The sequence below is a fragment of the Streptomyces sp. RB17 genome (assembly GCF_009604455.1).
Lineage (GTDB): Bacteria > Actinomycetota > Actinomycetes > Streptomycetales > Streptomycetaceae > Streptomyces.
The window spans coordinates 286685-343040 of sequence record NZ_WEGL01000004.1 but is presented as its reverse complement, the minus strand read 5'-3'; the positions used below and the strand labels follow the sequence as shown (position 1 = coordinate 343040).

Genomic DNA, 56356 nt, shown 5'->3' with positions numbered 1-56356 from the left:
CAGCAGGAACACCATCGCCGGGAACTGAGTGGTGAAGTGCACCCACAGCCCGAGGCGTGTCCCCGGCTCCCGCCAGGCCGCCGCGATCTGCCGGCGGACGTACGCCGCGCCCTGGTGCGAGGCAGGCTCGGGCTCGTGCCCCTCGGGGTGGTCCTTCAGGAACAGCAGCGTCAGCACGAGGACGACGACACCCGCGAGCGCGCTGCCGGCGAACGCCGGGGTCCAGCCGATGCCGTGCAGCAGCCGGGCGAGGACCAGCGTGGAGACGAGGTTGCCCGCCATGCCGACCAGCCCCGCCAGCTGCGCGACCAGCGGCCCGCGCCGGGCCGGGAACCAGCGGGTGCCGAGCCGCAGCACGCTGATGAAGGTCATCGCGTCACCGCAGCCCAGCAGGGCACGGGAGGCGAGGGCGGTGCCGTACGACGGGGAGAAGGCGAAGCCCAGCTGCCCGGCCGTGAACAGCACCGCGCCGATGCTCAGCACCTTCTTGGTGCCGAGCCGGTCGACCAGCAGGCCGACGGGTATCTGCATGCCGGCGTAGACCAGCAGTTGGAGGATGGAGAACGTCGACAGGGCGGAGGCGTTGACGTGAAAGCGGTCCGCGGCGTCCAGCCCCGCCACACCGAGTGACGTACGGAAGATGACGGCGACGAAGTAGACGGCGACGCCTATGGACCACACGGTGACGGCGCGCCGGCCGCCCGGTGGATCACCCGGAAGGGTGACATTGCTCCCCGTGCCGCTCATCGGACCTCACCTCGCGCGAGGTGCTCGAACCAGGTCACATGCCGGTGTACGACCCCCACGGCCGCCTGCGCGTCCCCGGCGCGCAGCGCGTCCAGGATCTCCTCATGCTCCGCGAGCGTCTTGGCGATCCGGTCGGGGTGGGAGTGCATGACGGCGACGCCCATCCGCAGCTGCCGGTCGCGCAGTTGGTCGTAGAGCCGGGACAGGATCGCGTTGCCGCCGCTGCGCACGATCTCGGCGTGGAAGTTGCGGTCGGTCACCGCGGCCGCGGCCAGATCACCGGCGGCGGCCTGCGCCTTCTGCTGCTCCAGCAGCTCGGTCAGCCGGTCGAGCAGGCCGGGCGGGGCGGGTACGGCCTTGCGGGCGGCGTGCTCCTCGACCAGCTGGCGGGTCTCCACCACGTCCGCGATCTCCTGCGCGGAGACCGGCAGGACCATCGCGCCCTTCTTCGGGTAGAGCCGGATCAGGCCCTCGACCTCCAGCCGCAGCAGCGCCTCACGCACGGGCGTGCGGGAGACCCCGACGGCCTCGGCCAGCTCACCCTCGGTGAGCAGGGTGCCGCCCTCGTAGCGGCGATCGAGGACGCCCTGCTTGACATGGGCGTACACGCGGTCGGCGGCGGGCGGGGGCTTGGGGTCTCGGCGGGCGGGCTGCTGGACGGCCGTCTTCATGCCCACAGGATAGATACAACACGTACGCAAGCGGCAGCGGCGTCCAGCATCCGGACGTGCCGGCGACTGTGACGCAGATCCCCTGCAGCAGCCTCACAACCTTCTGTGCTACTTACGTGTCTCACACGTGCGGCCCTCTGCTCTTGCCACCTCAACTTGGCCGCATCCAGGGGCATTTACGAAAATCGGGGTACATCACTTTGATTACCGGCATTAAGGGCATCCGTAGCACCCGCGTCCGCAGAGCCGCCGCCGTCGCCGTCACCTCCGGCGCGCTGCTCGCGACGGGTGCCCTCACCGCGGCGCCCGCTCAGGCCGTCACGACGCCCTCGATCGTGGCCAAGGGCGGCTACGTGATGAACAACGCGAGCGGTACGACGCTCTACACCAAGGCGGCGGACACCCGGCGCTCCACCGGCTCCACCACCAAGATCATGACCGCCAAGGTCGTGCTCGCACAGTCGAACCTCAATCTCGACAAGAAGGTGACGATCCAGAAGGCGTACAGCGACTACGTCGTCAAGAACAACGCCTCCCAGGCGCACCTGATCGTCGGCGACAAGGTCACCGTCCGCCAGTTGCTGTACGGCCTGATGCTGCCGTCCGGCTGCGACGCCGCCTACGCGCTCGCCGACACCTACGGCTCCGGCTCCACCCGTGCCGCCCGCGTGTCGAACTTCATCGGCAAGATGAACACAGCCGCCAAGAACCTTGGTCTGAAGAACACCCACTTCGACTCCTTCGACGGCATCGGCAACGGCAGCAACTACTCGACGCCGCGCGACCTCACGAAGATCGCCAGCAGCGCGATGAAGAACTCCACGTTCCGCTCGGTCGTCAAGACGAAGTCGTACACCGCGAAGACGATCACCAAGACGGGCAGCACCCGCACGATGGCCCCGTGGACCAACACCAACGGTCTGCTCAGCAGCTACAGCGGCACCATCGGCGTGAAGACGGGCTCCGGCCCGGAGGCCGGCTACTGCCTGGTCTTCGCCGCCACCCGCAACAACAAGACCGTCATCGGCACCGTCCTCGCCTCCACCTCCATCCCGCAGCGCGAGTCGGACGCCAAGAAGCTCATGACGTACGGCTTCGCCAAGCTCGGCTGACGCCCCACCGCACACTGACGGGCTCGCCGCGAACAGCGGCGGGCCCGTTCGCGTCTCCCCTCGATCCCGCAAGCCTGACTGTCAGGTCTCGTTGTGGAGGCCGGCCGTCGGGAGCTGGTCGTAGGTCTTGAAGGTGTACGAGGCGTCGTACGACAGCAGGTTCCCTTCGGTCGCCGGCAGGCCGAGGCGTCGGTTCAGGGGTCCGGTGAGCGGTCCGCAGTGTGCCGCGGCCGGGGCGGTGAAGGTGTCGTCGTACGCCGAGAACTCGATCACCGGAGGGTTCTGGGACACCCACGTCGAGGGGCCGGAGCGCTTCAGCTGGAAATCGACGGGGTCGCCCGCGCCGATCGTGCAGCCGTGCGGCACCAGCGCGCCGAGGAGCCGGAAGCGGAGGCTGAACTGCCCGGTGTAGAAGTCGGACCGGCCGCCGTACTCCGGCTGTATCGCCAGCCCCAGGACGGCCGCGTGATCGCCGGCCGGTGTGCCGGTCAGTCCCCCGGGTATGGCGGTGGGGGAGCTGTGCATCGCTCCCCACACCTGGCCCTTGCTGCCGTCCGGCATCGGGCCTTCGGCGTGCGTCATGGTGATCGGGGCGAGGTCCGCCGTGACCTTGCCCATGGTCAACCGCGGGGCGGCCGTGTGCACTTCGCATCTCCACCGGGCCGGGTCGACGCCGTCGGGGAGTGCCGGGCAGTCACTGAAGTCGGTCTCGGACACAGTGGTCACGGACGGAACGCGGCCGCCGGACGATGCGTATGCGGCACCCGGCAGGCATACCGCCGCCGTACCGGCGAGGACGGCGGCGGCGCCCGTGAGGACGGCGGCGCGGCGGAAAGGGGCGGCGGGACCGGAGCGAGGAACAGGAGCAGCGGATTTCGTCATGGCACCAGCGTGCCGCCGCAGCCACTCCGTCACCATCCGTGACGTCCCCGACGCAACCCTGATCGATCCCTGATGTGACGTCAGGGGACCTGTGACGGCAGCCCTGTTACTGCGAGAAGCCGTCAGCCGAGTCCCGGAATCCGGATCCGGCGGAGTTCGCCGACCTTCAGCATCCTGGCCAGCACCAGATAGACGCCGTCGGCAACTGCTGGGCCGAAGGCTCCCACACCGACTCCTTCGGACCGCTCACCTTTCTGCAGGACGGACTGGGCCTGCTCTCCGGCTCCGTCTGTCCGCACTACGACAGCGAGCCGGGCCGCCGACCCTCCTACCGAGCAGCCGTCGCAACCGGCGCCCTCCCGTCGGGACGCCGTCCGTGAAAAGGGCGTCGACACCGTCCTCCACCGCCTGTCCGGCGGTGCTATGAGTTGTCGCCGGTGACGAAGAAACTGGCCGGCCGGCAACGGGTGTACGTCCGCTCGGGGCGGCTCCCGTCGACGACCGGTGGTGTCCGTGGGCTCCGGGCCGCCGTCTGCGCCGGTACGGATTCCGTGGTGGGCAGCATGTCGACGTGCCCAGCAGAGATCCGAGGGCCCAGTACCAGGGCGTCGAGCCGGTCCGGTGGCGGCAACGTCTCTCGGTCACGGCGGACGTATGGGCCGTGGCCGTAGTCATCGCACCCGTCCTCGTCGAGAAACGTGAACTACGCGAGCCGCTCGAGTCACTTGCGGCGCGTACGGGACTCTCCGTGCACCGCGTCAACGAATGTCTGCGCCTGCCGCGCCAGCACGCTTGTATCCGCTCACGCGGTGGCGCCGGGGACGGTGCGCCTGTGTATGTGCTGAACCAGTCCTCAAAGAACCCCGAAGAACAGAGGGGCGGTCGCAAGACGAAGTTGCGGCCGCCCCTCAGGCTTTCCGACGCTACCGGCCCCGGACCGTCACGCCCAGGTGATCAGCCTCTTCGGCTGTTCCAGAATCGCCGCCACGTCTGCCAGGACCTTCGAGCCCAGCTCGCCGTCGACCAGGCGGTGGTCGAAGCTCAACGCCAGGGTCGTCACCTGACGCGGCTTGACCTTGCCCTTGTGGACCCACGGCTGGAGCTTGATCGCGCCGACCGCCAGGATCGCCGACTCGCCGGGGTTGAGGATCGGCGTACCGGTGTCGACGCCGAAGACGCCGACGTTGGTGATGGTCACCGTGCCGCCCTGCATGGCGGCCGGGGACGTCTTGCCCTCGCGGGCCGTCGCGACCAGTTCGCCGAGCGCCTCCGCCAGCTGCGGGAGCGTCTTGTCGTGCGCGTCCTTGATGTTCGGCACGATCAGTCCGCGCGGGGTGGCCGCCGCGATGCCCAGGTTGACGTAGTGCTTCTGCACGATCTCCTGGTTGGCCTCGTCCCAGGACGCGTTGATCCCCGGGTTGCGCTTGATGGCGACCAGCAGGGCCTTGGCGATCAGGAGCAGCGGGTTGACCCGCAGGCCCTGCATCTCCTTGTCCTGCTTCAGTTCCTCGACCAGCTTCATCGTGCGGGTCACGTCGACCGTCACGAACTCGGTGACATGCGGCGCCGTGAACGCCGAGCCGACCATCGCCGCCGCCGTGGCCTTGCGGACGCCCTTGACCGGAATGCGGGTCTCGCGCGTGCCGTCGTAGGACGCGACCGGTGCCGGTGCCGCCGCCGGGACCGTCGCGACCGGAGCCGGCTGCTCGGCCGGCATGGGTGTGGCCGCGGCGTGGACGTCCTCGCGCGTGATGATGCCGTCCGGACCGGACGGGTGGACCGTGGCCAGATCGACGCCGAGGTCCTTGGCCAGCTTGCGCACCGGCGGCTTGGCCAGCGGGCGGGGCCTGTCGGCGACCGTGTCGTGGCCGTGGCCGTTCAGTTCCGCCTGGATCGCCTGGGCCGGCGCCGGGACGGTGACCTCGGGGCCCTTGCGGGGGCGGCGCTTGGTGGAGGACGTCGCCACGCCGTAGCCGACGAGGACCGGCTGCCGGCCCTGCGGCTTGGCCTCGGGCTCCGCTTCCTCGGCGGCCGGCTCCGGCTGCTCCGCCGGGGCCTCGGCCGCCGCACCGCCCGTCACGTCCACCGCGATGATGGACGTGCCCACGTCGACCGTGGTGCCCTCGGGGAAGTGGAGTTCGCGGACCACGCCGTCGTAGGGAATGGGGAGTTCCACGGCCGCCTTGGCGGTCTCGACCTCGCACACCACCTGGCCGTCGGTGACCGTGTCGCCCGGCTGGACATACCACTTGAGGATCTCGGCCTCGGTGAGTCCCTCACCGACGTCCGGCATCTTGAACTCGCGTACGGACGCTTCCGTCATCGTCGTCACGACCTTCTCCTCAGTACGCCAGCGAGCGGTCGACGGCGTCGAGCACGCGGTCCAGGTCCGGCAGGTACTCCTCCTCCAGGCGGGCCGGCGGGTAGGGGGCGTGGTACCCGCCCACCCGCAGGACCGGGGCCTCCAGGTGGTAGAAGCAGCGCTCGGTGATCCGGGCGGCGATCTCCGCGCCGGAGCCGAAGAACACCGGTGCCTCGTGGACCACGACCAGCCGGCGGGTCTTCTCCACCGAGGCCTGGATGGCGTCGAAGTCCAGCGGCGACACCGAGCGCAGGTCCAGGACCTCCAGGGACCTGCCCTCCTCGGCCGCGGCCGCCGCGACCTCCTGGCACAGCTTCACCATCGGGCCGTACGCCGCCAGGGTGAGGTCGGTGCCCTCGCGGACGACCTGCGCCTTGTGCAGCGGGGCGGGGATCGCCTCGACGTCCACCTCGGCCTTGTCCCAGTAACGCCGCTTCGGCTCGAAGTAGATCACCGGGTCGTCGCTCTGGATGGCCTGCTGCATCATCCAGTACGCGTCCGACGCGTTCGCCGGAGACACGATCTTCAGGCCCGCGACGTGCGCGAACAGGGCCTCGGGGGACTCCGAGTGGTGCTCGACCGCGCCGATGCCACCGCCGTAGGGGATGCGGACGACGACCGGCATCTTGACCTTGCCCAGCGAGCGCGCGTGCATCTTCGCGAGCTGGGTGACGATCTGGTCGTAGGCCGGGAAGACGAAGCCGTCGAACTGGATCTCCACCACCGGACGGTAGCCGCGCAGGGCCAGGCCGATCGCGGTGCCGACGATGCCGGACTCCGCCAGCGGGGTGTCGATGACGCGGCTCTCGCCGAAGTCCTTCTGGAGGCCGTCCGTCACCCGGAACACGCCGCCGAGCTTGCCGACGTCCTCACCCATGACGAGGACCTTGGGGTCCTCCTCCAGGGCGCGGCGCAGCGACTCGTTGATGGCCTTCGCCATCGCCATCTTCTCGGCCATCTCAGCGACCCCCTTCAGCTGCGTCGGCGAACGACGCCTGGTAGGCGGCGAACTGCGCTCGTTCCTCGTCGACGAGCGCGTGCCCGTCCGCGTACACGTTCTCGAAGATGGCGAAGTGGTCCGGGTCGGGCATGGCGCGGACCGCCTCGCGCACTCGTTTGCCCAACGCTTCGGACTCGGTCTCGAGTTCCGCGAAGAATCCGTCGTCCGTGTGGTTTGAGGCCTCCAGGTACCGGCGAAGGCGCAGGATCGGGTCCTTCGCCTCCCAGGCCAGCCGCTCCTCGTCGCCGCGGTAGCGGGTGGGGTCGTCGGAGGTGGTGTGGGCGCCCATGCGGTAGGTGTACGCCTCGACCAGGGTGGGGCCCTCGCCGTTGCGGGCGCGCTCCAGGGCCCACTTGGTGACCGCGAGGCAGGCCAGCACGTCGTTGCCGTCCACGCGCACGCCCGGGAAGCCGAAGCCCTGCGCGCGCTGGTAGAGCGGCACCCGGGTCTGCTTCTCGGTCGGCTCGGAGATCGCCCACTGGTTGTTCTGGCAGAAGAACACCACAGGCGCGTTGTAGACCGCGGAGAAGGTGAACGATTCCGCGACGTCCCCCTGGCTGCTCGCACCGTCGCCGAAGTAGGCGATGACCGCGCTGTCGGCGCCGTCCTTGGCCACGCCCATCGCGTAGCCGGTGGCGTGCAGCGTCTGGGAGCCGATGACGATCGTGTACAGGTGGAAGTTGTTGCTGTTGGGGTCCCAGCCGCCGTTGTTCACGCCGCGGAACATGCCGAGCAGGTTGGTCGGGTCGACGTCGCGGCACCAGGCGACACCGTGCTCCCGGTAGGTCGGGAAGACGTAGTCGTCGTCGCGCAGCGCCCGGCCGGAGCCGATCTGGGCGGCCTCCTGGCCCAGCAGGGAGGCCCACAGGCCCAGCTCGCCCTGTCGCTGCAGGGCGGTGGCCTCGGCGTCGAAGCGGCGGGTGAGCACCATGTCGCGGTACAGGCCGCGCAGGTCTTCGGGGGTGATGCCGGCGACGTAGGCGTCGTACTCGGCGTTCTTGACCCGCTTGCCCTCGGGCGTCAGCAGCTGTACGAGCTCCGGTTCGGTGCTCTTCTTCGCGGCGGCGCGGGTGGTGCGGGTGGTCTTGCTGCCGGTGGTGCCGGCCTTGCCTGCGGCGCTGCGTCGCGGCTTGCGCGCGGCACTGCTGTCCACGGTCACGTGTGCTCCTCCGTCGTTCCGGCCCCCGGGGTTGCCGGTAGGCCAGTGCGGCTCACCTGTTTCGACCACCGGGCACGGGGTGGGTGCCACTCGGCCGGGAACAGGCGTGACAGGTGCCCCGGCGAGCGCCCTGCAACCATCACGTTACCCACAGCTCCACATTTCTGTGAAACCCCACCTGACCTGCGATTTTGCTTGGATTTCCAAGTAAATCGAGAAGGTGTGGAAGCGTGCTGGTCACAGCCCTGCTTCAACGCCGAAGCAACGGAACGTTAACCCGCTCACCCGTGTCACGGGAAGAGTCGAAATGTTTGCGTGTGAGATCGCTGCGCCGCTTATGCCATCCGTGTCCAGGCCGAGAAGAACGCAGTCGGCGGAATCATTTGCCAAAGCCCACGGCATGCTCGCAGCGTGACCGAAAGCGATCGCCGATGACCGCCTGTGACAAGCCCCAGCTCACGGCGGTTTTTCGTGCCCTAACATCTGCGGCGTGCCGCGCTCATGTGTACCACCCCTTGTGTCCCACGCGCCCCCTCTGGGCGCCCTGCTGCGCCTGTACGCCGCCGGTAGCGCCCTCACCTGTGAGCCGGTCGACCAGGGACTGCTGAACCGCGGCTACCGGCTGCGCACCACCCGCGGCCGCTATTTCCTCAAGCACCATTTCGATCCCGACACCGCCGACCCGGCCGCCATCGAGCGCCGGCACCGCGCCACCCAGCGCCTGGCCGACCTCGGCGTCCCGGTCTCGGTGCCGCTCGCGCACCGGGAGGGCCGTACGGTCGCCGTCGTCGGCGGGCACGCCTACGCCCTGCACCCCTGGATCGACGGCAGGCACCGCGACGGCGGACAGCTCACGCGCGGGGAGAGCGCACGACTCGGGGCGCTCCTGGGCGCCGTGCACGCCTGTCTGGAGCGCGTGATGCCACCCAAGGGGCGCACGCGCCCCGCCACGAGCCCCCATCCCGTGGAGAGCGCCGACCCCGCCGACACCTTCACGCTCATCGACGACCTGCTCGCCCGTGTGCGCCGGCGCCGCCCCGCCGACGCCTTTGACGAGCTGGCCCGGCACCGGCTCCTGGAACGCCGCGCGCTCCTGGAGCAGCACACGGACCGGCGCCCACCACGCGGCGGCTCGGTGGGCTGGGTGCACGGCGACTTCCACCCGTTCAACGTGCTCTACAAGGACGACACCCCGGCGGCCATCGTCGACTGGGACCGGCTCGGTGTGCAGCCCCGCGCCGAGGAGGCCGTACGCGCCGCCGCGATCTTCTTCGTACGCCCCGCGGGCGCCCTGGACCTGCCGAAGGTACGCGCCTACGCGCGCGCGTACCGGCGCGCGGCCGACGCCGGGCCCGCCGAGCTGGCGGCGGCCGTGCACCGGGTGTGGTGGGAGCGGCTGAACGACTTCTGGATGCTGCGCTGGCACTACGAACGCGGGGACACGCGCGCGGACTGCCAGTTCCCGGCGGCCTCCGCGCTCGTGGTGTGGTGGACGCGCGCGTACGACGCGGTGTGCGACGCGTTCACCGAGTGACGGCGCCACTGCGGGAACCGCTCAGGGGGTCGCCGTCACCGGCTGGGGCGGTGTCCTTCAACCGGTGGGGTCGCCGCCCGTGCCGCCGTCCGTCGTGACGCCCGTGTCGGTGCCACCGTCCGTCGTACCGGTGGTGGTGCCACCGTTCGTCGTACCGGTCGTGGTGCCGCCGTTCGTCGTACCCGTGGTGGTGCCCCCGTTCGTCGTACCGGTGCTCGTACCGCCGTTGGCGGCGTCCGAGGAGGGCGACGGGGAGGTCTGCGGGTCCGTGGGCTTGTCGGTCGGGCCCGTGGTCTGCGACTGCGACGTCTGCGGGTCCGAGGGGGTGTAGCCGGAACCGCCCGTACCCGGGTCCGAGCCGTCGTCGGTACTGGTGTCCGAAGGCTGGTCGGTGGTGTCGTCCGACGGAGGCGGGGAGTCCGAGTGGTCCTTCGTGGACGTCGAATGCGTGGCCGGCGGCGGGGTATCGGTACCGCCGCCGGTGCCGCCGCCCGTGTTCTTGAGGGCGAACGCGACACCCACCGCGATCGCGACGACCGCGAGCACGGCGAGGATCCACAGCCTGCCGCGGCCGCTGCCCCTGTTGCCGTGTCCCTCGAAGCCGCCGTCGTCGCCGTTGCCGTAGCCCTGCGGCAGGATCGGCTGCGGGATCTGCGAGGTCCCGGAACCGAAGTCGCCCGGGTGCTGCATCGCGGTCGTCCCCGCGAAACCGCCCGCCGGGGTGTGCCGGCCGTCGTGCGCCTCCACCGGGCCGGTGTTCCAGGTTCCGGTGTGCCCGCCCTGCTCATACAGCATCTGCAGGCCGTACTGGACCAGACCGCGCATCTCCTCGGCCGTCTGGAACCGGTCGTCCGGATCCTTGGCGAGCGAGCGCATGACCAGGCCGTCCAGCTCCGGCGGGCAGCCGCCGGCGACCGCCGAGGGCGCGGTCGGGATGTCCTGGACGTGCTGGTAGACCACCGACAGCGGGGTCTCGCCGGTGAACGGGGGCCGCAGCGCGAGTAGTTCGTACAGCAGGCAGCCGGTCGCGTACAGGTCGGACCGGTGGTCCACGGCCTTGCCGAGCGCCTGCTCCGGGGAAAGGTACTGCGGCGTACCCATGACCATGCCGGTCTGTGTCATCGTTGTCGACGCGCCGTGCAGGGCGCGCGCGATGCCGAAGTCCATCACCTTGACGGCGCCGCTGTTGGTGATGATCACGTTGGCGGGCTTGATGTCGCGGTGCACGATGCCGTGCTGGTGCGAGTAGGCGAGCGCCTCCAGCACGCCGGAGACGATGATCAGGGCCTGCTCGGGACCCGGCGCCTCGGCGTTCAGCAGCAGGTCGCGGATGGTGCGGCCCTCGACCAGCTCCATCACGATGTACGGCACGGACTGGCCGCCGACGAAGTCCTCGCCGGAGTCGTACACGGCGACGATCGCGTGGTGGTTGAGGCCGGCGACGGACTGCGCCTCGCGCGTGAAGCGGGCCTTGGAGACCGGGTCCTCGGCCAGGTCCGCGCGGAGCAGCTTCACCGCGACGGTACGGCCCAGACGGACGTCCTCGGCCGCGAACACCTCGGCCATGCCGCCGCGGCCCAGCCGGTGCGTCAGCCGGTACCGGCCGTCGCCGACGAGCCCGCCGTTGCCCCACAACTCCGGCGCGTCCGACATGCCGCCGCCACTCGCCTCGGGGTCGGACGGGCCCTGGGCGCGCTGCGTCTGTGCCATCAGTCCTCGCCGTCGTTTCTGCCCGCGGTGCGCGCGGTGTTGTCACGGTCTCCGTCGGCCACGCTACAGCCTCGGCGCGGGCCACCGGTTCGGAACCGGAACCCGGACCGGCCCGAAGCCTGACCGGCCATGAAACCTGTAGCACGCGCTGTCGTGCAAATTCTGTGGACCGGTCGTACGCCCCCTGTAACGCTTGCGCGACGCTTCTTGCGCGTACGGTCACGGAACGGGCACCGCGCTTGACGTGTCAGTGCCCTCGGGCAGACTTGGCCGGGAATGACACATTCGATCAAGGCCCGTGCGATGAGCGAAGGCGCCGGACGGCCAGTGGGGGACACGGAGAGATGAGCCAGGACGGCGCACACGGCCGGTACGCGGGGCAGTCGCTGGCCGGAGGTCGCTACCAGCTGCGGGACCTGCTCGGCGAGGGCGGCATGGCCTCGGTGCACCTCGCGTACGACGCCGTGCTCGACCGCCAGGTCGCGATCAAGACCCTCCACACGGAACTCGGCCGGGAACAGGCGTTCCGCGAGCGCTTTCGCCGCGAGGCCCAGGCCGTGGCGAAACTCACGCACACCAACATCGTGTCGGTCTTCGACACCGGCGAGGACGATCTGGGCGGTCTGACGACGCCGTACATCGTCATGGAGTATGTCGAGGGCCGCCCGCTGGGGTCGGCCCTGGAGCAGGACATCCGCCAGTACGGCGCGATGCCCGCCGACAAGGCGCTGAAGGTCACCGCGGACGTGCTGGCCGCGCTGGAGATCAGCCACGAGATGGGGCTGGTCCACCGCGACATCAAGCCGGGCAACGTGATGGTGACCAAGCGTGGCGTGGTCAAGGTCATGGACTTCGGCATCGCGCGAGCCATGCAGTCCGGTGTGACGTCGATGACGCAGACCGGCATGGTCGTCGGCACCCCGCAGTACCTCTCGCCCGAGCAGGCCCTCGGCCGTGGCGTGGACGCCCGTTCCGACCTGTACTCCGTGGGCATCATGCTGTTCCAGCTGGTCACCGGGCGGCTGCCGTTCGACGCGGACTCCCCGCTGGCGATCGCGTACGCGCATGTGCAGGAGGAGCCGGTCGCACCGTCCTCGATCAACCGCTCCCTGCCGCCCGCGGTGGACGCGCTGGTCGCCCGCGCGCTGAAGAAGAACCCGAACGAGCGGTTCCCGACCGCCGAGGCCATGCGCGACGAGTGTCTGCGCGTCGCCGCGTCCTTCCAGGCGGCCGCGCCGAGCATCGTGCCGGGCACCGGGCCGACGCAGAGCGGCGCCGGCGTCGGCTCCGCGGTGTTCCCGCCGGTCGACCGGACGGCCCAGCCGGCCCCCGGGCCGGTCCAGACGCCGTACCAGTCGGGCCCGTACGGCGCCCCGCAGACGCCCGCCCCGGCCTACGGCTATCCGCAACAAGGGCAGCAGGGCGGCTACCAGACGCCACCCCCGCAGGGCTACGGGCCGCAGGCTCCGCAGGCCGTGCCGACCCCGCCGCCGTACGTCATCTCACCGCAGCCGGGCGTGCAGCCGTCCGCTCCCGGCTCGGGCGGGGGCAAGAGCAACAAGCCGGTGATCATCGGCTCGGTCGCGGTGTCGTTCGTCGCGGTCGTCGCCCTGATCGTCGCGCTGACGCTGAACAGCGGCGGCGGTGACGACAAGGGCGGGAGTGGCGGCGCGAGCACCTCGGCGTCCGTCTCCCACCCGGCGGGCTACCGCGGCCCCGACCGGACCCGGGTGATCGACAAGACCAAGTGCACGGATCCGACTGAGTCCTGGAACGACGAGAAGAAGGTCCTGCTGCCGGACTTCCGGTACAAGGACATCAACTCCGTGAAGGCATGCTTCCAAGCCGCCCACTGGAAGTACAAGACCACGCCCCAGAACGACAACACCTGGGGAGACGGCACCGTCCTGGACCAGTTCCCCTCCGCGGACACGGAGATCGACCCGAAGAACCCGGGCACCATCGAACTGACCGTCTCGACGGGCAAGCCCGCGTAGTCACCGGCGAAAGACGGAGCCCGGCACGATCCCGTGCCGGGCTCCGCTCGTCGGTCGAAGTACTGCGGTACAGGTACGGCGGTTACAGGTACGGTCCACCGGAGCGGCCGCCGGTACGGGGGTCGTCGCCGCCTTCGTGGCCGGTCACGCCCGGCGGGAGCGCACGGCGCATCTGCTCCAGCTGGGCCCGCGCGGCCATCTGCTGGGCGAACAGCGTCGTCTGGATCCCGTGGAAGAGGCCTTCCAGCCAGCCCACCAACTGCGCCTGTGCGATGCGCAGTTCCGCGTCGCTCGGGGTGACGTCGTCGGTGAACGGCAGGGAGAGCCGCTCGAGTTCCTCGACCAGCTCCGGCGCGAGGCCGTCCTCCAGCTCCTTCACCGAGCTGGCGTGGATCTCCTTCAGCCGCACCCGGCTCGCCTCGTCCAGAGGAGCCGCACGCACCTCCTCCAGGAGCTGCTTGATCATGCTGCCGATCCGCATGACCTTGGCCGGCTGTTCCACCTGCTCCGTGACCGGGGTCTCACGGGACTCGTCGTCCCCGTTGCCGCCGCCGAGCGCCATCCCGTCCTGGCCCACGACGAGGATCTGGGGGTTCTCCGGCAACCGTTCGTTCCTCGGCATCTCCATGCCGCCATTCTCTCGCACCCGTACACCTCATCACCGTGGTGCCCCCTCATGGGACTGATCCACCGTTTAGACCCGACGGCCTAACCTGAAATGCCCTTTTCGCCTACGAATGTGAGGGTTATTTCTTGTCGGTCATCCATCGATCACACATCCGGGCTCCGGGAGGTCACCGACGTGACTCCATGGCTGCGCATAAAACGCCGCTGCATACGGCTGCTGCTCGTCCTCGCGGTGACCATGCCCGCGTACGACATCACCACCGAGCACCCCACGACGGCGTACAGCACGGGCCCCGCCCAGAGAAGCTCCGCCCAGCCCGCGCCGAGGAACTCCACCGAGCCTGGGACGAGAGACTCCAGCGAGTCCGGCATGAGCAACTCCACCGAGCCCGGGACGACGAGCCCCACCGACCCCGGCTCCCCGGACCAGCCGATGCCCGATGACGCCGACCACCTCATACCCGGGGTCGCGGACCACCTCATACCCGGGGTCGCCGACCATCTCATATCCGGAGTCGCGGACCAGCCCGCCCCCGAAGACACGGGCCGCCCGGCCCACCCCGGCCGACCGGAACACTCAGCGCACGGCGGCCGCGAGCCCCTCGACGGGGCCACTCCAGAGCCCCAGAGCATCAGCGGCCCCGATCACGGTCACGATCACGGTCAGGGTCAGGGGCAGGGTCAGAGCCAGACTCACAGTCAGGGCCAGACGCACAGTCACGATCACAGGCACAGCGGCGCACCGGCCGTCGGGCCCTCGCCCATCGTCCCTGTCGCCCCCGTCGCCCCGATCTCCCCCATGTCGGCCGTCCCTCGCGTGCCCTCAGATTCCGCCTCCGCCCCGCACCGGCTGCCGACTGCCGAGCCGACCCGTGCGGGCAGCCGGGCAGGCGAGGGACGGATGCGACCGGGCCGACCGGACGGACCCGCGGCCGACATGGAGGGCGACGACCACCCCATGCCCACCCAGGCTCCCGGCACCGGCCAGGCGGAGGAACCGGAGACCACGGACCTCCCGACCGCGACGCCGACGGCCTCGACCACCACCCCCGACGAGGCCGGCCTCAACCACCCCCCGGCTCAGAACACCAACCAGAGCGGGCAAGCCTCCGAGCCGGTCATGCAGATCCTTCCCCTGGGCAGCGGCCTGATCCTCATAGGCCTGGGTTTGGCACTGGCCTTCCTGGGCCTCAGACTCCGCAAGGACTGACTCAGCTGCGGGCAGTCGTGCCGCTGGGGCGGCACGGGCGGGCACAGCGGCACCCGGAACGAGGCACCCCCGAACCCACACGCCGCACCGCGCCAGCTCCCCGCCGCTACGACCTCCCGCCGTCACGACGTCACGCCGTCACGCCGTCACGCCGTCACCAGCAGCACCTTCCCCACATGCCCACTGGCCTCCACCACCCGATGCCCCTCGGCCGCCTCCGCCATCGGCACCTCCCGATCCACCACCGGCCCCACATGCCCCCCGGCCAGCAACGGCCACACATGCTCCCGCACGGCCGCCACGATCGACGCCTTCTCGCTCAGTGGCCGCGCCCGCAGCGAAGTCGCACTGATCGCGGCCCGCTTGTTCAGCAACGTGCCGATGTTCAGCTCCCCCTTCACCCCACCCTGCATGCCGATGATCGCGAGCCGCCCGCTGACGGCAAGCGCCCGAACGTTACGGTCCAGGTACTTCGCGCCCATGTTGTCGAGGATGACGTCGGCCCCCGCACCCCCGGTGGCCTGCTCGATCTCGGCGACGAAGTCCTGTTCGCGGTAGTTGATCAGGATGTCGGCGCCCAGTTCGGCACACCGCTCCAGCTTCTCCTTCGTGCCGGCCGTCACCGCGACCTTGGCCCCGACGGCCTTGGCGAGCTGGATCGCCATGGTCCCGATGCCGCTGGACCCGCCGTGCACCAGCAGCGTCTCACCGGGCCGCAGGTGGGCGATCATGAACACGTTGGACCAGACCGTGCAGACCACCTCGGGCAGCGCGGCCGCCTGCTTGAGGTCGACCCCCTCGGGCACGGGCAGCAGCTGCCCGGCCGGTACGACGACCTTCTCCGCGTATCCGCCACCCGCGAGCAGCGCGCACACCTCGTCGCCGACGGCCCAGCCCGACACTCCGGATCCGAGCGCGGCGACCCTGCCGGAGCACTCCAGGCCGGGGTAGGGGGAGGCCCCGGGCGGCGGGTTGTAGAAGCCCTGCCGCTGCAGGATGTCGGCACGGTTGACGGCGCTGGCCACCACCTCGACCAGCACCTCGCCCTCGCCGGGCACCGGATCGGGGACCTCCGCCCACACCAGCGCCTCGGGGCCACCAGGTTCGGGAATCGTGATCGCATGCATGCCCGTGACGCTACTCCCCGTGGATGCCATCTCCGGGGCAGACCCGCTCGCTGAGGGACCTCCGGGACGCCGCGTCAGCCGCGGGCCGAGGGCCGGGTGTGCGGGGTGCCCTTCCGGTGCGACCTTGCGGGGGTGACCTGGGCTCCCCGAACGCGCCCGCACGATGCTGATCAGCCGGTCCGTCGGCTGCAGCCCCCCGCCTGGGGTGCGCCGACGTCACGACCCGGACGTTTCACGTGAAACACACCTCGATCCCGGCGGTCGCCCACGGCAGGTCCAGGAGTTCCGTCTCCTCGCCCTGCCGAGCCCCGCCGGGCGGTACGACAGCCAGGGCATCGGCGGCGGCGATGCCGCGGAGCATGGCCGGACCGTTGTAGTGCAGCGGTACGGCACCGTCGCCACGCAGCACCACGGGGATGAGCCGGGTGTCGTACGGATGCCCCTGTACCGCCTCGCTGAGCGGCAGTGTGTACGGCTCGGGGGCCGGGTGGGCGGCCAGGGTGCGCAGCAACGGTTCGGCAAGCGTGAGCAGGCCGGAGACAGCCGCAAGGGGATTGCCGGGCAGGCCGACGAGGTGCTGGGCGTCCTTGGTGCGGGCCAGCAGCATGGGATGGCCGGGGCGCACCTTGACGCCGTCGACGAGGAGTTCGGCGCCGATGCGTTCCAGGATGGGGTGGACGTGGTCGACGGGTCCGCCCGCGGTGCCACCCGTGGTGACGATGAGGTCGGCCTCGGAGCCGGTGACGGCCCTGCGCAGGGCCTTGGCGTCGTCACCGATCCGGCGCACCGCGACGACCTCGGCGCCGAGCGCGCGCAGCCACGGCGGCAGCATGGGGCCGAGCGCGTCCCGGATCAGCCCGTCACGCGGCCGTCCCTCGGCCAGCAGTTCGTCGCCGAGCACGAGGACTTCGGCACGGGGCCGCGGTACGGCGGTGACGGTGTCGTATCCGGCCGCAGCGGCAAGGCCCAGGACGGCGGGGGTGACCCGGGTGCCGACGGGCAGCAACTGGTCGCCGCTGCGGCACTCCTGACCGCGTGGACGGATGTCCTGGCCGTGCGCGACCTCCCGCGTGGCGTGGAGCCGCCCCTGCGCGTCGGTACGGCCGTGCTCGCTGCGCAGAACGGCGGTGGTGTCGGCCGGGATGCGGGCGCCGGTGGCGATCCGGACCGCCTCGCCGTCGGTGAGCGGCCCGGGCTGCGCGTGCCCGGCGAGCACTCCCTCGTCCCGTACGTCCCAGGGTCCCGGCCCGGCGACCGCCCAGCCGTCCATCGCGGAGGTGTCGAAGGAGGGCAGGTCGGTGAGTGCGTCGAGCGAGGCGGCCAGGACCAGGCCGAGGGCGTCGCCGAGCGGCACGGAGACGGGGGTGCGGCGGACCCGGGCGCGTGCGGCGCGGGCGGCGATCTCGCGGGCCTGGGCCCACGGGGTGGCCCGGTGCCGCTCGCCGTGCGCTTCGGGTGCCGGAGAGGGGACCTGGTCCGCGCGGTCGTCCTTGGCTTCTCTCACGAGGGCCAGGGCCTCCTCGACATCGAGATCGTCGCTGTCCTCGGCGGGCGCTGCGGCCCGGGTTCCGGGGGCGCTCATCCGGCGTCCGGGGCGCTCGGGCCCCCGCTGTTCTCTTTCCCGCCGCCCGCGTTGCTCTCTTCCTCCCAGCGCAGGGCGAGCGCGGCCGCCTTGCGGGCGGCCTCGGCGACGGCCTCGGGGCCGCCCTTGCCCTGGGCGGCGGCGTATCCGACGAGGAAGGTGGTCAGCGGGGCGGCGGGACGGGCCACGCCGTGCGCGGCGTCACGGGCCAGGTCGAGCAGGACGCCGGTGTCGACGTCCAGGTCGATGCCCAGCTCGTCCTTGACTGCGGAGATCCATTCATCCAACACGTGCCCATGCTCCCTGATGCGTGCCCTGGCGTTGACGAGGTCGTCCCAGGTGTCGCAGTCGAAGGACGCGAGCGGGTCCGGGACGCGGGTGAGGCTGAGGGCGCCGGTCAGCCGGCGCAGGGGCAGTCCGGCCAGGCCGTCGGGTCCGGCCGCGAGGGCGGCCAGCTCACGGCGGAGCGCGGCGGTGCGATAGGCGGCCACGAGCGGCTGGTCGCGGCCGTCGGCGTCGGTGAGCAGCGCGCCGTCGGTGCCGGTGTCGCTGAGGGCGGTCAACAGCCGCTGCAGCGTGGCCGGCCGGAGGAAGGGCAGGTCGGCGGAGAGGACGACCGCGTGCTCGGCGGTGGTGTGCCGCAGGCCGGCCTCCAGCGCGGCGACCGGTCCGGCGCCGGGAGGCTCCTCGCGCGCCCAGCGCACCGGCCGCGCGGTGGGCCGCCGGTCGGCCACCACGACGGTTGTCCCGGCGTCCGCGCAGGCCGTGAGCACCCGGTCGAGCAGCGCCCGGCCGCCGACCCGCAGACCGGGCTTGTCGGCCCCGCCCAGCCGCCGGGCGGCGCCGCCGGCCAGCACGACGGCGTCGTACGGCACGGGCGTCCCGGGGGCGGCGGGGGCGTTGTCGGTCACCCCCCGAGTATGTCCCGAGGGGCCCCGCTCGTGTCGTCCGCGGGGCCCCTTGTTCCGGGCCCGCGGGCGTCACAGGGTGCGCAGGAGCACCGCCGGCTGTTCCACGCAGTCCGCCACGTACCGCAGGAAGCCGCCTGCCGTGCCGCCGTCGCACACCCGGTGGTCGAAGGTGAGCGAGAGCTGGACGACCTGACGTACCGCCAGTTCGCCCTCGTGCACCCAGGGTTTGGGGACGATCCGGCCGACGCCGAGCATGGCCGCCTCGGGGTGGTTGATGATCGGCGTGGAGCCGTCGACGCCGAAGACGCCGTAGTTGTTCAACGTGAAGGTCCCGCCGGTGAGTTCCCCGGGCGTGAGCGTCCCGGTGCGGGCGGCCTCGGTGAGCCGGGCGAACTCGGCGGTCAGTGCCTCGGCGTCGCGCGCATGGGCGTCCCGGACGACCGGCACCACCAGCCCGCGCTCGGTCTGCGCGGCGAACCCGAGGTGGACCTGGTCGAGCTGGACGATCTCGCGGGCCTCGATGTCGACGTAGGAGTTCAGCTCGGGGAACCGGCCGAGAGCGGCCGTGCAGATCCGGGCGAGCAGCGCGAGGAGGGAGATCTTCGGTCCGCCGGTCGCGTTCATGGCGGCACGCGCGCGCATGAGTTCCGTCGCGTCCGCGTCGACCCAGCAGGTGGCGTCCGGGATCTCCCGCCGGCTGCGGGAGAGCTTGTCGGCGACGGCACCGCGCACGCCCTTGAGGGGGATGCGGGTGCCCGCGCCGCGGGTGGCCGCAGCGGCGGCGGGTGCCGGCGAGGCCGCGGCGCGGACCGGCTCCTGCACCGCGGGTGCCGGGGTGGCCTTGGCCCGCAGGGCGCCCTCGACGTCGGCGCGCAGGATCAGCCCGTCCGGGCCCGAGCCCGCCAGCTGCCGCAGGTCCACACCGCCCTCGCGGGCGAGCCGGCGGACCAGGGGGGAGATCACCGGCACCGGCCCCTCGGCGTGGAGCGCGTCCACGCGCGCGTGGGCCGTTCTGGTGGTCGCCATACCGTTGGTGGCGGCCGTTCCGTCCAGCCGGGCCGCACCGGAGGCCGCGGCCGGGTTCTGCCGCCTATCGGGGCCCGGGCCGGAGGGCACGCCCGTAGTCCGTGCTCCGTCGGCACCGGTGCTGCCGTTCGCGGCACCCGTCACGAAGGTCGCCGGCCGGACCCGACGGCGCCGGGCCGGGGCTTCCGAGGTGCCGTATCCGACCAGGACGTTGCCCGACCCCTCGCTGTCGCCCGCCGGGGCCTGCGGTCCCACCGCCACCGTCAGCAGGGGCGCGCCGACCGGCAGTTCGGTGCCCTCCTCACCGAAGCGGGCGGTGACCACACCGCCGTACGGACAGGGCACCTCGACCATGGCCTTGGCCGTCTCGACCTCGACGACCGGCTGGTCGACGGCGACGACGTCACCGACCTGGACCAGCCAGCGGACGATCTCCGCCTCGGTGAGTCCCTCTCCGAGGTCGGGGAGCTTGAACTCCAGCACCTGTGCCATCAGCCCTCGGCCTCCCACTGCAGCCGGGCCACGGCGTCCAGGATGCGGTCGACGCCGGGCAGGTGGTGCCGCTCCAGCATGGGCGGCGGATAGGGGATGTCGAAGCCGGCGACGCGCAGCACCGGCGCCTCCAGGTGGTGGAAGCAGCGCTCGGTGATCCGGGACGCGATCTCGCCGCCCGGCCCGCCGAACCCGGTGGACTCGTGGACGACGACCGCGCGTCCGGTGCGTCGTACGGCCGCGCAGACCGTCTCGTCGTCGAACGGCACCAGCGAGCGCAGGTCGATCACTTCCAGGTCCCAGCCCTCGGCCTGCGCGGCCTCGGCGGCCTCCAGGCAGACCGGCAGGGAGGGGCCGTAGGTGATCAGCGTGGCGCTGCGGCCCTGGCGGCGCACCACCGCACGGCCGATGGGCTCCACGTCCGCGGGGTGCTCGGGGTTCCAGGAGTCCTTCGACCAGTACAGCCGCTTGGGCTCCAGGAAGACGACCGGGTCGTCGGAGGCGATGGCCTGGCGCAGCAGGCCGTAGGCGTCGGCGACGGTCGCGGGCGTGACCACGTGCAGTCCCGGGGTGGCCATGTAGTAGGCCTCGGAGGAGTCGCTGTGGTGCTCGACGCCGCCGATGCCGCCGCCGTAGGGGACGCGGACGGTGATGGGCAGGGGCATGCGGCCGCGCGTGCGGTTGCGCATCCGGGAGACATGGCTGATCAGCTGCTCGAACGCCGGGTAGGCGAAGGCGTCGAACTGCATCTCCACCACGGGGCGCAGCCCGTACATGGCCATGCCGACAGCGGTGCCGAGGATGCCGGCCTCGGCGAGCGGGGTGTCGGTGCAGCGGTTTTCGCCGAACTCCTTGGCGAGGCCGTCGGTGACCCGGAAGACACCGCCGAGGGTGCCGACGTCCTCGCCCATGACGTGCACGGCCGGGTCGGCGGCCATCGCGTCGCGCATCGCGCGCGTGAGGGCCTGCGCCATGGTGGCGGGCTTGACGGCGACGGTGGTCATCGGGCGCCGCCTTCCTGCTCGTCGTGCCGCTCGTGCTCGGCTTCCAGCTCGGCCCGCAGCAGGGCGCGCTGTTCGCGCAGTTGGGCGGTGGTCTCGGCGTAGACGTGGTCGAAGAGGGCCATGGGGTCCAGTTCGGGGTCGCGGTTCATACGTTCGCGCAGGGAGGCGGCCATGGCCTCGGCATCCTTCCGGGCGGCCTCGATGCCGGCCTCGTCGAGCAGCCCGCGCTCGGTCAGCTCGTGCTCCAGCAGCTCGATCGGGTCGTGCGCACGCCAGGCCTCGACCTCGGCGTCGCCGCGGTAGCGGGTGGCGTCGTCGGCGTTGGTGTGGGCGTCGATCCGGTAGGTCACCGCCTCCACCAGGGTCGGGCCGCCGCCCGCGCGCGCGTGCCGTACCGCGTCGCTGAGGACCTCGTGCACGGCCGCCGCGTCGTTTCCGTCGACCAGCCGGCCCGGCATGCCGTACCCGACGGCCTTGTGGGCCAGGGAGGGGGCGGCGGTCTGCTTGGCGAGCGGGACGGAGATGGCGAAGCCGTTGTTCTGCACGAGGAAGACGACCGGGGCCTGCCAGACGGCGGCGAAGTTCAGGGCCTCGTGGAAGTCGCCCTCGCTGGTGCCGCCGTCGCCGACCATGGCGAGCGCGACGACGTCGTCACCCTTGAGGCGGGCGGCGTGGGCGAGGCCGACGGCGTGCGGCAGCTGGGTGGCCAGCGGGGTGCTGAGGGGGGCGACCCGGTGGGCGTAGGGGTCGTAGCCGCTGTGCCAGTCGCCGCGCAGCAGGGTGAGAGCCTCGACGGGGTCGACGCCCCGGGCGACGACGGCGAGAGTGTCGCGGTAGCTGGGGAAGAGCCAGTCCCGCTCTTCCAGGGCCAGGGCTGCGGCGACCTCGCAGGCCTCCTGGCCGGTGCTGGAGGGGTAGACGGCGAGGCGGCCCTGCTTGGTGAGCGCCGTGGCCTGCGTGTTGTAGCGGCGACCGCGCACCAGCTGGGCGTAGAGCCGGCGCAGCAGGTCCGGGTCGGGCTTGGCGGCCGCCTCGGTGCCGAGGACGCGGTAGGGGTCGGCGTCGGGCAGCAGCGGCGCGGGGTCCATACGGGGCTGCCAGGCGGGCGGCGGCGATGGCCGGTACGCGCCCCGCTGCTCCATGACCGTCATGACGGCACCTCCTCGTGGGAGCGGCTACGGGAGACGCGTCGGCTGTGAGGCGCCTCACCAACCGATTGTTCGGTCGCCAGCACATTTTGGCTACAGGCACCTCCAGGCTGTGGACAAACGGTTCTCCACAGCCTGGAATGAACGCAGGACGTCCACGGAGAGGGAGCGGGGGGCAATGGCATCTGAACAAATGGCCGACGGACCGCAGGACGGCAGCGTGCTCCCGCCCCCGCGGCCCGTGGACGGCGCCCCGCTGCCGCCGCCGCGCCCACTCGACGCCATCGATCAGGACATCCTGAAGATTCTCCAGGCGGACGGCCGCGCCTCGATACGGTCCGTCGCCGAACGCGTCCACGTCTCGCGCGCCAACGCCTACGCGCGCATCAACCGCCTCGTCGAGGACGGGGTGATCCGGGGCTTCAGCGCGCGCGTGGACCACGAGCGGGCGGGGCACGGCACCTCGGCGTACGTCACGCTGAACATCGTCCAGAACACCTGGCGCACGGTCCGCGAGCAGCTCAGGCAGCTGCCCGGCGCCTCGCACATCGCGCTGGTGGGCGGCGACTTCGACGTGCTGCTGCTGGTGCACACGCCCGACAACCGGGCGCTGCGCGAGCTGGTGCTCACCCGGCTCCAGGCGATTCCCGAGGTGCTCAGCACGCGCACGCTGCTGGTGTTCGAGGAGGAGGACCTGGAGCCGGAGCCGTGACCGTAGGCGTGCCGGAGGCCTGATCTCAGCTCTGCTTGAGGCCCGCGAAGACCAGTCTGACCACGGCGTCGGCCACCTCGCGTTCGCCGGTGCCGCGCGGGTCCGGCCGGTACCACTCCACGATCGAGTTGATCATTCCGAAGACCAGCCGGGTGGCCAGCCGGACCTCGACGTCACCGCGTACGTCCCCGTCGGCCGCCGCGGCCTTCAGCAGTTCCGCCACCCGGTGGTCGAAGTCGCGCCGCCGCTCCAGCGCCCACCGCTCGGTGGCGGTGTTGCCGCGCACCCGCAGCAGCAGCGTCACGTACGGCAGCTCTCCCGTGAGCACCTCGACCATGCGCCGTACGACGTGCTCCAGCCGGTCGACGGGCCGCCCCACGCGCGCGTGCTCCTCGTCCAGGATCGCGAACAGGCCGTCCAGGGCGCGGCTGACGGCCCGGCGCAGCAGCTCCTCCTTGCCGCTGACGTGGTGGTAGATCGACGACTTGGAGATGCCGGCCGCCTTGGACAGGTGCTCCATGGAGGTGCCGTCGTACCCGCGCTCGTTGAACACCTGGACGGCCACGGCAAGCAGCGTCTCGGGCGTGTACGTGTCGCGCTTGGCCGTGGTCATGAGGTGCCCTCCCGCTTGTCGTCGATGGCGTACGCGTGGCGGTAGAGCGCGAGGGACGGCGCGTAGCGTCCGGAGGGGTCGCGCTCGTGCATCTCGTCCAGGACGTCGAAGGCGAACTCGCGGCCGAGCCTGCGGTCCCACTCGAACGGGCCGAGCGGGTAGTTCACCCCGAGGCGCATGGCCGTGTCGATGTCCTCCTGGGTGGCGACGCCCTTGGCGACGGCGTCGTGCGCGAGGTCGATGATCCGGGCGACCGTGCGCGCGACGATCATGCCGGGGACGTCACCGATGACGCTGACGTCCTTGCCGAGGGCCTGGAAGAGGCCGGTGGCCTCGGCGAGGGTGTGCGACGAGGTGTCCTGGGAGGCGGACAGGGCGATGCGGGTGGCCGCGCGGTAGTCGAGGGCGAGGTCGAAGTAGACGACGTCGCGGAACTCCACGGAGGTCTGGCCGTCGGCGAGCACCAGCTGGCCGCCGCCGGGCAGCACCAGGCGGGTGCCGTTGTCCTCGTCCTCCTCGCGGACCTGGATGCCCGCCTCGCGGATCAGCGTGAGCAACTCGGCCGCCGGGCCGAGGCGGCCCTCGGCGACGACGTAGGCGGGCGGCTGCTCCTTGTCGGCGGTGTGCGGCTCGGGCTTCTCGGCGTCCTCGGCGTGGTCGTACCAGCCGTGCCCGGTCTTGCGGCCGAGCCGGCCGGACTCGACCAGTCGGCGCTGGGCGAGGGACGGGGTGAAGCGCACGTCCTGGAAGAAGGACTGCCACACCGAATGGGTGACGGACTCGTTGACGTCCTGCCCGATCAGGTCGGTCAGCTCGAAGGCGCCCATCTTGAAGCCACCCGACCCGCGCAGGACGGCGTCGATGGTGGCCGGGTCGGCGGCCTGGGCCTCGTAGACCGCGAAGGCCTCGGCGTAGAACGGCCGGGCGATCCGGTTGACGATGAAGCCCGGGGTGTCGGCGCAGGCCACCGGGGTCTTGCCCCAGGCCCGAGCGGTCTCGTACGCGCGCGTGGCCGACGTGACGTCGGTGGCGGACCCGGAGACGACCTCGACCAGCGGCAGGAGCGGTGCCGGGTTGAAGAAGTGCAGGCCCACGAACCGGCCGGGCCGGCGCAGGGCACCGCCGATGGCCGTCACCGACAGCGAGGACGTGTTGGTGGCGAGCAGGCAGTCCTCGGTGACGATGTCCTCCAACTGGCCGAAGAGCTGCTGCTTGACGTCCAGCCGCTCCAGGACGGCCTCGACGACCAGGGAGCAGTCCGCCAGCTCCGCGAGGCTCTCCGCGGGCCGGAGACGGGCGCGGGCCGCGTCCCGGTCGGCGGCGCCGAGCCTGTCCTTCTCCACGAGCCGGTCGAGGCGGGCGCCGATCGCCGCTGCCGCGTCCCGGGCACGCCCGGCGACTGCGTCGTAGAGCCGCACGGGGTGACCGGCGACCAGAGCGACCTGGGCGATGCCCTGGCCCATGGTGCCGGTGCCGACGACGGCCACAGGGCTGCTGAGGTCGAGTGCTGTCATGTGCGCGATCCTCCCGCACGGCGTTTTCCACAGATGCGGCAGGCCCCCTTGTCCCGACCGATCGTTCGGTTACTCTAGCTCTGACCGCCCGATCCCGCTGCTCTTTCCGCCAGGTCGACGAACTCGACGATGAGTTCTCCAGACGAGGAGTTGGTCCCGCATGGCCGCCGAACTGACCGCCGACGAGCTGATCGCCAAGCACCGGCCCACGCTCGACCAGGCGCTGGAAACGATCCGCACGCGCGCGTACTGGTCCCCGCACCCCGAGCACCCGAAGGCCTACGGCGAGAACGGCAGCCTGGACGCGGCTGCGGGCAAGGCCGCCTTCGACGCCCTGCTGAACACCCGCCTCGACCTCGGCCAGCCCGGCACCGACGACTGGGTGGGCGACGAGGTGTCGCCGTACGGCATCGAGCTGGGCGTCAGCTACCCGCACGCGGACGTGGACGCGCTGATCCCGGCGATGAAGGCGGGGCAGCGGGCCTGGCGGGACGCGGGCGCGGAAACCCGGTCGCTGGTGTGCCTGGAGATCCTGAAGCGGATCGGCGACCGGACGCACGAGTTCGCGCACGCCGTCATGCACACCAGTGGCCAGGCCTTCATGATGGCGTTCCAGGCGGGCGGCCCGCACGCCCAGGACCGCGGCCTGGAAGCGGTGGCGTACGCGTACGCGGAGCAGGTCCGCACGCCCGAGACGGCCGAGTGGACCAAGCCGCAGGGCAAGCGTGACCCGCTGGCCCTCACCAAGCAGTTCACTCCGGTCCCGCGCGGCCTCGCCCTGCTCATCGGCTGCAACACCTTCCCGACGTGGAACGGCTACCCGGGCCTGTTCGCCTCCCTCGCCACCGGCAACGCGGTCCTGGTCAAGCCCCACCCGCGCGCGGTGCTGCCGCTCGCCCTCACCGTGCAGATCGCGCGCCAGGTGCTCGACGAGACGGGCTTCGACCCGAACCTGGTGGCGCTGGCCGCCGAGCGCCCCGGCGAGGGCATCGCCAAGACCCTCGCCACCCGCCCCGAAGTCAAGATCATCGACTACACCGGGTCGACGTCCTTCGGCGACTGGCTGGAGGCCAACGCCCGCCAGGCGCAGGTCTACACCGAGAAGGCCGGCGTCAACACGGTGGTCGTGCACTCCACGGACGACTACAAGGGCATGCTGTCCAACCTGGCGTTCTCGCTGTCCCTGTACAGCGGCCAGATGTGCACCACCCCGCAGAACCTGCTCATCCCCCGGGACGGCATCCGCACCGACCAGGGCCCCAAGACCTTCGACGAGTTCACCGCCGACCTCGCCCGCGCGGTCGACGGCCTCCTCGGCGACGACGCCCGCGCGAACGCATTGCTGGGCGCGATCGTCAACCCGGACGTCAAGGCCCGCCTGGAAGCCGCCGCCGGCCTCGGCGAAGTGGCCCTCGCCTCCCGGGAGATCAGCAACCCGGACTTCCCGGGCGCGGTCGTGCGCACCCCGGTCATCGTCAAGCTGGACGGCGCCAAGCCGGACGACGAGGCCGCCTACATGAGCGAGTGCTTCGGCCCCGTCTCCTTCGCCGTCGCGGTCGACTCGGTGGCCGACGCGGTGGAGCTGCTGCGCCGTACGGTCCGCGAGAAGGGTGCGATGACGGTCGGCGCCTACACCGCCGACCGCGAGGTGGAGCAGGCCGTCGAGGAGGTGTGCCTGGAGGAGGCGGCCCAGCTGTCGCTCAACCTGACCGGCGGGGTGTATGTGAACCAGACCGCCGCGTTCTCCGACTTCCACGGCTCGGGCGGCAACCCGGCGGCCAACGCCGCTCTGTGCGACGGGGCGTTCGTGGCCAGCCGGTTCCGGGTGGTGGAGGTCCGCCGCGAGGCCTAGGAAGCCGTAGGCGCGCCCCCGGTCGCACTCCAGTGGTACAGCGTCATCGCCACGCTCGTTGCCAGGTTGTAGCTGGACACCTGGGGGCGCATGGGCAGGGACAGCAAGTGGTCGGCACGCGCGCGTAGTTCTGCCGAAAGGCCGCTGCGCTCGGAGCCGAAGGCGAGGACGGCGTCGTCCGGGAGCTGCACGCCCCGGATGTCGTCGCCCTCGGGGTCCAGCGCGAACACCGGCCCCGGGGGCAGCTCGTCGACGCCCAGCCGTTCCACGGCGGTCGCGAAGTGCAGGCCGGCGCCACCGCGCACCACCGTGGGGTGCCAGGGGTCGAGGGTGCCCGTGGTGACCACGCCGGTCGCCCCGAAACCGGCGGCCAGCCGGATCACGGCACCGGCGTTGCCCAGGTTGCGGGGGTTGTCCAGGACCACGACGGGCGCGGTGCGGGGCAAGTGGGCGAGCCTGCGCAGGTTGGCCTCGCGGGACGGCCGTACGGCAAGCGCGGCCACACCGGTCGGGTGGGGCCGCGGGACGAGCGAGGCGTACGTCTGCGCGGGCACCTGGGTGAGCAGCGCGTCCAGCGCGTCCCGTACGTCCCCGGCCAGCTCCTCGGCGAGGGCGAGCGCGGCACGCCGGTCGGTGGTGATCGCCACCGGGACCTCGGCGCCGAAGCGCAGCGCGTGCTTGAGGGCGTGGAAGCCGTCGAGCAGCACGGCGTCCTCGGCGTGCTCGCGCCAGCGGGTCAGCGGGTCGGTCATGCCGTGAAGCCTCCCCCACGCTCGGCCGCGCTCGCCCGGGGTGACCCCCATCGGCCCTGCGGGCTCCCCTCGGGGCCGGCTTCGGGGGAGCGCGGCGCGGGCACCGTGGGCCCGCCACGCCGGACGATCCGCCCAGGCGCGCGTGCGACGAGCGCACCGACCCGGCGCAGGAACGCCGTCGGCAGGAAGACCGAGTCCGCGGTGATCATCGCCAGCGAGAAGAACGGCAGGCCGAGCACGACCGCGATCACCGCGTGCTCGGTCATCATCAGCACCAGCAGGACGTTCTTGACCCGCCGGTCGAACAGGGTGAACGGGAAGGCCACCTGCACCATGACCGTGCCGTAGGCGACGACCATCATGATCGTGCCGCTGGAGGACATCAGGTCGGCGAGTCCGGGCCAGGGCGAGAAGTAGTCCAGGTGGAGGGGGTAGTAGACGGCGGTGCCGTCCTGCCAGCGCGAGCCCTGGATCTTGTACCAGCCGGCCGTCGCGTAGATCAGGCAGGCCTCCGCCATGATCACGAACAGGGCGCCGTTGTGCAGGACGTTGGCGATGACGTCCAGCAGGATCCGCGGCTGCTGCGATCTCGCCCATCGGTCCACGGCCCACCACAGGCCGAGTACCGCCCAGGCCGTCCACATCAGCGCGGGGATCAGCCAGCCGTTGTCGAACCGGCCGGTGAACGTCGCCATGAGCAGCGCCAGACCGGACACCGCCCACAGGCCCGGTCCCACCCGGTCGGCGGAGACCCGCTCCCCACGCACGCGTGTCGCCTCGGCGCGCGCCGCCCGCCGTGCGTCCAGGGACCACACCTGTCCGCAGCGCGTGAACACGAGGTAGAAGGACATCAGGTGCAGGACGTTGTCGCCGCCGTCGCCCATGAAGACGCTGCGGTTCTGCAGCGACAGCACACCCACCATGAACAGCACGGCCGCCGTACGGGTGCGCCAGCCGAGCAGCAGCGCCGCGCCGGCCAGGAGCGCCAGCAGGTAGCAGCACTCGAACCACAGCTGGCCGTCGGACCACAGCAGGGCCGTGAAGGCGTGGTTGTCGGCGGTCAGCTCCTTGGCGAGGTTCCAGCCCCACGGCCCGGCCGGGCCGTACAGCTCCTGGCGGTGCGGGAACTCGCGCAGCAGGAACAGCAGCCAGGTCCCGGCGAACCCGATGCGGATGACGGCGCTCTGGTACGGCCCCAGAGCCGATTCGGTGACCCTGGCGATACCGCGGGAGAGGGTCAGGGAGAGCCCGTTCACCGCACACCTCCCGCTGCCTCGTCGGCCGTCACGGTCCACCAGGGCAGCACGCGGTAGACGGGCTTGTCGGACACGCGCTCACCGCTCCACGCGGGCGGCTGCACATTCGTCGTGCTGGAACGGATCTGGACGCGCTGTATGACGCCGTCGCGGCCGGCCGGGTAGGTCCGGTACAGGCGCATCACCACGATCCGGCGCAGATACTGCTCGGAGAGGGAGCCGCGCATGCCCACCGACTGGTTGTCGGCGCTGTGCGTGGCGGTGAAGAAGTCCCAGGCGCGGCGCAGCTCGTTCTGCTGGGTGTGGCTCGGCACCAGGTTGCCGTCGATGGCGGCGCCGTCCTGGGCGGAGAGGTCGGTCCACCGGGTGGTGCGCAGCCCGCCGTCCTTCGCCCGCACGACGGCGCGCACCTGGACGGCGATGTTCTGCTGCAGCGGGTTGGGTGCGAACAGCTTCCAGTTCTGCTCGAACTCGGGAAACACCCACTCCTCGACGGCCTTGCCGTGCTGCTTGGTCACCGTGTTCGCGGGGGCGAGACTGAGGAACACCATCAGCAGATGCACACAGGCCGCGACACCGACGACCGCGAGCGCCAGCGCGGCGGCGACCTGGTAGCGGGGAGAGAGAGCGGCCACACCCGTACGGGGCGCGGGGGGCGGGACGGGGAGGTCGGCCCCCGAGGCCACCGAGCTCTCACTGCGGGCGGCATCCGCGTCCACCCGTGATTCGGCGGCGGCCGGGGACTCGACGTCCGCCCGGGACGCCGCGTCGGCCGAGGACTCGGCTTCGGCCCGGAAAGCCACGTCTGCCGAGGAGTCCACGTCGGCTCGGGAATCCATCCCTGCCGAGGAGTCCATGCCGGTCGGGGAGGCCTCCGGGCGACGCGCCCGGGCCGACCCGCCGGGGTCGGGTCGGGCCCCCGGGTCCTCGTCGTACGCGTCCATTCCGCCCCGTCCCCCGTTTCGGCTCAGTCATTCGGTCCAGTGGCGCGGCTCCGTGACGCGGCGCCCGCCACGAGCGCCCCACCCTTCACGTACGCCACTGCTCGGCGATACGCACGGAACGGTACTCAGCCCGGGCCACCGGGCGCAGCCCCGGGTACGCCCCAAGGGCCGTGGTCCTCGCCACGCGGTACGGCCGGAACCCCGCCCCAGCCGCCCTCGCGCGGGTTGTCCACAGGCTGCCCGCCGGAGTTTTCCACAGCGGTTGACACCCCACGTCGGCCCGGCACACCATTGATGCGCATGGACCGAACGATCGGTCGGGAGAGTCCCATCGCAGAGCCCGAGGTCAGGGGGACCGCATGGCCACAGCAGCCGCGCAGCGCACGGCCCGCACGAAGGCGGACGGCGCACCGGACACCGCCGGCACGGCGGCCTTCCAGCACGCCTTCGACAGGGCCGTGGCCGCCGACGAACGCATCGAACCGCGCGACTGGATGCCCGATGCCTACCGCGCCACCCTGGTCCGGCAGATCGCCCAGCACGCGCACTCCGAGATCATCGGCATGCAGCCGGAGGCCAACTGGATCACCCGCGCGCCCTCCCTGCGCCGCAAGGCGATCCTCATGGCCAAGGTCCAGGACGAGGCCGGCCACGGCCTGTACCTGTACAGCGCGGCCGAGACCCTCGGCACCGGCCGCGACGAGCTGCTCGACAAGCTGCACAGCGGCCGCCAGAAGTACTCCTCGATCTTCAACTACCCGACCCTGACCTGGGCCGACGTCGGCGCGATCGGCTGGCTCGTGGACGGCGCCGCGATCACCAACCAGGTCCCGCTGTGCCGCTGCTCCTACGGCCCGTACGCCCGCGCGATGGTGCGGATCTGCAAGGAGGAGTCCTTCCACCAGCGCCAGGGCTACGAGTCGCTGCTGGCCCTCAGCAAGGGCACACCAGAGCAGCACGCGATGGCGCAGGACGCGGTGAACCGCTGGTGGTGGCCCTCGCTGATGATGTTCGGCCCGCCCGACGACGAGTCCCAGCACTCCGCGCAGTCGATGGAATGGAAGATCAAACGGCACTCCAACGACGAGCTGCGCCAGCGCTTCGTCGACATCTGCGTCCCCCAGGCCGAGTCCCTCGGCCTCACCCTCCCCGACCCGGACCTGCGGTGGAACGAGGAAAGCGGGCACTACGACTTCGGCCCGATCGACTGGACGGAGTTCTGGGAGGTCCTCAAGGGCAACGGCCCGTGCAACGAACAGCGGATCACCCAGCGCAGGCGCGCCCACGACGAGGGCGCGTGGGTGCGGGAAGCGGCCGCCGCCTACGCGGCCAAGCACACCGGCGGAACCGGCGGCCCCACTCCCGGCACGACCGGCACCGGTGAGACACGTAACGAGTCAGCACACGCGACAGGAGCGGAGCGAGCATGAGCACCACCGACTGGCCCCTGTGGGAGGTCTTCGTGCGCTCCCGGCGCGGCCTCTCCCACACCCACGCCGGCAGCCTGCACGCCCCCGACGCGGAACTGGCCCTGCGCAACGCCCGCGACCTGTACACCCGCCGCGGCGAGGGCGTCTCCATCTGGGTCGTCCCGGCCGCCGCGATCACCGCGTCCTCGCCGGACGAGAAGGACCCGTTCTTCGAGCCGGCCGCCGACAAGCCCTACCGGCACCCGACCTTCTACGAGATCCCGGAAGGGGTGAAGCACCTGTGACCGCCACCGGCCCCGACACCGTCCCGGTGACCGCCGCCCTCGCCCTCGGCGACGACGCCCTCGTGCTCTCCCACCGGCTCGGGGAGTGGGCCGGGCACGCCCCCGTCCTGGAGGAGGAGGTCGCCCTCGCGAACATCGCCCTCGACCTGCTCGGCCAGGCCCGCGTGCTGCTGTCCCTGACCGGCGACGAGGACGAACTGGCCTACCTGCGCGAGGAGCGGGCCTTCCGCAACCTCCAGCTGGTCGAGCAGCCGAACGGCGACTTCGCCCACACGATCGCCCGCCAGCTGTACTTCTCCACCTACCAGCAGCTGCTGTACGCCGAACTTGCATCAGGCGACGGCCCGTTCGCCGCTCTCGCCGCGAAAGCGGTCAAGGAGGTCGCCTACCACCGCGACCACGCCGAGCAGTGGACGCTCCGCCTCGGCGACGGCACGGAGACCAGCCACGAACGGATGCGCCGCGCCATCGCGGGCCTGTGGAAGTTCACCGGTGAGATGTTCCAGCCCGTGGAGGGCCTCGACGCCGACTGGACCCGACTGGACAAGCACTGGCAGGAGTCCGTCCAGGACGTCCTCGGCCGGGCCACTCTCCCCCTCCCCGAGGGACCGCGCACCGGCGCCTGGTCGGCCGGCGCCGGACGGCAGGGCCTGCACACCGAACCCTTCGGTCGGATGCTCGCCGAGATGCAGCATCTGCACCGCAGCCACCCGGGGGCGACATGGTGACCGCCACCGCCCTGGAAACAGAGCTGCTGGAGCTGGCCGGCTCGGTGCCCGACCCCGAACTGCCGGTGCTCACGCTCCAGGAGCTGGGCGTGGTGCGCGCGGTGCGTCTCCACGGCCCTGGCACGGTCGAGGTCGAGCTGACCCCCACCTACACCGGCTGCCCCGCCATCGAGGCGATGAGCGTGGACATCGAACGGGTGCTGCGCGCCCACGGCATGCACGAGGTCACGGTCCGCACGGTGCTCAGTCCCGCCTGGACGACCGACGACATCAGCGCCGAAGGGCGTCGCAAGCTCCGGGAGTTCGGCATCGCTCCCCCGCGCGTGCGCGCCGCCTCCGGCCCGGTCCCGCTGACCCTCGGCCCGACCCGGCCCGCAGACACGCCCACCGCGGATGCGCCCACCGGGGACGCGACCATCGAGCCCGTCCGCTGCCCGCACTGCGGCTCCGCCGACACCGAACTGCTCAGCAGATTCTCCTCCACCGCGTGCAAGGCACTGCGCCGCTGCCTCGCCTGCCGTGAACCGTTCGACCACTTCAAGGAGTTGTGATGGCGCGCTTCCACCCGCTCCCGGTGGCCGAGGTCGACCGGATCACCGACGACTCCGTCGCCCTCACCTTCACCGTCCCGCCCGAGCTGCGCGAGGAGTACCGGCACGCACCCGGCCAGCATCTGGCGCTGCGCCGGCAGGTCGACGGCGCCGAGATACGACGCACCTACTCCATCTGCTCCCCCGCGCCCGACCCGGCCGGCGCGGGCCCCGACACCCTGCGGGTGGGCGTGCGGCTGGTGGAGGGCGGAGCCTTCTCCGCCTACGCGCTGAAGGAGATCAACGTCGGCGACGTGCTGGAGGTGATGACCCCGGCCGGCCGCTTCACCCTGGAACCGGCGCCGGGGCTGTACGCGGCGGTCGTCGGCGGCAGCGGCATCACCCCGGTGCTGTCCATCGTCTCCACCCTGCTGTCCCGCGAGCCGGCGGCCCGGTTCTGCCTGATACGCAGCGACCGCACGGCCGCCTCGACGATGTTCCTGGAGGAGGCCGCCGACCTGAAGGACCGCTATCCCGAGCGGCTTCAGCTGGTGACCGTGCTCTCCCGCGAGGAGCAGCAGGCGGGTCTGCCGTCCGGCCGGCTCGACCGCGAGCGGCTCACCGGGCTGCTGCCCGCGCTGCTGCCGGTCGGCGAGGTCGCGGGCTGGTTCCTGTGCGGGCCGTACGGGCTGGTACGGGGCGCGGAGCAGGCGCTGCGCGAGCTGGGCGTGGACAGGTCCCGCATCCACCAGGAGATCTTCCATGTGGACGCGGGCTCGCCCCCGGCCGGCACCGCCCAGGCCCCCGCGCACAGCGCGGTCACCGCCCGGCTCGACGGACGAGGCGGCACCTGGCCGGTGCGCGACGGCGAGACGCTGCTGGAGACGGTCCTGCGCAACCGCCCCGACGCGCCCTACGCCTGCAAGGGCGGCGTGTGCGGGACGTGCCGTGCCTTCCTGGTCTCCGGTGAGGTCCGCATGGACCGCAACTTCGCCCTGGAGACGGAGGAGACGGAAGCCGGCTATGTACTGGCCTGCCAGTCGCATCCGCTGACGGAGCAGGTGGAGCTGGACTTCGACCGCTGAGGCTTGGGCGTGGGCCGACTGGGAGGGGGCAACTCAGCAGGGGGGTGGGGAGGGAGGGGGGAGGGGGAGGCCCCCCCCCAGGAACACCAGAACTCCGCCGGGAGCCCCCGGCCCCCCTCCCACGCCATTCCCTTCTCCTAGAACCTGTTCTACCCTGACGCCCCGTCAGCTCACCGACCCGTCGGAAGGACAGGCCGTGGACTTCACCTTCACCGAGGAGCAGCGGGCAGCGGCCGAGGCGGCGCGCGGGGTGTTCGCCGGGGTGGAACCGGACGCGGTGCCCAGCCCGGCGCTCACCACCGGCGTCGTGGCCGAGGGCTTCGACCGGGAGCTGTGGTCCCGGCTGGCCGAGGCGGATCTGCTGAGCCTGCTGCTCGACGAGGCACACGGCGGTTCCGGTCTGGACGCGATCGCGCTGTGCCTGGTGCTGCGGGAGTCCGCCAAGGTGCTCGCCCGGGTGCCGCTGCTGGAGCACAGCGCGGCGGCAGCGGCCGTACAGGCCTACGGCGGCGCGAAGCTCGCGGACCGTGTGCTCGCGCGCGCCGGGCGGGGTGAGCTGGTGCTGACCGTCGCGGCGAACGGCCGTACCGGCCACGACCCGGCCGAACTGGCCGTCGGCGCACGGCGGGACGGTCCCGTCTGGGTGCTGGACGGGGTACAGACGGCGGTGCCGTGGGCGTACGACGCGGACCTCGTCGTCGTACCGGCGCACCTCGAGGGCACGGCCGCCGAGCGGACCGTACTCGCGCTGATCCCGCGTGAGCAGGACGGGGTGACGCTCGCCGAGCAGGTGTCGACCAGCGGGGAGCGGCTGGCCGAGCTGCGGCTGGCGTCCGTGCGGATCGCCGCGGACGACGTCATCGAGACCGACGGCGCCTGGGAGTGGCTGCACGCGCTGCTCACCACCGGCACCTGCGCGCTGGCGCTCGGGCTGGGCGAGCGGGTGCTGAGGATGACGGCCGAGTACACCGGAAAGCGGGAGCAGTTCGGGTATCCGATCGCGACCTTCCAGGCGGTGGCCGTGCAGGCCGCGGACCGCTACATCGATCTGCGCGCCATGGAGGCCACCCTCTGGCAGGCCGCCTGGCGGATCGCCTCAGGGGCGACGGGCGTGCTACCCGCCGCCGGGGATGTCGCGGTGGCGAAGATCTGGGCGGCGGAGGGGGTGCGCCGGGTGGTGCAGACGGCACAGCATCTGCACGGCGGCTTCGGCGCCGACACCGACTACCCGCTGCACCGCTATCACGCGTGGGCCAAGCACCTGGAACTGGCGCTCGGCCCGGCGGCGGCGTACGAGGAGAGGCTCGGGGACCTGCTCGCCGCCCATCCGCTGGGCTGACCACGCGGCCCCGGAGCGGCCGGGGACCGGGATCGGACTACAGGACGAAGCCGGGCCGGCCGTCGTCGGCGATCACGGGGCGGCCCGCGGCCTGCCAGACCTGCATGCCGCCGTCGACGTTCACCGCGTCGATGCCCTGCTGGACCAGGTACATGGTGACCTGCGCCGAGCGGCCGCCGGAGCGGCAGATGACGTGGACGCGGCCGTCCTGTGGGGCGGCCTCGGTCAGCTCGCCGTATCGGGCCACGAACTCGCTGATGGGGATGTGCAGCGCTCCCTCGGCGTGGCCCGCCTGCCACTCGTCGTCCTCGCGGACGTCCAGCAGGAAGTCGCCGTCCTTGAGGTCCGTGACCTCGACCGTGGGCACACCAGCTCCAAAACTCATGTCCCCGACGCTACCCGAAGGTCCCCGGAGCCGGCCGACACGAGCCTCGGCTCAGCCCTGCTCCAGCAGGGCCGCCAGTTCCGTCTCCCGCTGGGCGATGTCGGAGCGCAGCTTGGCGGCGATCTCCTCGAGCAGCCCGTCGGGGTCGTCGGGGGCGAGCCGGAGCATGCCGGCGATCGCGCCCTCCTCCAGTTCGCGGGCGACGAGGGTGAGCAGTTCCTTGCGCTCGGCGAGCCACTCGAGGCGGGCGTACAGCTCCTCGGCCGGGCTCGGGCGCCGCTCGGGCGGCACCGGGCCGGCCGCCCACTCCTCGGCCAGCTCCTTCAGCAGGGTCTCGTCGCCACGGGCGTAGGCGGCGTTGACCCGGGTGAGGAACTCCTCACGCCGCTGCCGCTCCTCTTCCTCCTGTACGAGGTCGGGGTGCGCCTTGCGGGCGAGCTCGCGGTAGAGCTTGCGGGCCTCCTCGCTGGGCCGCACCCGCTCCGGGGGCCGTACGGCCTGGTCGGTGAGCATGGCGGCGGCTTCCGGGAACAGGCCGTGGCCGTCCATCCAGCCGTGCAGCAGCTCTTCCACACCGGGGATCGGCAGGATCCGCGCGCGGGCCTCCTCGGCTCGGCGGATGTCCTCCGGGTCGCCGGTGCGGGTGGCCCTGGCCTCGGCGATCTCGGCGTCCAGCACCTCGATGCGGGCGTAGAGCGGGCCGAGGCGCTGTTCGTGCAGGCGAGAGAAGTTCTCGACCTCGACGCGGAACGTCTCCACGGCGATCTCGTACTCGATCAACGCCTGTTCGGCGGCCCGTACGGCCTGCTCGAGCCGTTCCTCGGGGCGCGGGGGCTGTTCGGCATCCGGGGTCGTCACGCGAACAGGGTAGGCGGTGGAGAGGCGGCCGGGCGCCGTAGGGCTACCGGTGACCTGCCCGCTGAGGGTCCGACGCGGTTGCTCGCGCAGTTCCCCGTGCCGCCGACGAGACGTTGCAGTTCCACCCCTCGGAAAGCCCCGTCGCGCCTCACACCCCCGCCTCCGCCGCGACCCGTCCCGTCCGGATCCCCGTGACGAGGTCGGCATGGTCGGCCTCGGTGCGGTCGGCGTAAGTGACGGCGAAGGCGGCTATCGCCTCGTCCAGCTCCTCGTTCTTGCCGCAGTAGCCCGCGATCAGGCGCGGGTCGGCGCTGTGGGAGTGGGCGCGGGCCAGCAGGGCGCCGGTCATGCGGCCGTAGTCGTCGATCTGGTCGGCGGCGAGGGCGGCGGGGTCGACGCTGCCCTTGCGGTTGCGGAACTGGCGGACCTGGAAGGGACGGCCACCGGCCGTGGTCCAGCCGAGGAGGATGTCGCTGACCACCTGCATCCGCTTCTGGCCGAGGACGACCCGGCGACCCTCGTGGTCCACCGGCGGCGCCTCGAAGCCGGCCGTGGCCAGATACGGGACGAGCGCGGAGGGGCGGGCCTCCTTCACCTGAAGGACCAGGGGCTGCTCACGGTGGTCGAGAAGCAGGACGACGTAGGACCGGGTGCCGACGCTGCCGGTGCCGACCACCCGGAAGGCCACGTCGTGCACGGCGTGCCGGGCGAGCAGGGGGTGCCGGTCCTCGGACAGCGTCGTCAGGTACTCCTCCAGGGACGCGGCGACTGCCGCCGCCTCGGCGTCCGGGACACGGCGCAGGACCGGCGAGGCGTCCACGAAGCGGCGTCCGCCGTCCGCCGCCGCTTCGGTCGCCTTCGCCGCGAACCGGCCGCTGGTGTTGGCGCGGGCCTTCTCCGAGACCCGCTGCAGGGTGCCGAGCAGGTCGTGGGCGTCGGTGTGGGAGACCAGTTCCTCGTCGGCGATGGCGTTCCACGCGTCCAGCACCGGCAGCTTGGCGAGCAGACGCATGGTGCGGCGGTAGGCGCCGACCGCGTCCCGTGCGGCCGCACGGCAGGTGTCCTCGTCGGCCCCGGCCTCCCGCCCGGCCAGCACCAGCGAGGCGGCGAGCCGCTTCAGATCCCACTCCCAGGGGCCGTGCACGGTCTCGTCGAAGTCGTTGAGGTCGATGACGAGGTCGCCGCGGTGGTCGCCGTAGAGGCCGAAGTTGGCCGCGTGCGCGTCTCCGCATATCTGGGTGCCGATCCTGGTCATAGGGGTGCGGGCCAGGTCGTACGCCATGAGTCCGGCCGAGCCGCGCAGAAAGGCGAAGGGGGTCGCGGCCATCCGTCCGACGCGGATGGGGGTCAGCTCCTCTATACGGCCGGCGTTGGACTCGATGACCGCGCTCACCGCGTCGGGGCGGGAGGCGTCCAGGTCGAGTGCGCGGTGCGCGCCGCGCGGCACGCTCGCCCGCAGCGCCTTGCCCTCCTCCTTGGGCGAACCCTGCCGCGGCCACTGGGCGAACCCGCGTACCCACGGCAGCCTGCGCTTGTCCCGGTCCACCGCGTCCGCCAGCACTTCCCGACCGGTTCCGGTCAAAGCGACCGCCTCCCCCGAACGCCCTTGGGCACGAACATCGACACGAACACGAACATCAACTCGTGCAGACCGTACAGCCGACGCCCCGAGCGCGTCAGGCCTGTGGATGACGCTCTGTGGAGGACCGCTCTGTGGAGGACCGGTCTGTGGACGACGCGCCCCGTGGACGACGCGACCTGTGGACGACGCGCCCTGTCGATGACGCGCCCTGTGGATGACGCCTCGCGGACAATCCGCGTCGCGGAGCGAGCCACCGACCTGCATGTGAGGAAGCTCTCCTCCATCAGCCCGAGTGCGGCAGGTGTCCTGACGGAGGTACGGCAGCCGTCCGGCAGGAGAGGAACGGTACGAGCGGCAACGCGCAGGGCACTCGGGAGAACAACCGACGGCAACGGCTCCGTAGCCATGCTCCGCCGCGAGCCCGGCGCGACGCGCCCCAAACCCGATCACGTACCCGACCACGTACCCGAACCCGCATCCACACCGCCTCGGCACCGGCACCGGCACCGGCCCAGCGAGGAGGCCGCCATGGACCTGCCGCAGAAACGAGCGTCCGCGACCACACCCGCTCCGGCTCCCGCGCCGGTGTCAGCACCATCGCCAACGGCGTCCCCTCGTCACGCACCGGGCGCAGTGAGCCGGCCCAGGGATGTCCGCCGTGCCTGAGCTGCCGGATGTCGAGGGTTTCCGCAGGGTGCTCGTGTCCTGCGCGAAGGGCAGGGCCATCCGCAGCGTCGACGTGCGCGACACGGGCGTCCTGCACGGGGTGAGCGTACGGCGGCTGCGCGACGCGCTGGAGGGCCGGCGGTTCACCGAGCCGGAGCGGCACGGCAAGTGGTTGCTCGCCCACACCGGTGGCCCCACCCTCCTGCTGCACTTCGGCATGACCGGCCGGCTCCTCTGCGCCCGTCCCGAGGACACGGTCGAGCCCCATGACCGCGTCCTGTTCGGTCTGAGCGGCGACCACCAGCTCCGCTACCGCGACCAGCGCAAGCTCCAGGGCATCTGGCTCGCCGACGACGACTCCGGCGTGGCCCGGTTGCTGGATCGTCAGGGTCCCGATGCGCTGGCAGTGGACCGCGAGGACTTCGAGGCCGCGCTCCGCGCACGCCGTGGTCACATCAAAACCGCGCTGACCGACCAGTCCGTCGTGGCCGGTCTCGGCAATCTGCTCGCCGACGAGATCCTCTGGCGTGCCGGGCTGCACCCCGGCACCCGGGCCGTCGATGTGACGGAGAGCGAACGCCGGCACCTGTACTCCCACATGCGGCGCACGCTGCGTTCCGCGGTGACCGCAGGCTGCGTGCCGCCGCGCGACGGGTGGCTCACCGGCCACCGTGACGACCCCGACCCGGTCTGCCCCCGCTGCCACACTCACCTGCGCCGCTCCCGGCTGGGAGGCCGCGGCACCGTGTGGTGCCCGCAGTGCCAGCCGAGCGAGTCCTGAACTCCGCGCGAACCGAAGTTCCGGCCCGACCGGCCACCGCACCCCGACCGCCGCGCCGCCCCCGACCGGCCACCGCACCCCGACCAGCCAGCTCACCCTCAGATCGCCCAACCTGTGGACGGACGGCCCGGACCAGGCCGAGCCGAACCGAGCCGACCAAGCCCAGCCGACCCAAGCCCAGCCGACCCAAGCCCAGCCGAACCGAGCCCAGCCGAACCAAGCCCAGCCGAACCGAGCCCACCCAGCCGAGCCGCCCGTCCCGAGCCCGTCGGTGAGCTATCTCACGGAAGGATCGCGGCTGGTCCTCCGGGGCCGGCCAGCCAGATGTCAGCACAACGCGAAACGGGCCCCTGCCGTGACTTCCGTCACCGGCAGAGACCCGTCTCGTCTCTGTGCGCGAGGGGGGAGTTGAACCCCCACGCCCTTGCGGGCACTGGAACCTGAATCCAGCGCGTCTGCCTATTCCGCCACCCGCGCATTGGGTGTGCCTTCCGGTCCCGTCCCTTTCGGGCTGGCCCCTTCCGACACCCAGAACATTAGCACGTCGTACGGGGCGGGTTCACATCCCTTCCCTCCGCCCCGAGACCGCCCGCACCCCTGCCCACCCCAGGCCACCGCGCCTCAACCACGCCTCCCGCCACGCCCAAGCGCCGCCCCCGCCTCGCGCCCTGCTTCTGCCGTAACCGCCCCCGCGCACGACAGCCGCAGCCCCAGCCGAGCCCAAGACCCAGAGCAGGGCCAACCCCAGCCCCACCCACCCCTAAACCTCCCCTCCTACCCACCCCAACCCCACCCCACGTATCAAGGAGACCCGCTTCACGTATCAACCTCGTACCGGTCCCCGGCATCTCCCCAGGAGGCGGGCCGGGTCCACAGCCAGGTGCGGGACACTGGTCTGCGACCCCCTTTACGATCCTTGGCAGCAGGAGTGCGCACCATGAGTTCGAAGGGGAGCCGCTGGGGGAACCGGCTGATTGCCGGGCGCGTAGATACGATCAGTGAGCAGTACCAGCGGAACCAGCAGTACAGGCAAGGCAGCGGCCACACAGCAGGGCAAGACAACGGCAGGGACGGAGGAGGTGCCCCATGGGAGTCCTGAAGAAGTTCGAGCAGCGTCTCGAAGGTCTGGTGAACGGCACCTTCGCCAAGGTCTTCAAGTCCGAGGTCCAGCCCGTGGAGATCGCCGGCGCGCTCCAGCGTGAGTGCGACAACAACGCCACGATCTGGAACCGCGACCGGACCGTCGTACCGAACGACTTCATCGTGGAGCTGAGCGCGCCGGACTACGAGCGCCTCAGCCCGTATTCCGGGCAGCTCGGCGACGAGCTGGCCGGCATGGTGCGCGACTACGCCAAGCAGCAGCGCTACACCTTCATGGGCCCGATCAAGGTCAATCTGGAGAAGGCGGACGACCTCGACACCGGCCTGTACCGGGTGCGCTCGCGCACCCTCGCCTCCTCCAGCAGCCAGCAGGCGGCACCCCAGGCCCCGCACGCGCCCGCGGCCCCGGCCCCCGGCCGTCCCGGTCCCGCGCAGGGCGCCCAGGGCGGCTACGGATATCCGCCCGCCACGCCCGCCGGCGCACCCCCGATGCCGTCCGCGCCGCCGCCCGGCGCCCGCCCCGGCGGCTACGGCTATCCCCAGCCCGCCACCCAGCGGCCCGCGGCCGCCCCGACGAGCGGCGGGCGCACCCGCTACTGGATCGAGATCAACGGCACCCGCCACCAGATCTCCCGCCCGACGCTGGTGCTGGGCCGCAGCACCGACGCCGACGTGCGGATCGACGACCCCGGCGTCTCCCGCCGGCACTGCGAGATCCGGACCGGAACGCCCTCGACGATCCAGGATCTCGGCTCCACCAACGGCATCGTGGTGGACGGGCAGCACACCACCCGCGCTACGCTCCGCGACGGCTCGCGGATCGTCGTGGGCAGCACCACCGTTATCTATAGGCAAGCCGAAGGGTGAAGCGGGGGCAATGTCAGAGCTGACCCTCACGGTCATGCGGCTGGGTTTCCTGGCCGTACTGTGGCTGTTCGTGATCGTGGCCGTACAGGTCATCCGGAGCGACCTGTTCGGTACGCGCGTCACCCAGCGCGGAGCGCGCAGGGAGGCCGGGCGTGCCCAGCAGCAGGGCCGGCAGCAGGCGGCCCGGCAGCAGTCCGCGCCCCCGCAGCAGCGCGGCCAGCAGGGCGGCGGGCGGCGCGGTCGCAACGCACCCAGCAAGCTGGTGGTGACCGAGGGCACGCTGACCGGCACGACGGTCGCGCTGCAGGGCCAGACGATCACGCTGGGCCGTGCGCACGACTCCACGATCGTGCTGGACGACGACTACGCCTCGAGCCGGCATGCCAGGATCTACCCGGACCGCGACGGTCAGTGGATCGTCGAGGACCTCGGCTCCACCAACGGCACCTACCTGGACCGGTCCCGGCTGACGACTCCCACGCCGATCCCGCTGGGCGCGCCGATCCGCATCGGCAAGACCGTCATCGAGCTGCGGAAGTAGTACGACAATGAGCGAGCGGAGCGAGCACGCAGAAGCAGGCCACACCCCGGCCTCCGGCGCGCTCCCGACCGGAGGGTGGGCAGTGTGGCTCGACACGACCGGCTGCATTCGGAGCCGACGGGCGAGGTGCGCATGAGTCTGTCACTGCGCTTTGCCGCCGGATCGCACAAAGGCATGATCCGCGAGGGCAACGAGGACTCGGGCTACGCCGGTCCGCGGCTGCTCGCTATCGCCGACGGCATGGGCGGCCAGGCGGCCGGCGAGGTCGCCTCCTCCGAGGTGATCTCCACCCTGGTCACGCTCGACGACGACGTGCCCGGCTCCGACATCCTCACCTCCCTCGGCGCGGCCGTGCAGCGCGCCAACGACCAGCTGCGCGCCATGGTCGAGGAGGACCCCCAGCTGGAGGGCATGGGGACGACCCTCACCGCCCTGCTGTGGACCGGCCAGCGGCTCGGCCTGGTGCACGTGGGCGACTCCCGCGCCTATCTGCTGCGCGACGGGGTTCTCACCCAGATCACCCAGGACCACACCTGGGTGCAGCGGCTGGTCGACGAGGGCCGGATCACCGAGGAAGAGGCCACCACCCACCCCCAGCGCTCCCTGCTGATGCGCGCCCTCGGCAGCGGCGACCACGTCGAGCCCGACCTGTCGATCCGTGAGGTCCGGGCCGGCGACCGCTATCTGATCTGCTCCGACGGGCTGTCCGCCGTCGTCTCCCACCAGACGATCGAGGAGACCCTCGCCAGCTACCAGGGCCCGCAGGAGACCGTGCAGGAGCTGATCCAGCTCGCGCTGCGCGGCGGCGGCCCCGACAACATCACCGTCATCGTCGCCGACGTCCTGGACCTGGACACCGGTGACACCCTCGCCGGGCAGCTGTCCGACCAGCCGGTCGTGGTCGGCGCGGTCGCCGAGAACCAGCACCATCTGCACGACAACGGCATCATGCAGACCCCCGCCGGCCGCGCCTCCCACCTGGGCCGCCGGCAGTCCGGGCACGGCGGCGGCGAGTTCGGCCCGCCCGGCTCCGGCGACACCACCGGGTACGCCCCGGCGGGCAGCTTCGGCGACTACGCCGACGGCGACTTCACCAAGCCGCGCGGCGGACGCAGGTGGCTGAAGAGATCCCTCTACGGCGTCCTCGCCCTCGCCGTCATCGGCGGCGGTCTCTACGGCGGCTACCGCTGGACGCAGACGCAGTACTACGTCGGCGTCAAGGACGAGCACGTGGCGCTGTACCGCGGGATCAGCCAGGATCTGGCCTGGGTGTCGCTGTCGAAGGTGGAGAGGGACCACCCCGAGATCGAACTCAAGTACCTGCCGCCCTACCAGCAGAAGCAGGTCAAGAACACGATCGCCGCGGGTGGTCTGCAGCAGGCGCAGGCGAAGATCGAGGCTCTGTCGGTGCAGGCCTCCGCGTGCAGGAAGCAGGCGGAGCGTACGGCCGCCGAGTCCGAGCGGAACGCCAAGACGGGCCAGGGCGAGGCCGGAGGCACCACGGGAACCACCCGTACCGCTTTCACGTCCAAGGCGACATCGACACCGACTCCGCACCCATCCGGATCGGCGCCCGCTACGAAGACCTCTTCGAAGCCGCCGTCCGCGTCCGCCACTCCGAACCCCGGCCCGAGCCTCTCCGAGGATGAGCAGAAGGTCGTCGATCAGTGCGGCAAGCAGTAGCCGAGCCGCGAGAGGCCCTGTCACACGATGAGCAGTACGACTAACTCGCCGACGCACCACACGTCCACGATCGGCGCGATCGGCGCGCCGAGCCGCCGCAACACCGAGCTGGCCCTGCTGGTCTTCGCCGTGGCCATCCCGGTGTTCGCGTACGCCAACGTGGGCCTGGCCATCAACAACTCGGTGCCGACCGGGCTGCTGTCCTACGGCCTCGGTCTCGGTCTGCTGGCCGGCGTCGCCCATCTCGCCGTACGGAAGTTCGCGCCGTACGCCGACCCGCTGCTGCTGCCGCTGGCCACGCTGCTGAACGGGCTCGGACTCGTGGTGATCTGGCGGCTGGACCAGTCGAAGCAGTTGCAGTCGCTGCCCCACTTCGCCCCGGCCGCGCCCCGGCAGCTGCTGTACACGGCGCTGGCCATCGCCGTGTTCGCGGTGGTGCTGATCTTCCTCAAGGACCACCGAGTCCTGCAGCGCTACACGTACATCTCCATGGTCTGCGCCCTGGTCCTGCTGCTCCTTCCGCTGGTGCCGGGCCTCGGGGCCGACATCTACGGCGCCAAGATCTGGATCAGGGTTCCCGGCCTCGGCTCCCTTCAGCCCGGCGAGTTCGCGAAGATCGTCCTCGCGGTCTTCTTCGCCGGCTATCTGATGGTCAAGCGCGACGCCCTCGCCCTCGCCAGCCGCCGCTTCATGGGCCTGTACCTGCCGCGTGGCCGTGACCTCGGTCCCATCCTGGTCGTCTGGGCGATGTCGATCCTCATCCTGGTCTTCGAGACCGACCTGGGCACCTCGCTGCTGTTCTTCGGCATGTTCGTGATCATGCTGTACGTCGCCACCGAGCGGACCAGCTGGATCGTCTTCGGTCTGCTGATGTCCGCGGTCGGCGCCGTCGGCGTGGCCAGCTTCGAGTCGCACATCCAGACGCGTGTGCAGGCCTGGCTCAACCCGATGCGCGAGTACCAGCTGAGCCGCCAGGTCACCCACGACGGCATTCTCCACTCCGACCAGCTGCAGCAATCCCTGTGGGCGTTCGGTTCCGGCGGCACCCTCGGCACCGGCTGGGGTCAGGGCCACTCCGCGCTGATCGGCTTCGCCGCCAACTCGGACTTCATCCTCGCGACCTTCGGTGAAGAGCTGGGCCTGGCGGGCATCATGGCGATCCTGCTGATCTACGGCCTGATAGTGGAGCGCGGCGTACGCACCGCCCTCGCCGCCCGCGACCCGTTCGGCAAGCTGCTCGCCGTCGGCCTGTCCGGCGCCTTCGCACTCCAGGTCTTCGTCGTTGCCGGCGGTGTGATGGGCCTCATCCCGCTGACCGGTATGACCATGCCGTTCCTGGCCTCCGGCGGTTCCTCCGTGGTCGCCAACTGGGCGCTGATCGGCATCCTCATCCGCATCAGCGACACCGCCCGCCGCCCGGCGCCCTCCCCCGCCACGAACCCCGACGCCGAGATGACCCAGGTGGTCCGCCCGTCATGAACAAGCCCCTGCGCCGGATCGCGATCTTCTGCGGCCTGCTCATCCTGGCCCTCCTGATCCGCGACAACTACCTCCAGTACGTCAAGGCCGACCAGCTGGCGAGCGAGAAGGACAACCGCCGGGTCGCCATCGAGCGCTACGCCCACCCGCGCGGCGACATCATCGTCGACGGCAACCCGATAACCGGTTCCGCCATGTCCAAGAGCGGCGACTTCAAGTACAAGCGGACCTACAAGAACGGGGCCATGTGGGCCCCGGTCACCGGCTACTCCTCGCAGGCCTTCGACGGCAGTCAGCTGGAGAAGATCGACGACGGCATCCTCACCGGCAACGACGACCGGCTCTTCTTCCGCAACACCCTCGACATGATCACCGGCAAGCCGAAGCAGGGCGGCAACGTCGTCACCACGCTGAACGCGGCCGCGCAGAAGGCGGCGTACAGCGGGCTGGCCCAGCGGGGCGGCAAGGGCGCGGTCGTCGCCCTGGAGCCGTCCACCGGCAAGATCCTGGCGCTGGCCTCCTACCCGTCGTACGACCCCTCGTCCTTCTCGGGCTACTCCGACAGCGACGCCAAGGCCTGGAACAAGCTCCAGAAGGCGAACAACCCGGCCGACCCGATGCTCAACCGCGCACTGCGCGAGACCTACCCGCCGGGCTCCACCTTCAAGGTCGTCACCGCGGCCGCCGCGCTGGAGAACGGCCTGTACAAGTCGGCCGACGAGAAGACCAACTCGCCGCTGCCATGGATCATGCCGGGCACCACGACCCCGCTGAAGAACGAGGGCAACATCCCGTGTAAGGACGCCACTCTGCGGGCCGCCCTGCAGTACTCCTGCAACTCGGTCTTCGGCAAGATCGGCTCCGACCTCGGCAACGACAAGATGCTGGCCGAGGCGAAGAAGTTCGGCTTCGACTCCGAGCAGTTCACCCCGGTCCGCTCCAACGCGTCGGTGTTCTCCGACAACATGAACCAGTCGCAGACCGCGCTGTCCTCCATCGGCCAGTACAACACCGCCGCGACCCCACTGCAGATGGCCATGGTCGCCTCGGCGGTCGCCGACGACGGCAAGCTGATGAAGCCGTACATGGTCGACGAACTGCAGTCCTCCAACCTCGACCCGGTCCAGAAGACCCAGCCGGAGGAGATGAGCCGGCCGCTGTCGCCGGCCAACGCGCAGATCCTGCAGGACATGATGCAGACGGTGGTCGAGAGGGGCACCGGCACGAACGCGAAGATCGGCGGTGTCACCGTCGGCGGCAAGACCGGTACCGCGCAGCACGGCGTGGCGAACAGCGCCAACCCGTACGCGTGGTTCATCTCCTTCGCCAAGCTGCCCGACGGCAGCTCGCCGGTCGCCGTGGCCGTGGTGATCGAGGACGACCAGGCCAATCGCGACGACATCTCCGGCGGCGGCCTGGCCGCACCGATCGCGAAGAACGTCATGGAGGCGGTCATCAACTCCAAGAAGTGACCTTGCCCCCAGGAAGTGACGCCGCTCACGTCTCCTTCACAACACCGCACGTTGCGATACCGGTCCTGTATCGGGTTCCGGGCTTGGCCAGGTCATACAAAGCGAGCCGGGTACGGTAGGCCCGGACGGCAGCCTCCGGCCGCACACCACTGTGCGGCCGGGACCGACGGAGAGGGCTGGTAGGTAGCTATGGAAGAGCCGCGTCGCCTCGGCGGCCGGTACGAGCTGGGCCAGGTGCTCGGCCGTGGTGGCATGGCGGAGGTCTACCTCGCGCATGACACCCGCCTCGGCCGCACCGTGGCGGTGAAGACGCTGCGCGCGGACCTCGCGCGCGACCCTTCCTTCCAGGCCCGCTTCCGCCGGGAGGCCCAGTCGGCCGCCTCGCTCAACCATCCCGCGATCGTCGCGGTCTACGACACGGGCGAGGACTACATCGACGGGGTCTCCATCCCGTACATCGTGATGGAGTACGTCGACGGCTCCACCCTGCGTGAGCTCCTTCACAGTGGCCGCAAGCTGCTGCCGGAGCGCGCGATGGAGATGACCATCGGCATCCTCCAGGGCCTGGAGTACGCCCACCGCAACGGCATCGTCCACCGCGACATCAAGCCGGCCAACGTCATGCTGACCCGCAACGGCCAGGTCAAGGTGATGGACTTCGGCATCGCCCGCGCCATGGGCGACTCCGGCATGACCATGACCCAGACAGCGGCGGTCATCGGCACGGCCCAGTACCTGTCGCCGGAGCAGGCGAAGGGCGAGCAGGTCGACGCACGCTCGGACCTGTACTCGACCGGCTGTCTCCTCTACGAGCTGCTGACGGTACGGCCCCCCTTCGTGGGCGACTCACCGGTGGCGGTGGCCTACCAGCACGTCCGCGAGGAGCCCCAGTCTCCCTCGGTCTTCGACCCGGAAATCACCCCGGAAATGGACGCCATCGTCCTGAAGGCCCTGGTCAAGGACCCGAACTACCGCTACCAGTCGGCCGACGAGATGCGCGCCGACATCGAGGCCTGCCTGGACGGCCAGCCCGTCGCGGCGACGGCCGCGATGGGCGCCGTGGGCTACGGCGGCTACCCCGACGACCAGCCGACGACGGCCCTGCGCCCGGACGCCGGCGCGGGAGCGACCAGCATGCTCCCGCCGATGAACCCCGACGACGGCGGCTACGGCTACGACGAACCCACCAGCCGCCGCCGCCAGCCCCAGAAGAAGTCCAACACCTCCACGATCCTCCTGGTCGTCGCGGGCATCCTGGTCCTGATCGGCGCGATCCTGATCGGCAAGTGGGTCGCCAGCGGCGGCAACACGGGCAATGGCAAGGTGCCGGTACCGACGTTCGTCGGCCAGACCGAGAACTCGGCCAGGAAGATGGCCGACAACGTCGACCTGAAGGTGTCGGTCACCAGGAAGCCCTGCGACGCCCAGCCCAAGGGCAATGTCTGCACGCAGGACCCCCAGGAGAACACCAAGGTCGACAAGGGCAGCACCGTCAACCTGGTGGTCTCGACGGGCGCGCCCAAGGTCCAGGTACCGGACGTCCGCGGCATCCAGTTCGACCAGGCCCAGTCCCAGCTGACGGACAAGGGCTTCAAGGTCGAGGAGAAGACCCAGGTGTCGTCCCAAACGCCCGGCGTGGTCATCTCCCAGGACCCGCGGGGCGGTACGAGCAAGCAGAAGGGCACCACGATCACCCTCACCGTCGCCAAGGCAGCGGAGAAGGTCACGATCCCCGACCTCACTGGCCGGTCCTGCGACGACGCGAAGAACCAGCTGACACAGTTGGGCCTGACGCCGACCTGCAACAACACCCCCACCACCGACCAGAGCCAGGACGGCAAGGTCACCGGAACCAACCCGCCGGCGGGCCAGCAGGTGAACAAGAACACGCCGATCACCATCAACGTGGGTCAGTTCCAGAACGGCCAGGTCCAGGTGCCGGGCAACCTCCAGGGCCAGAAGCTCAAGGACGCCACGAATCTGCTCACGCAGGCGGGCCTGCAGGTCGGCAACATCCAGGGCCCGCAGGACGACAACGCGGTCGTCTTCGCCTCGGACCCGACTCCGGGCTCGACGGTCAACCGGGGCACCGCGGTCAACCTGATCACCGTCGACCAGGGCGGCAATGGCAACAACGGTGGAAACAACGGCGGCAACCTCTTCGGCGGTGTCCCCGGCTGACGCCGCCGTCCGCCCCCGCGTGTCCTGACGGTCACAGCACTACGCCAAGGGCCTGAAGCCGTAAGAGAAAGTCACGGCTTCGGGCCCCGGCCATGCCGAAGCCCCAGGCGCCCCCGGAAGACCCCGTCAGCCCCGGTCGCCCTTCCCCGGCTCACCCGTCACCGTGATCGCCAGGAATGGAGCGCCAGGGAGCCGTTGAAGGTCCTGGAATAGGCACGGCCTGACGCGAAGAGGCCCGAAGTCGCAAAGCGTAGTTGCGGCTTCGGGCCTTCGTCATGCTAAGTGACAGACCCCCTGCAAGGGGGTCTGTCAGCGCAGTTCCTTCGGCAGCGTCCGCTTGCTGTCCACCTTCTGCACGCGGACCAACTCGCCCCACACCACGTACCGGTACTCCGAGGTGTACACCGGCGTGCACGTCGTCAGCGTGATGTAGTGGCCCGGCTTCCTCTCGCCGGACTCCTTCGGGACCTGGTCGATGACCTTGACGTTGTACTTCGAGGTCTCGGGCAGGATCGAGAAGACCTTGTAGACGTACCAGTCGTCCCGCGTCTCGAAGACGATCGGGTCGCCCTTCTTCACCTTGTCGATGTTGTGGAACTTCGCGCCGTGCCCGTCGCGGTGGGCGGCGAGGGTGAAGTTGCCGGTCCTGCCGGTCATCGGGAGGGTCGCCTTGACGGGGTCCGTGTAGTAGCCGGCCACGCCGTTGTTCAGGACGTCCGTGCTCGTGCCCTTCTCGACCAGCACCACGCCGTTCTTCATGGACGGAACGTGCAGGAAGCCGATGCCGTCCTTGGTGTCCAGCGCACCCGGAGCGGAGTCGGTGGAGTGCGCCCAGTGCTGGCGGACCTTGTCGGCCTGCTTGTCCGCCTTGCGGTCCGCTATCACGTTCGTCCACCACAGCGAGTAGACGACGAACAGGGCCAGCAACAGGCCTGCGGTAATGAGGAGTTCACCCAGGACGCTGACCGCCATGGCGATCCGCCCGGGACGCCGACGGCGCGCGGCCGGCTCCGGGTCGGACGCGTCCGTGTGTTCTTCGGTGTCGTCGGCGGTCGCTGCCACAGTTTCCTCTGCCTCTGCCCTTACTCGCTTCAGCCCTGCTCGATGAGCGCGTCCGGCTTGCCCTTGCTGCGCGGGCGTTCCTCGACCATCTTGCCCCAGACGACCAGCCGGTACTTACTGGTGAACTCCGGCGTGCAGGTGGTGAGGGTGATGTAGCGGCCGGGCCTGGTGAAGCCCGAACCCCTCGGAACGGGATCCAGCACGCTCGTGTTGGTCGGCGAGGTCACCGGCAGCGTCGAGGTCACCTTGTACACGAAGTACGTGTCCTGCGTCTCCACCACGACCGCGTCACCGGGCTTGAGCCGGTTGATGTACCGGAACGGTTCGCCGTGCGTGTTGCGGTGCGCGGCCAGACCGAAGTTGCCGGTCTTCGCATCGGGCATCGCCGTCTTCAGCGGCGCCTCGCCGTAATGCCCGACCATGCCCTTGTTGAGCACCTTCTCGGTGCTGACGCCCTCCGCGATCGGCGCGACCACGTCCAGCTTGGGGATGTGCAGGATGGCGAAGCCCTGCCCCGGCTCGAAGACCCCCGGGTTGCGCTTGCCGCTCGCCCAGTCGTCCTGGAGCTGGTGCGTCTCGCTGCCCGCCTGCGCGTTGGCGCGGACATTGGTCCACCACAGCTGATAGGTCACGAACAGCAGCATCAGCACACCGGTCGTGATGAACACCTCACCGATCGCCCGGCTCGCGATCACGCCCGGGCTCGGCTTGCGCAGCCGCGCCTGCCGCCGCGCCTCCACCCGGGACAACGGCCGGCCGGGCTCCGGTGTCCCGGCGGGCACCGCCTCCCGTCCGCCGCCATGACGCCCACCGCGCCGCTTGGCGGCCTTTCTGCGGGCGGCGCGGCCACCGACCGCGGGATCGTTGGCGGAGGAGCCGGAAGAGGCCACAGCGGCCCGTGAGGCGCCTCTGGGCTCGCTCTCCGGGCTCGACGGCGGCTCGGGCAGCCGCAGCGCCATCGTCTCGTCGTCCAGAACGCGCGCGGACCGGTACGGCTCGTCGTACAACCCCTCGTACGACTCCTCGTACGATCCCCCGTAGGAGCCCGCGTACGACCCCTGGCGCGCCGCACCCCCCGCGCCCGCCGCACCGCCCGTACCCACCGAACCGGCCGCGCCCAGCGCGTCCCAGTCCCCAAGCGCACCGGAAGCCCCGTACGACTGATCCCCGTACGAGGCATCGGTCTCGCGCTCCGGGCGCAGCGCGGTCACGCCGTGGCCCTGCCCACCACCGGGGCAAGCCCCGTCGACCTCGCCACGGCACCCTGGTCGCCGCACTCCACCAGCCAGTTGGCCAGCATCCGGTGCCCGTGCTCGGTCAGTACCGACTCGGGGTGGAACTGGACTCCCTCGACCGGCAGTTCACGGTGCCGCAGGCCCATGATGATGCCGTCGTGGGTGCGGGCGGTCACCTCCAGCTCGGCCGGTACCGTCGCCGGCTCGGCGGCCAGGGAGTGGTAGCGGGTCGCCGTGAAGGGCGTGGGCAGGCCCGCGAAGACGCCCTTGCCCGCGTGCTCCACCAGCGAGGTCTTGCCGTGCAGCAGCTCGGGCGCCCGGTCCACCACACCGCCGTACGCCACCTGCATCGACTGCATGCCGAGGCACACGCCGAAGACCGGCACACCGGTGGCGGCACAGTGCCGGACCATGTCCACGCACACGCCCGCCTCCTCCGGCGTCCCCGGACCGGGCGAGAGCAGCACCCCGTCGAACCCGTCCTGGGCATGCGCTGTCGACACCTCGTCGTTGCGCAGCACCTCGCACTCGGCACCCAGCTGGTACAGGTACTGGACGAGGTTGAAGACGAAGCTGTCGTAGTTGTCGACGACGAGAATCCGCGCACTCACTGGTTGTCCACCGTCACATCGTTGAAGGGCAGCAGCGGTTCGGCCCACGGGAAGACGTACTGGAAGAGGATGTAGATCACGGCCAGGACCAGGACGAGGGAGATCAGCGCCCTCACCCACGCGTTGCCCGGCAGATGCCGCCAGATCCAGCCGTACATGCCGTTCCTTCCGTATCCCCACGGCACCTGACTCACGCCGTACGCCACCAGACTAACGGCGCAGAGCCTTCGGTTCGCCTGCCTCCACAGACTGCGTGGAGTCCAGGTGCGCCCAGACGATCAGCCGGTGACTGTGCCCCCATTCCGGATCGCACGTGGTCAGCGTCAGGTACCGGCCGGGACGCGTGTACCCGGACTTACGTGGCACAGGGTCGATCACCTCAACGTCCGTCGGCGCGGTTTTGTAGGGCCCTTTGTCGATCCGATACGTGAACCAGGTCGTCCCGTCCGTGAGGACGACGGCGTCCCCGGGCCGCAGTTTCGGGAAGTCCAGGAACGGGTCGCCGTATGTGCGCCGGTGACCGGCCACCGCGAAGTTCCCCTCCTGGCCGAGCTGGGCGGTGCCCGCGTAGTGGGCCAGTCCCTTCGCCAGCACGTCCCGGCCGGTGCCCTCCAGGACCGGCTTGTTCCACGTGAAACCGAGCCGCGGGATGTACATGATCGCGAAGGCCTTGCCGTAGCGGTACGGCTCGGGTCTCGTCACGGAGACCGTCTGCTCGCCCTCGGCGCTCGCCTTCTTGCCCGGGACGGTCGTCGGCCCCACGCTCCCCTTCGACCACTGCCGGTGCAGCTGGTCGATCTGGTCGTTCATGGCGCCGTCGGCCCGCACTCCCGTCCAGAACAGCACATAGGCGACGAAGAGCACGATCAGAGTGCCGACGGTGATGCACAGCTCGCTGACGGTCCGGACGATCACGCGCACCGGCGCCTCCGTTGACGGACGGCTGGCGGACGGCCGGCGCAGGGCTGCTGCCGGCTACTGCACGGGCTTCGCGTAGTGCAGATCCACTGTGCCCGAGTAGCCGGGAAGAGTCACCGTCCCGTCGTCGGTGACTTTCCAGCCGAGGCCGTAGACGTTGACGTACACCATGTAGGTCTGGATCGCCTTGCTCGCCGCCAGCGCCTGCTGCAACGTGTCCGGATCGCCGACCGCCGTGATCTTGTACGGCGGTGAGTAGACCCGGCCCTGGAGGATCAGGGTGTTGCCGACACAGCGCACCGCGCTGGTGGAGATCAGCCGCTGGTCCATGACCTTGATGCCCCGGGCGCCGCCCTGCCACAGGGCGTTCACCACGGCCTGCAGGTCCTGCTGGTGGATGACCAGGTAGTCGGGCTGCGGCTCGGGATAGCCGGGGAGCTTGGCGGTGGCGTTGGGCGGGGCGTCGTTGAGGGTGACGGTGATGCCGTGACCCGTGAGCTTCTGGGTACCGGCGCTCTTCTCCAGCCCGCTGAGCCTGCGGTCCTGCGCCTTGCTGCTGCCGTCGTCGCTCTCGGCGAGGGACTCCACGCTCCCGCGCAGGGCCGCGTCGGACTCGTCCAGCTCCTTGTTCTTGCGGCTGCGCTGCTGGATCAGGTCGGACAGCTTCAGCAGGGAGCCGTCCTGCCGGATGTCGGTGCCCTTGGCCGTGTTGAAGCTGGTGAAGAAGATCAGCCCCGCGAGGGCGAAGACGGCCGCCGTGAGCATCCGCACGGGGCGGACACGCAGGCCGCGGCCAGGGCCGGAACCCGTTGCCCCCGTCCCGGGGGAGTCGGCAGAATTGCTCAACGTACCCTTATCTCCTTCGGCGCCGCGGAAGCACTACGCTAACGGACGCCCGGGGGAACACACAGAGCCGCCATGTCGGCCCCTTGTACGCTGCCCCGAGCCCGAACTGGTTACCTGCGCGGCCACGCAGCGCATCGACAGGAGAGACCCTCGTGCCGAAGTCACGTATCCGCAAGAAGGCCGACTACACGCCGCCGCCGGCGAAGCAGGCGCAGGCGATCAAGCTGGGCAGCCGCGGCTGGGTCGCGCCTGTCATGCTCGCCATGTTCATCATCGGACTGGCCTGGATCGTCGTCTTCTACGTGACCGGCGGCTCGCTGCCCATCGACGCACTGGACAACTGGAACATCGTGGTCGGTTTCGGCTTCATCGCCGCCGGCTTCGGTGTCTCCACCCAGTGGAAGTAGCTCTGCCCAGGGCTATCCGCCGAGTTATCCACAGGCCAGGAAGCTGTCCACAATCTCCCTGGGGAAAAGAAACTACGATCTGTGGATAACTCATCGGGCGTTGACGCCGGTGTGACCGGCCAACCGACCCTCATACATCTGTTCGCCCCCTGCCCGACCTGCGAAAACGCATCCGAGCGACAGGGGGCACAGCTGTGCCCCCACAGGGTGCACAAGATCCGCCACACCCTGTGGACAACGGTTCGGCATCAGGTGAGCTGAGCGGTCCTGACCAGCGTGAGAACCACCACGACGGCGAGTACGACCGCACAGGCGCCGTACTGGACGAGCGACCGCCGCTCGCGCGGAGCGTGGATCATCGCGAAGCCGACGGCGACACCGGCGACCAGCCCGCCGATGTGGGCCTCCCAGGCGATGTGCATGGCCGGGGTGAAGGTGATGATCAGGTTGATCACCAGCAGGGCGACGAGCGGACGAAGATCGTAGTTGAGCCGGCGCATCAGCACGCCGGTCGCGCCGAAGAGGCCGAAGATCGCGCCGGAGGCGCCGAGGGACTGCTGGGTGGGGTCGGCGATGAGGTAGGTCAGCGCGCTGCCCGCCAGGCCCGAGACGAAGTACAGCGCGAGATAGCGGGCGCGGCCGAGGGCCGCTTCCAGGGGGCCGCCGATCCACCACAGGCTGAGCATGTTGAACAGGATGTGGGCATAGCCGCCGTGCAGGAACATCGAGGTCAGCAGGCGGTAGTACTGCCCCTCGGCAACGCCCTCGACGGGGCTGAACGGGGAGAACTGGGCCCTGCCGATCAGCTCGAACCGGTCGGCAAGGCTGTTGCCCACGGCCAGCTGCGCCAGGAACACGGCGAGGTTGATGCCGATCAGCACCTTGGTGAGCAGCCGTGGGTCGGCTGTGACCGGGCCGCCGGCGAACGTGCGGGGCCGGGACGCCGTCGGTGGGTGTCCGGTGCCGCTGCCGCCGCGTACACACTCGGGGCACTGGAAGCCGACCGAGGCGCTGACCATGCACTCGGGGCAGATGGGGCGCTCGCATCGGGTGCAGCGCACACCGGTCTCACGGTCCGGGTGCCGGTAGCACACGGGCACGCGGTGGGCGGCGTCCTGCGTGCTGCCTTCGGCGTGGTCCATCGGTTCCCCTTGTCGGTCGTCGTGGGGCTGCCCCCGGCAATGCCCCGCCCCGCTCATCCTTGGTACGGACGAGCGGGGCGTTTTGTTCCCTGCGGGAGGTTCCGGTGTTCCGGGGCTTCCCGGCGCCTGCCTGGGGGACGGTTCGGGGAGCGGTGGGCTCAGCCCTCGCGCTTCTCGACGACGACCTCGTTGATCACGACGTCCTTCGCCGGGCGGTCGTTGCGACCGGTGGGCAGGGCGGCGATGGCGTCGACGACCTTCTGGCTGGCCGGGTCGGTGACCTCGCCGAAGATGCTGTGCTTGCGGTTCAGCCACGTCGTCGGGGCGACGGTGATGAAGAACTGCGAGCCGTTGGTGCCCGGGCCGGCGTTGGCCATGGCCAGCAGGTACGGCTTGTTGAAGGACAGGTCCGGGTGGAACTCGTCCCCGAACTTGTAGCCGGGACCGCCGATGCCGGTGCCCAGCGGGTCGCCGCCCTGGATCATGAAGCCGCTGATGACACGGTGGAAGATCGTGCCGTTGTAGAGCGGCTTCTTGCTCTTCTCACCCGTGCCGGGGTGGGTCCACTCGCGCTCGCCCTGCGCCAGCTCGACGAAGTTCTTGACCGTTTCCGGCGCGTGGTTCGGAAAAAGCTGGACCACAATGTCGCCGTGGTTGGTCTTCAGGGTGGCGTAAAGCTGCTCGGCCACGATCTGCCTTCCGTTGTCTTCCTGTGACTCCCCGATCCTCGCACGGTCGGGCCCGTACGTCGCCCGGCGGCCACGAGTTCCGCCCGTAAGGCAGCGCTCGCCGGTGATTCGTGGCAGTGTCGACGGCAGGATCGTGTTGCCCGGGAATTACCGGAATGGCTCCGAAGGGAGCAATCAGCACCCATATGCCCGCCCTCGCATGCCGCGTGGTCCGTCGGCAGGCATGATCCGTAAAAGGGTGGAAAGTCGAAATACCGTACGCCACCGAGGAGGAGGAACCCGTGACCCGCATCGACAGCGTGCGCGCCGCGACCGGCTCGGCGAAGGACAGCGTGCTGCACGCCGCGGAAGTGGTGGCGCCTTACGCCGACACGGCCAAGGAGCGTGCCGCGCTCTACGCGCAGGAGGCACGCGTACGGCTTGCCCCCGTGATGTCTCAGGCAGCCGAACAGGCCCGCATGCAGTACGACGCCCGGCTCGTCCCGCGTCTGGAACAGGCTCGTGCGCATG

The 56356-nt window shown here is 70.9% G+C and carries 53 protein-coding genes, 1 tRNA gene and 2 pseudogenes (2 of these 56 cut by a window edge); 23 read left to right on the top strand and 33 right to left on the bottom strand.

All coding sequences use genetic code 11. The features are described 5' to 3' along the window. Together SRB17_RS19495 and SRB17_RS19490 are read right to left on the bottom strand one after the other, a co-directional pair. Positions 1–747: the 5' portion of an MFS transporter gene (locus tag SRB17_RS19495; protein WP_153540389.1), read on the bottom strand. 561 nt of this gene lie to the left of the window's left edge; the window shows 747 of its 1308 coding nt (coding positions 1–747); the start codon lies at positions 745–747; the stop codon falls past the left edge of the window. Continuing rightward, positions 744–1418, bottom strand: coding sequence for a GntR family transcriptional regulator (locus SRB17_RS19490; RefSeq protein WP_153540387.1), 675 nt, complete (start codon positions 1416–1418; stop codon positions 744–746). Before SRB17_RS19490 ends, SRB17_RS19495 begins: the two co-directional genes overlap by 4 nt. Positions 1419–1618: 200 nt before the next feature. Between SRB17_RS19490 and SRB17_RS19485 the strand changes: the two genes are divergently transcribed. Then, complete coding sequence (locus SRB17_RS19485; protein ID WP_153540385.1) at positions 1619–2530, top strand: D-alanyl-D-alanine carboxypeptidase family protein; 912 nt, start codon at positions 1619–1621, stop codon at positions 2528–2530. Between the two features lie 81 nt (positions 2531–2611). On the opposite strand, the gene SRB17_RS19480 is transcribed toward SRB17_RS19485, so the two are convergent. Continuing rightward, entirely contained in the window at positions 2612–3412 is an 801-nt protein-coding gene (locus SRB17_RS19480; protein WP_153540382.1) for a hypothetical protein, read from the bottom strand. A 188-nt stretch (positions 3413–3600) separates the two neighbouring features. On the opposite strand from SRB17_RS19480, the pseudogene SRB17_RS46415 reads away from it, so the two are divergent. Both SRB17_RS46415 and SRB17_RS46410 read left to right on the top strand, forming a co-directional pair. Beyond that, positions 3601–3780 (top strand): annotated as a pseudogene (locus SRB17_RS46415) (peptidase E); the annotation flags it as partial. A 254-nt stretch (positions 3781–4034) separates the two neighbouring features. After that, positions 4035–4262 (top strand): annotated as a pseudogene (locus SRB17_RS46410) (DNA-binding protein); the annotation flags it as partial. Positions 4263–4352: 90 nt separating this feature from the next. Here the strand turns inward: SRB17_RS46410 and SRB17_RS19465 are convergent. Genes SRB17_RS19465 through pdhA (SRB17_RS19455) form a run of 3 tightly spaced genes read right to left on the bottom strand, consistent with a single transcriptional unit; the run spans position 4353 to position 7933 of the window. Further along, positions 4353–5744, bottom strand: a complete 1392-nt coding sequence (locus tag SRB17_RS19465) for a dihydrolipoamide acetyltransferase family protein (protein WP_323375952.1) — start codon at positions 5742–5744, stop codon at positions 4353–4355. A gap of 10 nt (positions 5745–5754) precedes the next feature. Beyond that, positions 5755–6732, bottom strand: a complete 978-nt coding sequence (locus SRB17_RS19460; protein WP_153540380.1) for an alpha-ketoacid dehydrogenase subunit beta — start codon at positions 6730–6732, stop codon at positions 5755–5757. Between the two features lies 1 nt (position 6733). Continuing rightward, the gene (gene pdhA, locus SRB17_RS19455; RefSeq protein ID WP_323375951.1) at positions 6734–7933 is read right to left on the bottom strand and encodes a pyruvate dehydrogenase (acetyl-transferring) E1 component subunit alpha; all 1200 of its coding nucleotides are present in this window, start codon (positions 7931–7933) and stop codon (positions 6734–6736) included. 517 nt (positions 7934–8450) lie between these two features. Here pdhA (SRB17_RS19455) and SRB17_RS19450 point away from each other — a divergent pair. Further along, on the top strand, positions 8451–9467 hold the full coding sequence (locus tag SRB17_RS19450; protein ID WP_323375950.1) for a phosphotransferase: 1017 nt from the start codon (positions 8451–8453) through the stop codon (positions 9465–9467). Between the two features lie 57 nt (positions 9468–9524). Here SRB17_RS19450 and SRB17_RS19445 read toward each other — a convergent pair whose 3' ends face one another. Further along, entirely contained in the window at positions 9525–11177 is a 1653-nt protein-coding gene (locus tag SRB17_RS19445) for a protein kinase domain-containing protein (RefSeq protein WP_153540378.1), read from the bottom strand. Positions 11178–11521: 344 nt separating this feature from the next. On the opposite strand from SRB17_RS19445, the gene SRB17_RS19440 reads away from it, so the two are divergent. After that, positions 11522–13174 (top strand): Stk1 family PASTA domain-containing Ser/Thr kinase, encoded by a 1653-nt coding sequence (locus tag SRB17_RS19440; RefSeq protein ID WP_153540376.1) that lies wholly within the window; start codon positions 11522–11524, stop codon positions 13172–13174. Positions 13175–13256: 82 nt separating this feature from the next. Here the strand turns inward: SRB17_RS19440 and SRB17_RS19435 are convergent, their stop codons facing one another. The 3 genes from SRB17_RS19435 to SRB17_RS19425 form a co-directional block, all read right to left on the bottom strand. Beyond that, entirely contained in the window at positions 13257–13802 is a 546-nt protein-coding gene (locus SRB17_RS19435) for a bacterial proteasome activator family protein (RefSeq protein ID WP_153540374.1), read from the bottom strand. A gap of 143 nt (positions 13803–13945) precedes the next feature. Further along, a complete protein-coding gene (locus SRB17_RS19430; protein WP_153540372.1) occupies positions 13946–14209 on the bottom strand; it encodes a hypothetical protein in 264 nt (87 codons plus the stop codon). 169 nt (positions 14210–14378) lie between these two features. Further along, entirely contained in the window at positions 14379–14522 is a 144-nt protein-coding gene (locus tag SRB17_RS19425) for a hypothetical protein (RefSeq protein ID WP_153540370.1), read from the bottom strand. A gap of 96 nt (positions 14523–14618) precedes the next feature. On the opposite strand from SRB17_RS19425, the gene SRB17_RS19420 reads away from it, so the two are divergent. Continuing rightward, positions 14619–15011, top strand: a complete 393-nt coding sequence (locus SRB17_RS19420) for a hypothetical protein (protein WP_153540368.1) — start codon at positions 14619–14621, stop codon at positions 15009–15011. A gap of 146 nt (positions 15012–15157) precedes the next feature. On the opposite strand, the gene SRB17_RS19415 is transcribed toward SRB17_RS19420, so the two are convergent. The 6 genes from SRB17_RS19415 to pdhA (SRB17_RS19390) all read right to left on the bottom strand — a co-directional run bounded on the left by SRB17_RS19415 (position 15158) and on the right by pdhA (SRB17_RS19390) (position 22304). Next, positions 15158–16138: an NAD(P)H-quinone oxidoreductase gene (locus tag SRB17_RS19415; RefSeq protein ID WP_153540366.1), complete on the bottom strand. Its 981-nt coding sequence runs from the start codon at positions 16136–16138 to the stop codon at positions 15158–15160. Positions 16139–16370: 232 nt separating this feature from the next. Next, positions 16371–17720, bottom strand: coding sequence for a molybdopterin molybdotransferase MoeA (locus SRB17_RS19410; protein ID WP_153540364.1), 1350 nt, complete (start codon positions 17718–17720; stop codon positions 16371–16373). Then, positions 17717–18631 carry an NTP transferase domain-containing protein gene (locus SRB17_RS19405; protein ID WP_323375949.1) on the bottom strand — a complete coding sequence of 305 codons (915 nt, stop codon included), beginning with the start codon at positions 18629–18631 and terminating at the stop codon, positions 17717–17719. The genes SRB17_RS19410 and SRB17_RS19405 overlap by 4 nt, the downstream gene beginning before the upstream one ends. A 69-nt stretch (positions 18632–18700) precedes the next feature. Next, the gene (locus tag SRB17_RS19400; RefSeq protein WP_153540362.1) at positions 18701–20149 is read right to left on the bottom strand and encodes a dihydrolipoamide acetyltransferase family protein; all 1449 of its coding nucleotides are present in this window, start codon (positions 20147–20149) and stop codon (positions 18701–18703) included. Further along, a complete protein-coding gene (locus tag SRB17_RS19395; RefSeq protein ID WP_153540360.1) occupies positions 20149–21153 on the bottom strand; it encodes an alpha-ketoacid dehydrogenase subunit beta in 1005 nt (334 codons plus the stop codon). The genes SRB17_RS19400 and SRB17_RS19395 overlap by 1 nt, the downstream gene beginning before the upstream one ends. After that, the gene (gene pdhA, locus SRB17_RS19390; RefSeq protein ID WP_153540358.1) at positions 21150–22304 is read right to left on the bottom strand and encodes a pyruvate dehydrogenase (acetyl-transferring) E1 component subunit alpha; all 1155 of its coding nucleotides are present in this window, start codon (positions 22302–22304) and stop codon (positions 21150–21152) included. Before pdhA (SRB17_RS19390) ends, SRB17_RS19395 begins: the two co-directional genes overlap by 4 nt. 190 nt (positions 22305–22494) lie before the next feature. Between pdhA (SRB17_RS19390) and SRB17_RS19385 the strand changes: the two genes are divergently transcribed. Then, positions 22495–23013 (top strand): Lrp/AsnC family transcriptional regulator, encoded by a 519-nt coding sequence (locus SRB17_RS19385; RefSeq protein ID WP_153541172.1) that lies wholly within the window; start codon positions 22495–22497, stop codon positions 23011–23013. Between the two features lie 25 nt (positions 23014–23038). Here the strand turns inward: SRB17_RS19385 and SRB17_RS19380 are convergent, their stop codons facing one another. Together SRB17_RS19380 and SRB17_RS19375 are read right to left on the bottom strand one after the other, a co-directional pair. Beyond that, complete coding sequence (locus SRB17_RS19380; protein WP_153540357.1) at positions 23039–23626, bottom strand: TetR/AcrR family transcriptional regulator; 588 nt, start codon at positions 23624–23626, stop codon at positions 23039–23041. Continuing rightward, on the bottom strand, positions 23623–25140 hold the full coding sequence (locus SRB17_RS19375; protein WP_153540355.1) for a 3-hydroxyacyl-CoA dehydrogenase: 1518 nt from the start codon (positions 25138–25140) through the stop codon (positions 23623–23625). The genes SRB17_RS19380 and SRB17_RS19375 overlap by 4 nt, the downstream gene beginning before the upstream one ends. Before the next feature lie 160 nt (positions 25141–25300). Here SRB17_RS19375 and paaN point away from each other — a divergent pair, with 160 nt between their 5' ends. Further along, positions 25301–26992, top strand: a complete 1692-nt coding sequence (gene paaN / locus SRB17_RS19370; RefSeq protein WP_153540353.1) for a phenylacetic acid degradation protein PaaN — start codon at positions 25301–25303, stop codon at positions 26990–26992. Here paaN and SRB17_RS19365 read toward each other — a convergent pair. Genes SRB17_RS19365 through SRB17_RS19355 form a run of 3 tightly spaced genes read right to left on the bottom strand, consistent with a single transcriptional unit; the run spans position 26989 to position 29944 of the window. Next, complete coding sequence (locus SRB17_RS19365; protein ID WP_153540351.1) at positions 26989–27744, bottom strand: TrmH family RNA methyltransferase; 756 nt, start codon at positions 27742–27744, stop codon at positions 26989–26991. The genes paaN and SRB17_RS19365 overlap by 4 nt on opposite strands. Next, the gene (locus tag SRB17_RS19360) at positions 27741–29000 is read right to left on the bottom strand and encodes an HTTM domain-containing protein (protein ID WP_323375948.1); all 1260 of its coding nucleotides are present in this window, start codon (positions 28998–29000) and stop codon (positions 27741–27743) included. Before SRB17_RS19360 ends, SRB17_RS19365 begins: the two co-directional genes overlap by 4 nt. After that, the gene (locus tag SRB17_RS19355; RefSeq protein WP_153540346.1) at positions 28997–29944 is read right to left on the bottom strand and encodes a DUF5819 family protein; all 948 of its coding nucleotides are present in this window, start codon (positions 29942–29944) and stop codon (positions 28997–28999) included. Before SRB17_RS19355 ends, SRB17_RS19360 begins: the two co-directional genes overlap by 4 nt. Before the next feature lie 359 nt (positions 29945–30303). Here SRB17_RS19355 and paaA point away from each other — a divergent pair, with 359 nt between their 5' ends. The 6 genes from paaA (at position 30304) to SRB17_RS19325 (ending at position 35340) form a co-directional block, all read left to right on the top strand. Next, complete coding sequence (gene paaA / locus SRB17_RS19350) at positions 30304–31374, top strand: 1,2-phenylacetyl-CoA epoxidase subunit PaaA (RefSeq protein WP_228396137.1); 1071 nt, start codon at positions 30304–30306, stop codon at positions 31372–31374. Then, entirely contained in the window at positions 31371–31658 is a 288-nt protein-coding gene (paaB, locus tag SRB17_RS19345) for a 1,2-phenylacetyl-CoA epoxidase subunit PaaB (protein WP_014673816.1), read from the top strand. Before paaA ends, paaB begins: the two co-directional genes overlap by 4 nt. Next, positions 31655–32386 carry a 1,2-phenylacetyl-CoA epoxidase subunit PaaC gene (paaC, locus tag SRB17_RS19340; RefSeq protein ID WP_323375947.1) on the top strand — a complete coding sequence of 244 codons (732 nt, stop codon included), beginning with the start codon at positions 31655–31657 and terminating at the stop codon, positions 32384–32386. Before paaB ends, paaC begins: the two co-directional genes overlap by 4 nt. Further along, complete coding sequence (gene paaD, locus SRB17_RS19335; RefSeq protein WP_153540344.1) at positions 32380–32937, top strand: 1,2-phenylacetyl-CoA epoxidase subunit PaaD; 558 nt, start codon at positions 32380–32382, stop codon at positions 32935–32937. The genes paaC and paaD overlap by 7 nt, the downstream gene beginning before the upstream one ends. Further along, positions 32937–34001 (top strand): 2Fe-2S iron-sulfur cluster-binding protein, encoded by a 1065-nt coding sequence (locus SRB17_RS19330; protein WP_153540342.1) that lies wholly within the window; start codon positions 32937–32939, stop codon positions 33999–34001. Before paaD ends, SRB17_RS19330 begins: the two co-directional genes overlap by 1 nt. A 196-nt stretch (positions 34002–34197) precedes the next feature. Then, positions 34198–35340 carry an acyl-CoA dehydrogenase family protein gene (locus tag SRB17_RS19325; RefSeq protein ID WP_323375946.1) on the top strand — a complete coding sequence of 381 codons (1143 nt, stop codon included), beginning with the start codon at positions 34198–34200 and terminating at the stop codon, positions 35338–35340. A gap of 37 nt (positions 35341–35377) precedes the next feature. Here the strand turns inward: SRB17_RS19325 and SRB17_RS19320 are convergent, their stop codons facing one another. The 3 genes from SRB17_RS19320 to SRB17_RS19310 form a co-directional block, all read right to left on the bottom strand. Then, a complete protein-coding gene (locus SRB17_RS19320) occupies positions 35378–35707 on the bottom strand; it encodes a rhodanese-like domain-containing protein (protein ID WP_323376040.1) in 330 nt (109 codons plus the stop codon). Between the two features lie 69 nt (positions 35708–35776). Next, the gene (locus SRB17_RS19315) at positions 35777–36583 is read right to left on the bottom strand and encodes a hypothetical protein (RefSeq protein ID WP_323375945.1); all 807 of its coding nucleotides are present in this window, start codon (positions 36581–36583) and stop codon (positions 35777–35779) included. 148 nt (positions 36584–36731) lie between these two features. Continuing rightward, the gene (locus SRB17_RS19310) at positions 36732–38165 is read right to left on the bottom strand and encodes a DUF2252 domain-containing protein (RefSeq protein WP_153540337.1); all 1434 of its coding nucleotides are present in this window, start codon (positions 38163–38165) and stop codon (positions 36732–36734) included. Between the two features lie 658 nt (positions 38166–38823). Between SRB17_RS19310 and SRB17_RS19305 the strand changes: the two genes are divergently transcribed. Further along, complete coding sequence (locus SRB17_RS19305; RefSeq protein WP_323375944.1) at positions 38824–39612, top strand: Fpg/Nei family DNA glycosylase; 789 nt, start codon at positions 38824–38826, stop codon at positions 39610–39612. Positions 39613–40005: 393 nt separating this feature from the next. Here SRB17_RS19305 and SRB17_RS19300 read toward each other — a convergent pair. Next, positions 40006–40089: transfer RNA gene (locus SRB17_RS19300), tRNA-Leu, on the bottom strand. Between the two features lie 609 nt (positions 40090–40698). Between SRB17_RS19300 and SRB17_RS19295 the strand changes: the two genes are divergently transcribed. The 6 genes from SRB17_RS19295 (at position 40699) to pknB (ending at position 48936) form a co-directional block, all read left to right on the top strand. Next, positions 40699–41580, top strand: coding sequence for an FhaA domain-containing protein (locus SRB17_RS19295; protein ID WP_153540333.1), 882 nt, complete (start codon positions 40699–40701; stop codon positions 41578–41580). Between the two features lie 10 nt (positions 41581–41590). Continuing rightward, positions 41591–42121: an FHA domain-containing protein gene (locus SRB17_RS19290; protein ID WP_153540331.1), complete on the top strand. Its 531-nt coding sequence runs from the start codon at positions 41591–41593 to the stop codon at positions 42119–42121. Positions 42122–42253: 132 nt separating this feature from the next. Then, the gene (locus SRB17_RS19285; protein WP_153540329.1) at positions 42254–43804 is read left to right on the top strand and encodes a Stp1/IreP family PP2C-type Ser/Thr phosphatase; all 1551 of its coding nucleotides are present in this window, start codon (positions 42254–42256) and stop codon (positions 43802–43804) included. Positions 43805–43831: 27 nt separating this feature from the next. Next, positions 43832–45283, top strand: a complete 1452-nt coding sequence (locus SRB17_RS19280) for an FtsW/RodA/SpoVE family cell cycle protein (RefSeq protein ID WP_153540327.1) — start codon at positions 43832–43834, stop codon at positions 45281–45283. After that, complete coding sequence (locus tag SRB17_RS19275) at positions 45280–46755, top strand: peptidoglycan D,D-transpeptidase FtsI family protein (RefSeq protein WP_153540325.1); 1476 nt, start codon at positions 45280–45282, stop codon at positions 46753–46755. Before SRB17_RS19280 ends, SRB17_RS19275 begins: the two co-directional genes overlap by 4 nt. Before the next feature lie 189 nt (positions 46756–46944). Beyond that, entirely contained in the window at positions 46945–48936 is a 1992-nt protein-coding gene (pknB, locus tag SRB17_RS19270) for a Stk1 family PASTA domain-containing Ser/Thr kinase (protein ID WP_153540323.1), read from the top strand. Between the two features lie 309 nt (positions 48937–49245). On the opposite strand, the gene SRB17_RS19265 is transcribed toward pknB, so the two are convergent. Genes SRB17_RS19265 through SRB17_RS19240 form a run of 6 tightly spaced genes read right to left on the bottom strand, consistent with a single transcriptional unit; the run spans position 49246 to position 53608 of the window. Then, on the bottom strand, positions 49246–49998 hold the full coding sequence (locus SRB17_RS19265) for a class E sortase (protein ID WP_323375943.1): 753 nt from the start codon (positions 49996–49998) through the stop codon (positions 49246–49248). A 29-nt stretch (positions 49999–50027) separates the two neighbouring features. After that, positions 50028–51209, bottom strand: a complete 1182-nt coding sequence (locus SRB17_RS19260; RefSeq protein WP_323375942.1) for a class E sortase — start codon at positions 51207–51209, stop codon at positions 50028–50030. After that, a complete protein-coding gene (locus SRB17_RS19255) occupies positions 51206–51844 on the bottom strand; it encodes an aminodeoxychorismate/anthranilate synthase component II (RefSeq protein WP_323375941.1) in 639 nt (212 codons plus the stop codon). The genes SRB17_RS19260 and SRB17_RS19255 overlap by 4 nt, the downstream gene beginning before the upstream one ends. Next, complete coding sequence (locus SRB17_RS19250; RefSeq protein ID WP_153540319.1) at positions 51841–52002, bottom strand: hypothetical protein; 162 nt, start codon at positions 52000–52002, stop codon at positions 51841–51843. The genes SRB17_RS19255 and SRB17_RS19250 overlap by 4 nt, the downstream gene beginning before the upstream one ends. Before the next feature lie 52 nt (positions 52003–52054). Then, on the bottom strand, positions 52055–52765 hold the full coding sequence (locus SRB17_RS19245) for a class E sortase (protein WP_323375940.1): 711 nt from the start codon (positions 52763–52765) through the stop codon (positions 52055–52057). Positions 52766–52819: 54 nt separating this feature from the next. Continuing rightward, positions 52820–53608, bottom strand: coding sequence for a DUF881 domain-containing protein (locus SRB17_RS19240; RefSeq protein ID WP_153540315.1), 789 nt, complete (start codon positions 53606–53608; stop codon positions 52820–52822). 152 nt (positions 53609–53760) lie between these two features. Here SRB17_RS19240 and crgA point away from each other — a divergent pair, with 152 nt between their 5' ends. Next, entirely contained in the window at positions 53761–54015 is a 255-nt protein-coding gene (gene crgA / locus SRB17_RS19235) for a cell division protein CrgA (RefSeq protein WP_323375939.1), read from the top strand. A 248-nt stretch (positions 54016–54263) separates the two neighbouring features. Here the strand turns inward: crgA and SRB17_RS19230 are convergent, their stop codons facing one another. Both SRB17_RS19230 and SRB17_RS19225 read right to left on the bottom strand, forming a co-directional pair. Further along, a complete protein-coding gene (locus SRB17_RS19230) occupies positions 54264–55157 on the bottom strand; it encodes a rhomboid family intramembrane serine protease (protein ID WP_153540313.1) in 894 nt (297 codons plus the stop codon). A 158-nt stretch (positions 55158–55315) separates the two neighbouring features. Continuing rightward, complete coding sequence (locus SRB17_RS19225) at positions 55316–55846, bottom strand: peptidylprolyl isomerase (RefSeq protein ID WP_323375938.1); 531 nt, start codon at positions 55844–55846, stop codon at positions 55316–55318. 281 nt (positions 55847–56127) lie between these two features. Between SRB17_RS19225 and SRB17_RS19220 the strand changes: the two genes are divergently transcribed. Beyond that, positions 56128–56356, top strand: the start of a protein-coding gene (locus SRB17_RS19220) for a DUF5324 family protein (RefSeq protein ID WP_323375936.1). Its footprint extends 497 nt past the window's final position; the window shows 229 of its 726 coding nt (coding positions 1–229); it begins with the start codon at positions 56128–56130; its stop codon lies off the right edge, out of view.

Coding starts and splice junctions, on each gene's coding strand:
- SRB17_RS19490 (WP_153540387.1), bottom strand. CDS start 1,418: ATGAAGACGGCCGTCCAGCAGCCCGCCCGCCGAGACCCCAAGCCCCCG.
- SRB17_RS19480 (WP_153540382.1), bottom strand. CDS start 3,412: ATGACGAAATCCGCTGCTCCTGTTCCTCGCTCCGGTCCCGCCGCCCCT.
- SRB17_RS19460 (WP_153540380.1), bottom strand. CDS start 6,732: ATGGCCGAGAAGATGGCGATGGCGAAGGCCATCAACGAGTCGCTGCGC.
- SRB17_RS19445 (WP_153540378.1), bottom strand. CDS start 11,177: ATGGCACAGACGCAGCGCGCCCAGGGCCCGTCCGACCCCGAGGCGAGT.
- SRB17_RS19440 (WP_153540376.1), top strand. CDS start 11,522: ATGAGCCAGGACGGCGCACACGGCCGGTACGCGGGGCAGTCGCTGGCC.
- SRB17_RS19435 (WP_153540374.1), bottom strand. CDS start 13,802: ATGGAGATGCCGAGGAACGAACGGTTGCCGGAGAACCCCCAGATCCTC.
- SRB17_RS19415 (WP_153540366.1), bottom strand. CDS start 16,138: ATGCATGCGATCACGATTCCCGAACCTGGTGGCCCCGAGGCGCTGGTG.
- SRB17_RS19410 (WP_153540364.1), bottom strand. CDS start 17,720: ATGAGCGCCCCCGGAACCCGGGCCGCAGCGCCCGCCGAGGACAGCGAC.
- SRB17_RS19400 (WP_153540362.1), bottom strand. CDS start 20,149: ATGGCACAGGTGCTGGAGTTCAAGCTCCCCGACCTCGGAGAGGGACTC.
- SRB17_RS19395 (WP_153540360.1), bottom strand. CDS start 21,153: ATGACCACCGTCGCCGTCAAGCCCGCCACCATGGCGCAGGCCCTCACG.
- pdhA (WP_153540358.1), bottom strand. CDS start 22,304: ATGACGGTCATGGAGCAGCGGGGCGCGTACCGGCCATCGCCGCCGCCC.
- SRB17_RS19385 (WP_153541172.1), top strand. CDS start 22,495: ATGGCCGACGGACCGCAGGACGGCAGCGTGCTCCCGCCCCCGCGGCCC.
- SRB17_RS19380 (WP_153540357.1), bottom strand. CDS start 23,626: ATGACCACGGCCAAGCGCGACACGTACACGCCCGAGACGCTGCTTGCC.
- SRB17_RS19375 (WP_153540355.1), bottom strand. CDS start 25,140: ATGACAGCACTCGACCTCAGCAGCCCTGTGGCCGTCGTCGGCACCGGC.
- paaN (WP_153540353.1), top strand. CDS start 25,301: ATGGCCGCCGAACTGACCGCCGACGAGCTGATCGCCAAGCACCGGCCC.
- SRB17_RS19365 (WP_153540351.1), bottom strand. CDS start 27,744: ATGACCGACCCGCTGACCCGCTGGCGCGAGCACGCCGAGGACGCCGTG.
- SRB17_RS19355 (WP_153540346.1), bottom strand. CDS start 29,944: ATGGACGCGTACGACGAGGACCCGGGGGCCCGACCCGACCCCGGCGGG.
- paaA (WP_228396137.1), top strand. CDS start 30,304: ATGGCCACAGCAGCCGCGCAGCGCACGGCCCGCACGAAGGCGGACGGC.
- paaB (WP_014673816.1), top strand. CDS start 31,371: ATGAGCACCACCGACTGGCCCCTGTGGGAGGTCTTCGTGCGCTCCCGG.
- paaD (WP_153540344.1), top strand. CDS start 32,380: ATGGTGACCGCCACCGCCCTGGAAACAGAGCTGCTGGAGCTGGCCGGC.
- SRB17_RS19330 (WP_153540342.1), top strand. CDS start 32,937: ATGGCGCGCTTCCACCCGCTCCCGGTGGCCGAGGTCGACCGGATCACC.
- SRB17_RS19295 (WP_153540333.1), top strand. CDS start 40,699: ATGGGAGTCCTGAAGAAGTTCGAGCAGCGTCTCGAAGGTCTGGTGAAC.
- SRB17_RS19290 (WP_153540331.1), top strand. CDS start 41,591: ATGTCAGAGCTGACCCTCACGGTCATGCGGCTGGGTTTCCTGGCCGTA.
- SRB17_RS19285 (WP_153540329.1), top strand. CDS start 42,254: ATGAGTCTGTCACTGCGCTTTGCCGCCGGATCGCACAAAGGCATGATC.
- SRB17_RS19280 (WP_153540327.1), top strand. CDS start 43,832: ATGAGCAGTACGACTAACTCGCCGACGCACCACACGTCCACGATCGGC.
- SRB17_RS19275 (WP_153540325.1), top strand. CDS start 45,280: ATGAACAAGCCCCTGCGCCGGATCGCGATCTTCTGCGGCCTGCTCATC.
- pknB (WP_153540323.1), top strand. CDS start 46,945: ATGGAAGAGCCGCGTCGCCTCGGCGGCCGGTACGAGCTGGGCCAGGTG.
- SRB17_RS19250 (WP_153540319.1), bottom strand. CDS start 52,002: ATGTACGGCTGGATCTGGCGGCATCTGCCGGGCAACGCGTGGGTGAGG.
- SRB17_RS19230 (WP_153540313.1), bottom strand. CDS start 55,157: ATGGACCACGCCGAAGGCAGCACGCAGGACGCCGCCCACCGCGTGCCC.